We start from the raw sequence: 56835 nt of genomic DNA, 5'->3' as shown, positions 1-56835 counted from the left end.
AGAAAATTGCTTCTTTATATTGTTTCAGACGCGCCAGTGCTAACCCGCGTTTCAGCCAAACTTCAGGATGGTTTGATTGGTGTTTGAGCGCTTGATCGTAATGTGCGATCGCGGCTTCAAATTGTCCGGCTTTAAATTGAGCTTCTGCTTGCTCCAAATCGTTCGATTCAGGCGATGCAGTCGGTTCTGCGGGACGGCGATTTTGAGCTTGTTCACGCAAGCCAGACAACTGTGAAACAAATTCGATTTCTAAGCTCTGCAACTTGTTGAAAATCGCTTGTTTCTGTTGGGTTGCATCGGATTCGAGCAATCTTAGTTTGTCGAGGAAATTTGTTCGACCTTGGATTGCACTCGATTCAAGCTCAGAGAATTGTGACATGAGATCGGATTGTTTTGCTGTTATCGCATCTTTCGCCGATTGCTGATGTTGCTCTACATCAGATTGCTTGGCTGAGAGCGATGCTGCAAATTCAGTTTCTAAGTGCTCGATCCGTTCCCGCACTTGATCGCGTTGCTGTTGGGTATCTGCATGTAGAACAGAGAGTTGGGCTGCAAATTCAGTTTTAAGTTGTCCCAGGTTCTCTAAAATCTGAGTGCGCTGCTCGGCAGTTTGTGATTCGGATTCATTCAGTCGAGCGATGTACTCTTGCTCGAATTGTTCTAACCGTTCGAGGAGTTGCGCGTGTTGTTGCTCGAGGTGTGTAGCAATTTGGGCTTGCGATCGCGTTAAATGCTCTTGAGTCAACTGCTGTTGCTGAGTTGCAAACGCACCAATTTCATCGAGTTGTGACATTAATTGCTGATGCAGGTCACTGAAAGTATTTTTAGCAGTCGCATTTTGCTCATCTACATCAGTTTGCAGCATGGATAGATGCGCCGCAAACTCTGAAGACAGTTTCTCTAATTCTCGCTTCGAGAGATTGACCTGAGTTTCTAACCCTGCCAGTAATTCGGATTGAGACTGAGAAAGCTGAGTCGTTAATCCGGTTAAACTTTCTGCATCTTCTGAAATTCTTCTTTGCAATTCTTGAACTTCAGTTTCAAGCTGTTGAATAATTTGGCGCGACTGTTGAATTTTACGTTCTGCTTCTTGCTGAACCTCGTGCAATTGATGTTCAACTTCTGACAAGTTCTGAAGCTGGTACATGCCGCGATCGACAATTTCTCGAATAATCACCTGCCGGAACCGCCACAGCGATGCCAAAATCGCGATCGGGAACAGCGTTAAGGTAATCAGCGCAACATTCAGCAGTAAGCTAGAGCGACTAAATGCCCGATCAATTTCAGATTGAACTTGCGATCGCAGTTGTTGCTCTTGGCGTAACTGGTTTAATTCTTCTTGCTGAGCGGTTTGAGCTTGTACACTTTCTGCGCCAACCGGAACAGAACAGACAAGCAAGCTACCCAGTAAAAAGGCAAACACTGATTGATTCTGATGACGCATAGAAAATTGCCCGATCGCGTTGAGAGGTTGTACTATTCTCCAATTTACCAAGGCAATTGGAGAATCGACCGGAAATATCTTAACGTTGTGATCGAATTGCGCCGTTATACAGCACAGTGGTCTGAAAATCTGCCTTATCGACTCGAACTTCACTCTCGATCGAAGGTTCGATCACACCTGGAACATTCCCTTTGAACGTAAAGATCCAGTGATCCCCTTGATCCACAAACGGCGATTTTGCCGCGAATCCGTGCATTGAGAGTTCAGCACGATATTGCGATAAGCCTCCATTTTCGGTTTCAGCCGCTTGCCGCGCTAAATTTTTTGCCCGACTCAGCGCTTCGATTTCTTTGACTCTTGTTTCAAAGGTTGAGGTCTGAGCGACCGCAGGCAGACTCACAGCGCCTCCAAGCAATCCGGCAAGCAGAGCAATCGTGATCCAAGATTTCATAGTTCAGTATCAGCAAAGTGTTCAAAGATACTTGACTACAAACCTTGCCGAAAAGTTGCGATCGCTTCAAGCTCATTTGTCTCTGCCATCAACACGCATCGAGTCAGGAGATCAATATCCAAACCGGGTAGAATCCGACTCTGAGCGAGACGCTGATAATTCCCATCGATAAATCCATAAAGTGCAAAGACTCCATCTTCCCAGAACCAAACTTCAGGGACTTCTAGCACTTGATACTTTGCAAGCTTCGTTTCACTGCCACTGGTAAAAACGACTTCAATCGACAGATCAGGCGTGGATTTGCGATCGCCGATGCAATAAGATTCGTCTGCCTCGATCGCACATTCGCCTTTTTTCTCCTGTGTCATTGATCCAGTTGGAAGAAATCGAATTCCACGTTCAATGCAGAACAGCATGATCAAAAGACCGATAATGCGCGAGAAAATCTCATGATCCCGTCCAGGCATAAACAGTTCGATCTCGCCCTTGAAATAGGATAAATGCACACCAGATACACCTTCCAAGCTCTGCTGCATCAGCTTGAAATGTGCCCAAGTGCGATCGGAATAAGTGATACGCTGACCAGCTTCAATTCTTCGATTAAAAGTTGCTGTCATGGTTTGATCAGTAGCGACTTTCCACTATTGTAAACCTTCAATCTCAGCAACTCGATCGCACTTTTGCCACGAATTGAATCTCTGAATCACCGAGTTGACTGAGTGCGATTTCGATCAGGTTGGTGGGGAAATAGGAAAAGCAATTTTCAGATCACCAGAACGGGTCGCCATGACTCTCCACTCCCCACTCCCCACTTCTCTTAAATCACTCCACGAATCTCTTCCACAACGCCATCGCGCAAGAGAATCTCAACATTCATCATCTCAATCAAATTGTCACCCGGCTGAATCTGAAACACGCTGCCAATCTGACCCTGTTGCACTTCCTCATTCAATTCCAGCATTTGAATCTGCTGAAGCTGCTGCAAGCTTTGATTCTTTTGTTCTAGTAGCTCACTCTTGCGCTGATTGAACTGCATCCGAATATTTTCGCTCTGCTGCAAAGCCTCTGGACTTCCAGGCTGGATCGTCTGACGTTGAACTTCCGTCAAAACCTGCTGCATCTGCATTTCAAGCTGCTGTAACTGCGTATCCGTCTGATTTAACTGTGCTTGCAGCGTTTGCTGTGCCTCTTCCTTCCAGCGAGGAGTGACGATCGCTTTCACATTAACATTGCGCTGAAGGAGCAAATGAGACTTAGAGATTTCCATACTGTGAGTTAGAAAGGGGGAACGTAAAAGTGGGCTAAACCTCGGCTGTGAACAGTTTAGCCCTGATGATTTCACACTACGGCAAAAACATCTCGTCAATCATACCTTGGTAGCGCTCCATCACAACATTGCGGCGAATTTTCAGCGTTTGCGTTAGCAATCCGTTCTCGATCGAGAATGGCTCACTCAATAATCTAAAACAGCCAATGCGATCATCCGGACGATAGGCAGGACGATCTTTGACCAATCGCGCCAATTCTCCCCGGAATAAATCCTGCACCGAGGAGCTATTTAAGTCAGTACTACCCCACTGTTCCAAAGCTTCCATGTTGGGAACTACTAACGCACCCAGGACTTTTTGATCCTGTCCCACCAACATAATCTGATCAATATAAACACTCCGCAGGCAAGCATCTTCGATCGGTTGTGGCTCAATATTTTCGCCATTGGTTAACACAATCGTATCTTTTGCCCGTCCTGTAATGATCAAATCATCGTGAGGCGTGACCATGCCCAAATCGCCCGTGTCAAACCAACCGTCTTTGTCGATCGCTTTTGCAGTTGCTTCGGGATTTTTGTAATACCCTTGCATAATCTGATGTCCGCGCAGCAAAATTAACCCTTTCTGCCCGATCGCTAAATCTTGGCGCGTCTCAGGATCAACAATTCGCGTTTCAGTCGTCGGTAAAGGTTCACCATCTGCTCCCCGAACATTCCGCCAAGGGCGACGAGCATGAGTAATCGGAGATGTTTCGGTCAATCCGTACCCTCCTAAAATGTTAATGCCGACAATCTCAAAAAAGTCCTCTAGGTGATCCGCGATCGAGCCACCGCCACTGACAACAAACTTGATTTGACCACCTGTGCCTGCTCTGACCTTTTGATAGACTAAGCGATCGCCCAACTGATGCAGTGGAAATCGCAACGCTGCTTTCACACTTGCCGTTAACTTCTCAGCCGCAGACGGGTTTAAATTATCCAAGTTCAAATTCTTAGCAGTGCGTTGAGCCAAGATGTACTTCTGACTCTGTTCTAAAAAGAATTTCACCAATTTTTGCTTCCGAGCAGGTTGATCGCGAAATTGTTTCTGAATCCCTTCATAAATCGACTCCCACAAGCGCGGTACACCGACCATGTAGTGCGGCTGGAATTCTTTTAAATCCTTTTTCACAAAGCGAATATTGGTATAAATCTGAGTACACCCATTCGAGAAAATGAAGTACTCAAAGGAGCGCTCATACGAGTGCCAAATCGGCAGAATGCTCAAGACTCGCTCTCCTGCTTCCGGTTGTGCCACCGCATAAGCGCCATTGATCTCATAGATTAAATTTCCATGACTGAGCATGACCCCTTTCGGCATTCCCGAAGTGCCAGAGGTATACATCAAAGTAGCCAGCGTACTGCGGTCTTGTTGAACAGGCTGAAGAGAATGCGATCGACCGAGTTCTAACACTTCCGAAAAGGTCATCACTTTGTAAGTTTCTGAAGCTACCGCTTCATCCGAGAGCAAAATCACAAACTGTAACGGAACTTCTGAGAGAATACCGCGCAATTTCTTCAGGAGTTCCGCATCTTGTAGCACGACTCCGACCGAGCCACTATGCTCCAAAATGTAGCGTAACTCGACCGGATCAGCCTGCGCTCCTCGAACCACATCCACAGCACCCGATCGCATAATGCCCTGGTCTGCCACTAACCATCTCGGACAGTTATCTGAGAACAAGGCAATCCGAGGCGGTACACTGTCTCCGTCCTCAACGCGAACCCCTAAAGCTTGAATCCCTGCTGCAAACGCCTGCATCTGATCGTAGAGTTGTGCATACGTTAATTTGACTTCTGGGCTACTGTGCGGATCATGGACGGCAAGAACATTGGCAAACTGTTTTGCCGCGATCGACCAGACCTCTGGCAGCGACTGTACGTTGGAATAGAGCGGATGAGAGGGATAGGCGAGGCTCATAGAGGGGACTCCTGTTCAAAAAAGCGGGATTGACTCTAACGATATGCCTCAGTCATTACGTTAAATCACTGAGAGCAGACAGAATTCATTTTGTCTGAGATTCGACGGAATGATTGAGAAATTGTCCGAAGTCGCTTCAAGATTTTCTAGGATAAGCATCAAGAAACTTTAAAGACTTGATAAGGCACGATTGGGTTTCTACGTAATCTCTCGGTGATTCCTGTTTAATGTAAAACCGTACATCTGAATTTCTTCAGTTCAATGGTTGCTACAATTTCTGGAATTGTCACACTTTGCCTAACGATCGGCGCAGTCGCATTTCATTTGAGTTCTTCTGTACCGGACGTGAATCGTTCAGAGTGTGAATCCTTTGAAGTCTACCGATTAAGCGATCACGCCTGTTACATTCCGCAAGGTGAGTAGAAATGTTAGGCTTTGAAGGTTGCATTGAGAGAAAACTGATGCCGAAAGCAGTTTGGAATGGAGCCGTTTTAGCAGAAAGCGAACAGACAGAAATCGTCGAAGGAAATCACTATTTTCCGCCCGACGCTCTCAAATCAGAGTATTTTCAAGACAGCAGTACGCACACCACCTGCCCTTGGAAAGGCGTTGCCAGCTATTACAGCATTGTTGTGGACGGACAAACCAATAAAGATGCGGCTTGGTATTACCCAACCCCTAAAGATGCGGCGAAAAACATTGCAGGCTACATTGCCTTCTGGAAAGGCGTAAAAGTTGAAGCCTGATCGGCTTCTTGAACGTAGCCCGGCTGGATGTTGCTTGAACTCTTCATCAAATCTGGACATACTTTGATAGCAAATTGGCGAAGCTGAGATTCATTCAGCTTCGCTTCATTGTTTTTCGCATTCGAGTCAACCACCTGTTTTTGCCAGATTTGTCTGCCCCGTTGCTCCGCGATCGTCAAGCAAATAGCGTCACGATGTCTGAAGTCAGAGGAAGATAGCGGTCAAACATCATTCCTGACAGCAGTTCGAGCAGATTGAATCTCAGCGTTTACTGGCTCCAGCAAAATCTGAGACAACACAGGAAAGTAAACGACTGGAGGATGCTCCGAGCCACCCTGCAGGATTGTCGTCATGAGAAATTCCCTGAGTGCAACCGGGAAAGGATTGAGAAGGATTAAACCTGTACTGGATTTAATCCCCACACCACTAAGCAACGATTTTGAAACGGCTAGGATTGTCTCCAACCTTCTCATACGCGCCTTTTCTCATGCCGTGCGCCATCATCAAAGCAACCCGCTTGCGTGCTTCAGGCATTTTTTCGCTTTCGAGTGATCCGTAGAGAATTTGGATCATTTCGTCAGTGGTGAAGGTGTCTTTGGGGGAATCCGTCATCACTTTCAGCACAGCTTCAGCCGGAGTTAAGCCTTTGAAGTCGCGCTTCATGGTTGCATCAAAAGGAACCGAGGGTTTAACATTCCGTTTCGGCTTCTCTTCTTTGGGAGCCTTTGCAGCAGGTGCTTTCGCAGCTTTCGCAGCAGGTGCCTTCGCAGCTTTCGCGGCAGGTGCTTTCTTAGCAGGAGCGGGAGCAGGAGCGGGAGCAGGAGCAGCTTTCGCTTTACCACGACCTTTCTTAGCAGCAGGAGCAGCAGCAGGAGCAGCAGCAACAACAGCCGTGCCATTGGGTTCAATCGTACCGCCGAGCAAACCGTTTAGATATTCCAGCGTTTTATCAATCTCAGAGGTTGCTGATGCAACAGCAGCTTCGATGATAGAAGCTCTATCTTTTTTCAAACGATCGCGTTCTTGTTCGAGATTGCTCCGAACTGATTTGTCGAGAATAGCGTAGGGCATTGTTGAAACCTCACTAGTAAATGTTTTTGATTGTAGTCCTACTTGGATCAATCAGAACACTAATTTTGCAATTTTGTATGTTTAAATTAGCAATTTCAAGGTGAAAGTCTGCGATGTTACTGAACTATCAGCAGGTACAATGCCCGATCTCTAAGTATTTCACCCACTTTTTCACCTTTGAGATAACATTGCCGCTGGCTTGAAGAAATTTGCCTGTAAGTCCAGCGGCAAGTGTTTCAGCGGATCGGAACTGTGATTATTTGGGTTCCCAATCAAAGCTGATCAACTGTAGGTGTTCAGGATGCGCGAGTAGTTCTTTGGCGAGTAGATAACCTGCGATCGTCCAAGTTTGATATCGCCGCGCTTCTTTGCCAATCAATCGCCCATCTGGCCCATCGTAGTATTCCGGAAATTGGTCTTCAACCAGACGACGTTCGGCAACTGCGATCGCATGGTGGGCAAGTTCTCCACGGTTCATCTTTTTCGCGGCGGCAGTCAGCATCCAAAGTAGAACGGGCCAGCTTCCGCCATTGTGGTACGACCAAGGGCGATTTTTCGGATCGGCTCCCGTGACAATTCGCCATTCAGCATCTTCGAGAGCAGGGTAGCAGAGCTTCATGGGCATCTGTCCGACTAAGTCCGTCCAGCGTAGTTCGATCAGGTTGAGAATCTTGTGGGACTGGCGTTCTGTGGCAAGCGCAGACACGATCGACATTAAGTTCCCCAGAGTGAAGAAGCGAACATCCATCTGAGACGGTCCTAAGTTGCCTGCCATGTATCCACCAGCTTCGGGGAGCCATTTTGCCAATCGATAGAACGGAATTGAATCTGAGTAGATATTGAACTGATTCAGAGCCTCTTCGCCGTATTCTTCGACTCGATAGCGGTAAATCACGTTCAAGCGGTCTGGATCGAGCCAATAATTCTCTCTCAGTTGCCGTCTGAGGGGGATGAGGCGGCTGTGAATCCCTTGAATCATTTTTTGATTGTCATCGTTCTCGACGAGCAGTTCTAGGCTCGCTCGCAAGGCTCCATAGAACAACGACTGAATATCGAGTGGATGACCATACATGCCCATGCGGCGATCGATCATGCTTGCACCATCGGGAACCAGTACCATCGGGTACATATCGAAGCGAGTCACGAGGCACAGTTCGAGGATGAAGCGAATGCCTTCTTGAAAGTCGGGTTGATGTGCCAAGCTGAAGTCTTGAGTCGCGATCGTATAAGCTCTCAGCAAGATAATCCACCAGAGTCCAGAATCGGCTGGGGCAACTCTGCCGATCGCATGATCTCCAAAGTCTGCTTTGAGGTATTCACCGCCTTCGTAGGCAATGATTTTGAAACTAGCAGGCATCAATCCCCGACTGGGCTTTGAGGAATCGAACTGTGTGGTTTTGGGCTGGAGTTTGAGGGTTTCTTCGAGAAAGTAGCGGACGATTTCAGTTCTGCCTCGCATCAAGAACAAGAGCGCGGATGAGATGAAATCCCGAACAAAACATTGGTCGTAGTTCAAGGCTACGACCTCTGGATCTTTTGCGGCGATCGTGCCAATTTCTCGACCTTGATAGGTCAAAATTGATTTTTCTAACAATTCCCAGGCTTGTGCTTCGATGCTCAATGTTCAAGTCCTCGTGCTCAGAACAAAGGTCTATCCTAGAGCAATTTTTCTCGATTCGAGTTGAGCATTTACGATCGATTCACATCCGCAAAATTGCTTTACTGGCTCAGCAGCTTCACTTTCGCGATCGCGAGGTCAGCATCGGGAAGTTTTCGTCCGTGTTTTTCTGCAGTTTCAATCCAGAGATTAGCCACGATTTGAAGTTCTTCCAGTGTTTCGATTAGAGGTTCTCCAGTCGCCTGATAAGCAGCAACCAGAGATTCTAGTGCTTCGATGCCATTGTTTAGAGCATCTTGATAAGTATCGCTATGTGTTCGCCATTGTTGACCTGGAAAATCAGGGAACCCAACCAGAAAACAATCATCGTCTTCTGACCACTGAATCACCATTTGATACTTAAGCTTTTTCGGCATTGCTCTAATTCTCTTCGATCCGGCAGCGCCCTGCAACTGAGCACTCCAAACGCTTTTGCCGTTCGGCTGTAAGTGTCGCTAAATCCGCTCTACCCGTCAGCTTCAATCGCCAATCTGCCCAAATCGCGTAAAGTTGATCTGCAATCCATCCGAACACTGGAATGCGCGTAATCGCATAAACCCATCCCATGCCTAACACTTCATACACTCGGCGAAAGACTTCAACATTCTTGATAGCAGTTCCATCTGGCAAAATGGCATGAATCCGACCCATTGCAGTTTCGTAGTCAATGCCACCATTGGCTTCAGGTGAATAGTTCTCATCGGCAATATCTACGAATTCAACTAAGCCGCGATCGCCATCTCGCTTTCTCAAGAAATTCACTTCTCGCATACATAGCGGACATTCACTGTCGTAGAGTAGCCTGATTTGCCAAGTTGATTGTGAGGAGTTGCTGACTGAATTCGACATTGTTCAAGCCTTTTTCTTCTATTTTAAGCTTTGTAACGCGCTCGATAGATTGTCAGAGCTAATTTTTAGGACTAATGTTGATCCGAAATTCTGATCAATCACCATGACTCAAGCTCGATTTCCGAAGCTGGCAATTTTGGCACTCCTCGCGATCGCAATTCTCTGGGGCTATAACTGGACGCAGATGAAGATTGCGGTTCAATATTCGTCGCCTTTCACTTTCGCAGCATTACGAACTCTCTGCGGTGGGCTGGCATTGTTTGGCGGCATGGTGATCCTACGTCAGCCTTTTCAGATCAAAGAACTCTCATTGACGTTCTGGTTGGGCGTATTTCAAACGGCTGGAGTGTATGGATTGGCATCTTGGGCATTGGTGAGCGGCGGAGCCGGAAAGACCTCGGTTCTGGTCTATACCATGCCATTTTGGACAGTCTTGCTGGCTGGATATTTTCTAGGAGAGCGGGTGAACCGAACACAATGGATCGCGATCGCCATTGCTTTCTCAGGATTGTTGATCATTCTTGACCCATTTCAGATGCAAGGCTCGGTGTTCAGTGGCATTTTAGCTGTGTTGGCAGGGTTGAGTTGGGCAGCTGGCTCGATTGTTGCGAAAAAAATTAATGCTAAAGCGCAAGTCAACTTGTTAGCGTTGACCGCTTGGCAGACCTTGTTTGGGGCTTTGCCATTGATCGCGATCGCGCTCTTGCTTCCACAACAACCGATTCAATGGACACCTGCTTTTATCGGTGCATTGTTGTATAACATTCTGCCCGGTACTGCCATTCCGATGGTGTTGTGGCTGTATGTCTTGACCCAGTTATCAGCAGGAATGTCAGGCTTAGGCATGTTGTTAACCCCTGTTCTGGGTGTGTTGTTTGCAGCCTTGCAGCTTGGAGAACAGCCCCAATTGACGGAATGGATTGGCATGAGCTGTGTGTTAGGGGGATTAGTTTTGATTTCGCTTAGCAATCGTAAATAGATTAGCGCCAGTTCGATCGATTCCAGTCATACAGACCCTGAATTTCAAATTCTTGCCCATTGTCAAATCGAACCACACAGCTTGTCTCTTGAGCATTTTCTGACTCATTCAATCCGATTACAGTACACGAGACCCATTCATTGTCATTCTCTTGTACCCATTCCCAGAGGGCACTCGAAACTTCAATGCGATCGCCGATTTTCAACACTGCTTCTGAATCTCGATAAGCAGCCAGATCATCGGCGGTAATTGAGTTTAACCATTCAATCCCGTACTCATCTCGAATGAATTGAACGGTGCCTGAATCTCGACTTTCGAGCCAATCGTTCAAAATGACTGTTTTCCACTCCGCATTCTCTTGGGCGAATTGTAGGAAAGCTTGCCGCTGTTGCGGGGTTAATTGGTCGAGCGGATTGATGCGCGTGGCTTGCTTTAAGGTAGTGCGGAGTATCCATTTTTGCTCCTCACTTAAAGGATGTCCCAGCGACTCACATTGCTGGAAGGCTGTATCGAGTAGAGCATCCAGGTCAGATTCCTTCATGTCAGTTCAATCTGCAAAGCAAGTTGATAGAGGTGTCGCCGGGGGAGGTCTGTTTGTTGGGCTAACTGTCGGCTCGCTTGGGAGCGGGAAATTCCCTGCTGCATGAGTGCAAGTAATTCAGCTTTGAGAACATCCTCCGTCAGGGGCACATTGTTCGGTTCTGCACCAGAAACAATCAGTGTAAATTCTCCCTTGGGTTCAGTCGTGGTGTAATGTGCGATCGCAGCTTTGACGGTTCCTCGCCAAAATTCTTCATGCAGTTTTGTCAGTTCGCGCGCGAGAACAATCTGTCGATCCTCGCCTAAAACAGTGGCAATGTCTTGCAGGGTTTTCTGAATGCGGTGAGGAGCTTCGTAAAAAATCAGCGATCGCTCATCGGTGATTAAGGTTTCAAGATGAGTTCTGCGCTCTTGTTCTTTCGTGGGTAAAAAGCCCTCAAACGCAAATCGATCGCTCTTGAGACCCGATGCACTCAAAGCCGTCATCGCAGCCGTTGCGCCCGGAATTGGAACAATAGGAATGCCGGATTCGGCACAGGCCTTGACCAGTTCGTAACCTGGATCGGAAATTCCGGGCATTCCAGCATCGGTGACGAGCGCGATCGAGGTTCCTTGCTGGAGTCGATCGACGAGTTCTGCGGTTCGAGAATGGCGATTGTGATCGTGATAGCTAATTTGTGGCGTTTTGATTTGGAAATGTTGCAAGAGTTTTCCAGTGTGGCGCGTGTCTTCTGCGGCGATCAAATCGACTGATTGCAGCGTTTTAATCGCTCGGAAGGTCATGTCTTCTAAGTTGCCCAGTGGTGTGCCCACAATATATAGAGTTGCAGTCATGTGAGAATTATGGCAAATCGTGGGTTGTTTGTGGGTTTGGTGACGCTAGATCTAATTTATCTTGCAGATGCGCCACCTCAACCAAATCAGAAAATTGTGGCACAAGAGACGACGATTGCAGCCGGAGGTCCAGCGACAAATGCAGCGATCGCGTTTCAGCATCTTGGCAATTCTTCTACATTATTCAGTGCGATCGGGTGTCATCCAATTTGTCATCTGATTAAAGCAGACTTGAAATCGATCAATGTGATGGATTTGAACCCTGATAGCCCAGAGCCGCCATCCATTTCTTCGATCGTGGTGAGTCAATCGACAGGCGATCGAGCGGTGATTTCTTTGAATGCAGTTCGCACTCAGCTTTCTCCAGATTGCATTCCGTCCAGCATTTTAGATGAAGTAGACATTATATTAATTGACGGTCATCAGATGGCAGTTGGGGCAGAGATTGCCAAAATGGCTGGAACTATTCCGGTGGTGATCGATGCCGGAAGTTGGAAACCTGGATTTGAGCAAATTTTCCCATATGTGGACTATGCGATCTGTTCTGCCAACTTTCAGGCTCCGATCGAACAATCTGTTTTTGACTATTTATATAGTTATGGAATTGAGAACATTGCGATCACGCAGGGCGAGAATGCGATCGAGGTGTTCAATCATCCGCAAATCAAAGTGCCCCAAGTCAATGTAAAGGACACATTAGGAGCCGGAGACATTTTTCACGGAGCCTTTTGCCATTTCATTTTGCAGCATGACTTTGTTACCGCTTTGGCGGAAGCTGCGAAGGTAGCATCTTATTCGTGTGAATTCTTTGGCACAAGACAATGGATGCGATCAGCGCACTCTTATAATATTGAGGCTCGTTGACAACTCTTTGACAACTCTGTGGACATGGAAAGTACTCAACCTCGTGTCGGTTTATCCTACAGACAGCATCTCTCGATCGCTGGTGCGATTTGGACATTTGTGGGAGCCGGATTGCTAGCAATGGGACTATTGTTCTGGTTTCATTTGCCATATCTCGGTTTTCTAGATGCTCAGCATTTAGGATTTGGCTCCCTTGCCTTGTCAGTCGGGCTAATCAAAGGAAAGTTCGTCCTCGATCGCACAGCAAACCGAGTCATTGAACGCGCCGAAACCTTACAGGAACCGAACCCATTAAAGAGTGTGTTTCAACTCTTTGGCGGCAAGACGATCGCCTTAATTGCAACAATGATGCTGTTTGGCTTAGGTTTGCGAATCGCAGGTGTGAGCTATGAGATCCGAGGATTGATTTACCTAGCAGTTGGAGCAGCATTGCTCTGGAGTTGTCGGCGCTATTGGAGCGCTGCATTTCAGGGAGAGATGGGGAAATAGCCACTCCCCACCTCCCCACTCCCCACCTCTTCACCCCTCTAGCATTCAACCCAATGGAACCAAACTTTGAAGGCATTTGTGCAATTGTTCGCTCAGTCGGCTGGGGCGCAGCAGAGATTCTCGCAAACCAGGCTCAGAGCTTTGAAGTTGAGAAGTCAGGGGACAGTCCTGTTACTTCGGCGGATTTAGCGGCAAATCGATATATTTTAGAAAAGCTGCAAGCAGTTTTTGATCCGCAGGTGTTTGCGTATTTAAGCGAAGAGACGTATCAATCTGAACCCCTCGAAAGTCGAATTGGGCGAGATTGGGTTTGGATTATTGATCCGTTAGATGGAACAAAGGACTTTATCAATCGCACGGGTGAGTATGCAATGCATATTGCACTGACTTATCGAGGTCGTCCGGTGGTTGCAGTTGTGGCTTGTCCAGGCTTTGGAAAACTCTATTCAGCCACCTTGAGAGGCGGAACTTGGGTAGAAAATCAGAATGGCGATCGACAACGCTTACAAGTATCCAACAAAGCTGAATTCAATGATCTGACTGTTGTTGCCAGTCGCAGCCATCGAGATGCCAGATTTAATCAATTGATGGATCGCTTTCCAGTCACGCAGCAAAAACAGATTGGCAGTGTCGGATGTAAGATTGCAGCGATCGTTGAGCAAAAAGCAGATTTATACGTGTCTCTTTCTGGCAAATCGGCTGCAAAAGATTGGGATTTTGCGGCTCCAGAGTTGATTTTGACCGAAGCGGGCGGACAGTTCACTTACTTCGATCAATCTCCAATTCAGTACAACCGCGAAGATGTCAGCCAGTGGGGCGGAATTTTAGCAAGTAACGGACAGGTGCATGGGGAGTTGTGCCAAACCGCGATCGCGCTTTTGGAAGAAATCGATCGCGGTTAATGGATCGGTACTTAAAAGCATTGCGCTTCTGTAAATTTGAGCAGAAGCGCAATGCTTTAAATTGAAACAAAATTCAGATTCGGCACGCGATACATGGGTTTCGTGGGTTTCTCCGTTGTGATGAACTCATCTACATTGCAGGAAAGTGCTGCTGCGATGTGCAAAGCATCAATGCTGGCTAGACCGTAAGTAGAAGCGATTTGTCTCGCATCCTGAAGCAGTTTTTCGAGATTCACTGTCCAATGCGCAACTGTTGCAAAATAAGCTTCATAGAATTCAAGCTCTTGCCGTTTTTTGTGATAGGTCGCTTTCGGGAGAACTTCTAGCTGTATGAAAGGACTAGAGACAAACTCCCGATTCGTATCACTCAAGATATTCAACGCGAGAGCAGAATCCACTGTGTTACCTCGTGCTGCAATAATCAGAACTCCTGCATCTAGGAAGGTTCGTCTTATTCATCCCAATTGCTGATGCCTCCGCGTCGTTCTGCGAGTTCTCGCTCAAGGTCTTCTCGACTAAGCAGTGGTTCACCCGATGCAACAATTTCAGCGCGAAGCTCACGCAGTCTCTTACCCAGTGGGCTGATTTCAGGCTCTTCTTTGGGTTTGGGAAGCGTGTTGATAAACTCCCAGACTTGTTGCTGCTGTTCTGGGTTGAGTTTGCGGATTTTTTCAATGACTAATTCTTCAGTGGTCATAGAAACGAGCCTCACTTTTCTCTATTTTATTCGACCCGACTCGCAATCACTGCATAAAACGGATCACCACCTCCCATCCCTAGCATCTGGAACACAGGCGGAATCTGAGATTGTTTGATCACCACTTCCGGTTCTGAAAATCCAGGTACAGCTTTGAAATAGTTTTTGACGAGTTCAACGCGATCGCGTTCTGATCCGTCTCGCCAAGCGGCAATCGCTTTTTGATAAAACATCCGATTCGAGAAGCTAATGATGACAATTCCACCCGGTTTGAGCACTCGATGAATCTCAGTAAAAACGGCTTCGGGATATTGAACATACTGCACAGACACCGTATTCAAAACCGCATCGAAGGATTGATCCGGTAACGGAAACTTCGGATCTAAATTCAAATTCTGTACAAAGTAATGATTTAACCGAGGATTGCGAGCGAGTTCTGCGGCATTCAATCCATGTCCTTCGATATGCTCAAACTGCACATCATCCGGCAAATGTGACACCCAGCTACTCATCATGTCGAAAATCCGCGAATTTGGCTTTAAGCGATCGCGATACAGATCCGTCAATTGTTGAATAAATCCTGTATCAACATGCGTGACAAATCGAGGCTGGTCGTAAAACAATTTGTCATCGGTGGGATCTAATTTCTCGCGTTGATTCGGATTAAGCAGCATATTCATAAGAGGTAGAACTATAAACTTATGTTAACAAACAAGATTTGACTCGAATTGGGCAACAGGTCATGATGAGAACGGCAATGATCTAGGATGTTGGCGATATGCGTGTCCGTCAAAGCATTCCCGAACTATTCTCAACCTTTTTGCGATTTGAATCCGATCAAATCACAAGTTGGAGCACCGATTCGAGATTGCATCGCAGCATTCAGAAGCATTTGGCTCAAATGCCCGAAGAAACAGTCGATCGCTTTTGGGTAATGTATTGGCATCGCTGCTGGAGAAAAGAGGAAGCCTCTCCACGTCAGCAAATTGCAGCGGGACATGTTTCGGCTTATTTGCAAGAAGCGTGCTACTGGAGTGTGCAAAAGATTCAACCTAAAACTTCATCGCAGCAATTTCAGCTTGCCGATTTGTTTCAAGTTGCGATCGCTGCCGTGCCTAAAATTCTCAAAGCCTGCGATCCCGACGAACGAGCCAGCCTGAAGACTTATGCCAGTTCCGCATTTGGCAACGTAGTTCGAGATTGGTTACGCCAGCGTCGAGAGATTGATCTGTGCAATCATTGGGGATTGCTCTTGAAGCTGAGCCGCAAACGCTTAATTGAAGCGCTACAAGGATTAGATGCCTCAACGATCGAGCAATATCTCACAGCTTGGAAATGCTTTGAACTGTGTTATCTACCTGCAAAAACGCTAGGCATGAGACAGAGTGCGGCTCCCAGTGCAGAAGTTTGGAATGCGATCGTCACTCAATATAAAAAAGAAACAGGCGAAGCGGTGAGTTCAGCCACTTTGGAGCGTTGGCTAACCGATTGTGCAAATCGGGTGCGATCGCAGTCTTTTCCGACGGTCTCCTCTTTAAATATGCCAAGACCTGGACAAGACGATGGCGAATTACAAGATGAGGTTATAGATTCAAGAGATTCGCTATTAACTGAGTTGATTGAGCAAGAAGAACAGCGGGAAAGGCAGGATCAGCGATCGCAGCTCAATCAAGTCTTGGAAACTGCGATCGCCGAATTCGATGTGTCTGTCCAACAACTGTTACAGCTTTATTACCAGCAACAATTCACTCAGCAGCAGATTGCGAAACAGCTTGAGGTGCAACAGTACACAGTGTCCCGAAAGTTATCGAAAGCGCGGGAGGCATTACTGTTGAAATTAGTTCGGTGGAGTCAAGCGATCAATCCTGCAACTGACCCAGAAGTGATTAAGAGCATGGGTCTAGTTTTGGAAGAATGGTTACAGAAGCATTATTCGTGAACGATCTGTACTAACCTTCGGTATGGTCTAGGCTTCCAACTTCACAGAGAATAGTCTCTGCGATCGCAACTCATCACTTAATTTGAGCGAACTAGATCCATCAGTATCTCATATCCCCAAGCTCCTAACGTTTCTGAAGGGCAGGAGACAGAATTTCAGTGGAATAGACTGCACCACTTAACATCAGTTCTGTCACAACTGAATATGCTTCGCTCCATGCCTGTTCAGCGTTAGGAGTCCAAGCCTCTCCTAGACAAAGGGCAAGTGCTTTCAACAACGTGCTGCCCACCAGCGGATAATGTTCGGGCAGCACCCCGTATTGGATATGGCGAGTGCCTAAACCCTGAAGTGGGTGAGCCAAGCGATCAGGATGACGGAGACTTTCTACAACTAGGACAAGCGATTGAAAGAGCTTCTTGGCTTGGTCTTCCATATGGGTGTTTGCAAAAAGCGGCTTGACCTCTGGATAGTCGGCAAATAAATTTGTGTAGAAGTGATTCGTAAACTCAAGCTCCTGTGCTTTAATCTGCGCAAAACTGGACTCTAACAATTCAACATTTAAAGGCATACAGCGCTTCCTCTTGTTCACTTTTCACAAAGTATTAGACTCAGATGAATTAATCTATGAGGTAGCTCATTCAGGCAATAGATGAGCGATCGCGAGAAAAAATGCTGAGGAGAGTTTGACGGGCAAAATACAGCAAGACAATCTCTTCAAATTTCTCTTCAAATTTGAGTTGCTTAGGCAGGTTGAAGACCTGTCACAAATTAGATGCTTCAAACCACTAAGATCACGGCTTAATAGAAGAATAATCACGGGGATACGATCGATACAGACGCGCCCTGAAGCTTCCCCGATTCAGGCGGTGAGAAAAAACCTATGCTTTCAAGACTTCGGCGAATCATTCGGCAATTTTTTACTAGAACCAGAACGATCAATAAACAGCCCTTAAACCCGGCAAGCCTGATCGTGCTGATCTTGATCGACATCTTCATCCTTGTAAATGTCTTTACAGGACTCAATGATATTAGCAATTGGGTTCTCAGCCCCACTCAAGCCAATCCTTGCTACACGGCATGGCAAAACTATCGAGAGTCCAAAGACAAAAATAAAGATTTCAATATCGTCCGTGCTGCCGCAGATAAAGATTTCTACCCTCCAATTTCGAGCTTCCCGCCAAACTCAGCAAATCAGACCTTACAAGACAGTTATCGACAGAATTCAAGAGGACAATTGGGCGATGTATCGCCGACCTGTCAAGGGTTTGCCACCGCTGCCGATAAAGTCAATACGCCAGACAACGAAAAGCTCGTGAAATCGATCGCTCAAAAACAAGACGCGATCGCGAAACTTGAAAATAGCAATCGAAATATTCGCGCTCAATATGATTCAACTCTACTCGAAAAGATTGCAGGTCAGAATCGAGAGCAATCAATCAACAATGTTGGCGCAGAAAAAGCAAAACAACAACTCGATAATAATAATCAGCAAATTGCTCAACTGAGACAAGAAATCGAGAAACTTAAAGCTGATTTGTTAGCAAAACCAGAAAGCACTGCATTTCTCAAACTTCTGAATGACGGCAACACCTTTAGTGAAGTTGAAAGAAGCTATAAACATGCTTCATTCTGGTATCCCAGCATTCAACTGACCTTACAAGCGCTCTTTCTCGTCCCGCTCTTGATTGGAGCCGCGATCGTCAATCGATTTGCCGAGCGCAAACGCTACGGATTAGTTGCACTGATTAGCTGGCACTTGCTGATCATTTTCTTCATTCCGTTGATTCTGAAAGTCTTTGAATTTCTCCAAGTCGGTGTCCTGTTCAAAGTTCTGTTTGATCTGATCAGTACAATTTTTGGAGGATTAGTCTTTCTGGTCAGTTATGCCTACATTTTGATTATCCCGATTGCAGGTTTCGCACTGATCAAACTGTTCCAGACCATTGTGAAAAAATCGAAACCTCAGCCTTCGATTTTAGTTCAACAATCTCGCTGTCTTAACTGCACCAGAGTTCTCAAAGGCGGAGAAGATTACTGTCCTCACTGCGGCTATCACCAACATCACGAGTGCCACAATTGTCACCAACCGACTTATCAGCATCTTCCCTACTGTCGCAACTGTGGTGCAGAACAAAATCCGAGTGAATCAATTTAAGAGAATTCATCTACGATCGATAAAAATCGGGTCAGCCTATGTATCCCATTCCTTCATTCTTCGATCGTACTTCTGTGAATTCGGTGTGGCGTGTTCCTTATCAGCAACGCGCCACCGATGCCGAAGCTTGGGCAAAACAGCATCAGATCACCCCCGCTGCTGACGATCGCAAACGCATTTGTCTATTAGCGATCGATGTACAAAATACCTTCTGTCTTCCCGATTTTGAGTTGTTTGTGGGGGGTCGATCGGGTCAGGGTGCGATCGAAGACAATGTGCGGCTGTGTGAGTTTATCTATCGCAATTTAGGAACGATCACCGAGATTGCTCCCACAATGGATACTCACACAGCAATGCAAATCTTTCATCCGATTTTCTGGGTGAATGAAGCAGGAGAGCATCCGATTCCAGCGGCAACCTTAATTCAATTCGAGGATGTGCAAAATGGAGTCTGGCGGGTCAATCCCTCGGTTGCAGCAAGTTTGCAAGCAAGCTATGACAGGCTGAATCAGCACGCTTTGCATTATACGAAGCAACTCACCGACGCAGGGAAATATCCTCTAACGGTATGGCCCTATCACTCAATGCTAGGTGGAATTGGACATGCGTTAGTGTCAGCCGTTGAAGAAGCAATGTTCTTTCATTGCATTGCTCGCAGTAGTCAGACCAGTTTTGAAATCAAAGGCAATCACCCTTTAACTGAAAACTATTCTGTTCTGCGTCCTGAAGTGTTGACAACCACGGGTGGTGAATTGCTTGCACAGAAAAACAGCCGATTGATTGAGAAATTGTTGAAGTTCGATGCGGTGATTATTGCAGGTCAGGCAAAAAGTCATTGTGTCGCTTGGACGATCGATGATTTGCTCACGGAAATTCAAGTCTATGATCCTAGCCTAGCTCAGAAAGTGTATCTGCTCGAAGATTGCACTTCCGCAGTCGTTGTACCGGGCGTTGTCGATTACACTGAGCAAGCAGATCAGGCGTATGAACGATTCGCAGCGGCTGGAATGAAGATTGTGAAATCGACAGATACGATCGCGGAGTGGGTTTAGTGGGGAGTGGGGAGTAGGGACAAGCGCTATTTCTCCCCATTTCCTTATTTCGGTTCTGCACAACCCTCGCGGACTGTATTTCCCATCATCAAAGTTGCAGCGTAGGGATAGTTCTTATCTGACATCGTATCGCTACAGGAATCGACTTTCTTAAGAACTAAGATGTTATTGCCTTGTAAACGGTAGACTCGAACATTGTCGATCGGGCGACCCTGTGCCCCGATTGGAGCGACATACGGGAAGGTGCGCGGCTTTGTATCAGGAGTCGTATAAACAATGCCTTTTTTGCCGATTGTAATATTCCAGAATGGTTCATTTCCGCGAACAATAAACTCGCGTGCTGAATTTGCAGAAGTTGGAACCGGAGTTTTTGCGATCGCGCTTAGAGAAACAACAGAAGCCATGCCAACAAAGGCAACACACCATAACCAAGATTTCATGATATTGAAAATACAATGAGTAAAGAATCGAGCAACTCAAAATCGCTTGTGTGCTCAATCATTTACACAATTACCATCAACCTGATTCCGGATCTGCCTGCTCTGATCCATGGCTTGATCATGAATTAAGAGTTCAATCGCGATCGCGGATCAGGAATCATAGCTCAAAAGTTCACGAAGTTGATGATCATCGACAGGCTGTAATAGATTGAGCAAATGTCCGTCAGGAGTTCTCACCAAAGCAACTTTACCGAAAGATAGTTGGCGAACAATCCCTTCTAATCTTCCGCCCATCGCTTCGAGATCTTCGACCGTGGTATACACATCTGCCACATGAAAACTCAAAATCGGTGAACTTTCAGTTTGATATGAACGAGTTGTAGCATGTAGCGCAATCTCTGTTCCGTCTGCTTCTAGCTCTGCCCAAGTTTCTGTGACTACATTGACTTTTAGCCCCAATCCTTCCCGGTAAAACTCTACAGAAGCACTAACATTCTCAACCATGAGAATAATCTGTCTAAATTGTGTCGTCATTTTGATTGCTCCTCAAGCTGTCAACTCTAGCTCAGGCATTCGAGAAAGAGATTGCCAAAACTGCACCACTTCATTTCCAACTGGCTCTGGATGAAAAAAGTGAAAGAAATGCCTGCCCTCTGGGCATCGCCATAAGCGATCGCCTAATTTCAGCATCCGGCTCCATTGAGCATGAGATCGCCGATCGATCACCGAATCATCATTGGCAGCACAGACTAATAATGGGATTTCGACTCCGCCTTTTGGCAATTGCACCAATCCGTACAGTGAATGGAGACTCGGCGATGTTTCTAAATCTCGATCGAGTAATGCCACAAACGCTTGAGTCTGGAAGGGCAGATGTGTGCCGAATAAGTTTCGTACCATTTGTCCCAAAACCTGCTGACGGCTACAGGGTAAAAGCTTCCGTTGAACGTAATAATGTGTATGCCAAGTAATTGCAGGTTGAGCAGCTACGCTGAAAAGCGTCAGTGACTTCACTTTTTCAGGATAGAGACGAGCATATAACAGTGCGACAATGCCACTGGTTCCATGTCCAAGTAGATGAACAGAATGGTGCTGAGTCTCTAAATACTGATGGAGAAGTTCAACGGCACTCGCTAAAGAACTTGCTTCGTCTAGATCTTGCTCATACTGCCATAATGCGATCGTTGCTTGTCGAGAAAGATACTGTATCAAAGGACGATCTAAAGCTTTCACTCCAGCACTTGCACTAACCCAAACTGCATCTACCACCTGATCCATCGCCATCTCCTTAACAAATTGAATTCTAAATTGACCTGAGCTTCGACCAATCAACTCGCGCTCATACTCATCCGCTCCGGAGTAGAATTCGAGGCAGATGAGCATCAGTGCGAGCGGCTTACCAAGCTTTAGGTCAAGTGAACTGCTCTAACCACAAACTCAGAATCAGGATTAATAATTTGTCCATCTTTGTCACTCCTAGACTGTTGCAAAATCAGGCAATACAACTTAGATGCCAAATGCAGATTTGAGTTGAGTCGCCCAAGCTTTGATCCGTTCGTCTGTCAGATCGGATTGGTTATCTTCATCAATGGCAAGTCCGCAAAATTTATCTCCGCGAACTGCCTTCGATTCTTGATGCTCGTAGCCTGCGGTGGAAGTCATCCCCACCGTTTGTCCTCCGAGTCCAGAAATTTTTTCTTCCAAGATCCCCATTGCATCTTGGAAGTTATCGGCATAGCCAATCTGATCGCCACAGCCAAAGTAGGCAACCTTTTTGCCATTGAAATTGATATTGTCTAGCTCATCGTAAAAGCCTTCCCAATCGGCTTGAAGCTCTCCAATGTTCCAGGTGGGACAGCCGATGATGAGGTATTCATACGGTTCAAAATCTTCAGAACTTGCATTGGCAATATCGTTCAACTCAACGATCGAGTCTCCTCCCAGTTGAGCTTGAATTGCTTCTGCAATTGTCTCTGTGTTGCCAGTTTGCGTGCCGTAAAATAAGCCGACCGTTGCCATCGTTGATCCTTCATTCTGTGAGTTACTCAGCCAGCCTTATTGATTAAAAGTCTCAATAAGCTTCAAGACCAAGCTTACCATTTTTATTGAAATAAATTTGCATCTAAGGACTGTTAAAAAATATTAAAAAAACGAGCAAATAAGAAAAACCAGACTTTCTAAGGCTTTGAGAGCGCAAAGTCTGGTTTAAATTTGCTTGTTTAGAACTTAAGTTGTTGAGAAAAAGTCTAGGTTAAATTGTGGCGCGATGGCAAGGTCGTTGAGAAAAAGCTTTTCGGGGCCACCCAATATTCCAGCCTGATTTTGAATGCGAGGCGACTTTTTCAGGGCGTTGCATAACTGCTCATCTTCATTCGTGTAAATGAACACGATCGCTCGATGCAGTCTGATCTATTTCTTAATCTTTTTCCATCCCCTGAGCTTTGATGTTAAAAAGACTGAAACGCCCTAATTCTCAGCTTGTGATTCATTTGCTTTATTCAAATCCCTTGGTGAGAACGCTATGAAATATCCTCAATGGTTCCTACCCATTGTTCTGGTTGCCTTGCTGATTACAGTCGGATGTTCCCACTCCAATGTCACGATCTCGGCACAGGAGGATGTTCTTGCTCAAAGTCCGAGTTCTGTCCTCAAACCAGAACCCGATCGCGTGACTGAAGCGCTCGATCGTTCAGATGTGCCTGAAGCCATTCGACAAATCGAAATCCGCTGGAAAAGCCAATACGAAGACTATTTTCAAGGAAAATTCAAAACCCAAATTGTGCCTGCTGCGGAAATTGCACGATCGCTGAATCAGATCAATCAACGCACGAAACGGAAATCGGCTCTATTCTATGCAATTCCAAGCGCGAACCATTTAGACTTGATGCTGGTCACTGCCAACGGTAAACCCATTCATCGCCGTATTCCCGCCGCAAATCGATCTGTTCTCACTCAAACGCTGCAATCTTTTCGCATGGGAGTTGTGCGAGACGATTCTGACCCGGATGATTACTTAGTCCCCGGACAGCAACTTTATCGCTGGATCGTCACACCCTTAGAAGCGCAACTTCGAGCCGAGGGGATCAATCAGATTATCTTCTGCTTGGGCAGTGGGCTAAGGAGCTTACCCCTCGCGGCTTTACATGATGGGCAGAAATTTTTGATTGAGAAGTATAACTTAGCGATTATTCCGGCGTTTAATTTACTCGATCGACAATCGCGTACCTCTCCCAATACTGAAATTCTCGCGATGGGAGCCTCTACGTTTAGCAATAAACCGCCCCTGCCCGGTGTACCGATCGAGATTGCATCGATCACCCAAACTCCCTGGCAAGGCACATCTCTGTTGAATCAAGAATTTACGCTAAAAAACCTCAGGGCACATCGACAAAAAACTCCCTATGGCATTGTGCATTTAGCAACTCATGCGGAGTTCTCGTCTGGCGATGTGAATCGGTCTTATATTCAATTCTGGGATCAACAGTTGAAGTTGAGTCAGCTTCAAGAATTGGGCTTGCAAAATCCGCCTGTACAATTGTTAGTCCTCAGCGCTTGTCGGACTGCACTGGGAGATACGAGAGCAGAAATGGGATTTGCAGGATTGGCAGTGAAGGCAGGCAGTAAAGCGGCGATCGCGTCTTTGTGGTCAGTCAGTGATGCCAGTACATTAATGTTGATGAAAGAGTTTTATCGAGCCTTGAAATCGGCTCCTGTCAAAGCAGATGCCTTACGAGAAGCCCAGATTGAGATGATTCAAAACTCCGATCGCCTTCGGGCACAAATTCGCGATCGTCGATTGCCGGAAGAAATCAGAGCCTTGGCGGATCAGAATTTAGCGCATCCGTATCATTGGGCAGCCTTTACGCTGATTGGAAATCCTTGGTAGGTTGCATAAGTTCAGATCTTGCAACGTGAATACCGCTATGTCGCACACCCAAACGATCTTCCTATGACTTACTTAAACGCTCTAGCTCAACCTGTTCTAGAAATTCCGCCATCGATCAATGCTGCTGCTTGGCAAAATCGATCTCGCACTGCTCCGGCTCGCTGGAACACATACCTCAATCAGGTCTGTTCTCAAACCGTTTCAGATTGGCTTCAAGACGCTCGTGAAACTCTAGATCGAACTGCGTTGCAGAATCTCTGGCAATTAGTCAATGGAACATCGTTTCGGCTCGACGCGCACCGAATCATTGTGATTCCAGATAAAACAATGGATACGCGCGAATTTCGAGTGCCGCAAGAATGGGTGGATATTCCAAGTTGGGTGGGGGATTACTACTTTGCGGCTCAGGTCGATCCCGATGAGGCGACGATTTTAATTTGGGGATACACGACTCATGCTCAGTTGAAAGCTTTGGGAGAGTATGATGCAAGCGATCGCATGTACAGCTTAGATGCAGAACAAATGTCTCAAGATTTTGCTGTCTTTGCATTGACGCGAGAACTGTATCCGCAAGCAGTTACTCGTGCTGAGATTGCGGCACTTGCCCCTGTTCCTGCGGTTCAAGCTGAGAATCTTGTGCAACGATTAGCCAATCCCGAAATTCTCCAACCTCGCTTAGAAATTCCCTTCCAACTCTGGGGAGCATTACTCGAGCAATCTGAATGGCAACAAAGATTAGGGCAATTGCGACAAGGCGTGAGAAGTGTATCGCTGCGCCAATGGTTGCAAAACACGATCGCAGAAGGCTGGCAAACCCTAGACAGCTTACTGGGTGATGAACCTGCTCTAGCTTATCGCTTCCGTCAAACGGCTGATGCAACTCGTCCCACGGTTCAATGTGTCAAAATTTTAGAACTCAGAGAACATACCTTCTGGTTGTCAGTGGTGATCGAGCAAGAAGAGGACGATCGCTTATCAGTACGGGTGCAATTGCGAGGTGCAGAACGCGATGAAATCCTACCGAGTGGAGTAATGCTAACGATGCTTTCGAGTGCAGGCGAGGTTGTGCAATCGGTGGAAGCCCGCGACCAAGATAATCTGATTCAACTCCGTCGTTTCCGATGCTCGGCGGGAACTGAATTCAGCTTACAGATTTCATTCGATCGAATTCAAGTCACTGAAGACTTTATTGCATAGGTGCGAACAATGGATCATCTGATTGTTCTCAATCTAGGGCAAGGCAACTGGAAAGATGGATTTCCCACAGTTATTGCTCAACTGTGGGAGTCTGGACGATCGACCCCGATGCAGTTTACGGGCAGTCTGCCTGCGACTCCAACTTTAGTCGATCGCTTAACTCGCTGGCGGTCAATTTATACAGCCCTCTATGCTCACCTTGGGTTACGTCGCTCAGAATTTGAACTCGATGACGATGAACCGACTCATATCTCTGCGGCTGAATTTCATCAACTGACGCACGAAGTTCAAAGTCAATTTAATCTCTGGCTTAGTGCTAGTTCCTTTCGGGCGATCGATCGACAACTTCGCACCCGCCTTTCTCCGAAAGATTCAATTCGGCTGATGGTTGTGGCGCACGATCGACAGATTCTTCAGTTACCTTGGTGCTTATGGGATTTTCTATCGGACTATCCTTACGCAGAGGTCGCATTGAGCCTGCCGGAATTTGCGCGATCGCTGCAACTTCCGAATCCGAATCGCCGCAAGAAAGTACGAATTCTCAGCATTCTCGGCAATTCTCAAGGCATTGATGTCGAACGCGATCGCGCTTTGCTGCAAAAGCTTCCGAATGCAGAAGTTCATTGTTTAGTTGAACCAACCCCTCAAGCTTTACAAGAGACGCTCTGGCAATCGGCTTGGGATGTTTTATTTTTTGCGGGACATAGTTCGACAGATGTGAAAGGCTACATTCAAATTAATCGAACTGAAACGTTAACGATCGAGCAATTAAAGTACAGTTTGCGTCATGCGATCGCGCAAGGTCTGAAGCTTGCGATTTTTAACTCTTGTGATGGGTTAGGGCTAGCTCAGGACTTAGCTGATTTACAACTTCCGCAAGTGATTGTCATGCGCGAACCTGTGCCGGATCACATTGCTCAAGAATTCCTAAAATCTTTTCTCAGTTCATTTTCGAGTGGGCAGTCTCTCTATCAGTCGGTGCGAGAAGCGAGAGAGAAATTACAGGCATTAGAATCTGATTTTCCTTGTGCGACTTGGCTACCTGTGATTTGTCAGAATCCCTCTGAAGTGCCTCCAACTTGGCAGGATTGGTGCGGTCAGAAGCGGCAACTTTTGCCCCCAATGTCACGATCGCAGCTACAAACGATCGCACTCAGTACCCTTGCGATTACTGGATTAGTCTCAGGAATTCGCTGGTTTGGAGCAATGCAGTCGATCGAACTTCAAGCGTTTGATGTGTTGATGCAACATCGCCCAGTTGAACCACCTGACCCGCGAGTCTTGATTGTCAAAATTGAAGAAGAAGACATTCAGCGACAGCCTCAGAATGGCGGATCGATCTCTGATGAAACGCTCGATCGCGTTTTAGAAACGTTAGAACGTCATCAAGCGCGGGTAGTAGGGCTTGATCTCTATCGCGACTTTCCCACGCAACGTCCGAGCTTAAAAAAGCGCATGGCACAGATGGCACAAAATGCTCAACTCGTCGCCATCTGCAAACGTCGCGATCCTGACTCCAATGATCCGACAGGCATTGCACCGCCTGCTGAAATCAGTGCTGATGCCGTTGGGTTTAGTGACGTTGTGCAAGATCGCGATGGTGTCTTGCGGCGGCATCTTCTCTTTGCAAGTGCCGATGAGATTGGCACTTGTGCGACGGCTTATTCGCTTAGCGTTCAGCTTGCCTTTCGCTATCTCAGTACTCAAACGTCTCCGATCGCGCCAGAGTTTACTTCTGATCAGCATTTGAAGTTTGGCAGTACTGTGTTTCCGGCTTTAACTGAACCGACGAGTGGCTATCAGCGCTTTGATGCACGCGGCAGTCAGATTTTACTGAACTATCGATCGACAAAATCCCCGATCGAGGTCGCGCAGCAAGTAACCGTTCGCCAATTGCTCAACGGTGAAATGAATCTCAATGCTATTCAAGATCGGATTGTGCTGATTGGCGTAACGGCTCCGAGCGCAAAAGACTATTTTGCAACGCCTTATGGCAGAGGCTTTTCGCAACAACTTCCAGGGGTGATCGTTCAGGCACATATGGTCAGCCAGATGATCAGTGCTGTTTTAGATAAACGACCTTTGCTCTGGGTTTGGTCAACTGCGATCGAGGTGATGTGGATCGGAGCTTGGACAGTGTTCGGAGGCTTACTCATCTGGCGGTTTCGTCAGTTGAAATGGATCGCGATCGCAGGTGCAGGCTGCATTTTCCTCCTGATTGCTGGATGTTGGTTTGTGCTAACTCAAGCCGGATGGATTCCGCTCGTACCAGCATTGCTAGGATTTTTGCTCAATGGCGGCACAGTTGCCTACCGATTTCTTGCTTCATCTCAACCGAACTCACTCTAAACCGAATTTAAGAAGGATCAATTATGAAGTTCAAACCGTCTCAAATTGCCTTAAGCGTCTCATTGCTCAGCGTTGTCTCGATCTCTCAATTTACTTCTGCTCAGCAACGCATTCGATTTACTCCACCGCCTTCTCCGAGTACCAGTACTCCGTCCGATCGTGGCACAGGTGCAGGTGCTCGCGGATGTGATAAAGAATTTGCGGGATTAAAAGCTTTAGTGCCATCGCCATCTCCGAATGATCAGTGGGGCTTAACGGTCAGCGATCGACCAACCATTTGGTTTAATATTCCAACCGGGGTCAAAGCAGGCACGCTTGTTGAATGGAAACTACGGAATGCTACGAATAAAGTGATTTACAGAACTACAACGCGCCTACCCAAAACAGATCCAGGCGTTGTGAGCTTTTCGATTCCTGAATCCGTTGCTCCGTTAGCAGTTTCGACCTATCAATGGGATTTTGCAATCTACTGTGAGAGTGGAACTCGTGACCCGAACAATCCGAGCGACGATATTATCGATCGACCTTTGGTGAAAAAAGGACGAGTTCAAAAAGTCTCTGTACCTCCAGCTTTGCAGCAAGAATTAGCAGAGGCTAAAACTCCATTAGATCAAGCAAAAGCTTATGCAAGATACGGCATTTGGTATGATGCTTTAACCGTCTTGGGCAAACAAATTCAAACGGCTCAAAAGCCGGATAAAGCAATCTTGGAAGCTTGGAATGAATTGCTCCGACAACAAAAACTAGAAGGCAAAGCCTCGGCAACGGTAACATCGTGCTGTAAGTTGTGAGGAGAAGAACCCAAGCAATGCGCCTGTCTACCTCATGAGTGATGCTGACGATGGAACTACGATCGATTCAAGCTACGAGATACGTCACCCCTTTACGCGAAGGTGGATCACTTCCTGCGATCGTAGAAGCTGATGATGATGGCATGTATGTCCTCAAATTTCGGGGTGCGGGACAGGGTGTAAAATCTCTGATTGCGGAACTAATCGCTGGCGAACTTGCGCGATCGCTCGGCTTACCTGTTCCAGAAATTGTATTCATTGAACTTGATCCAGACTTAGCCCGCACTGAGCCTGATCCAGAAATTCAAGATTTGATTCGAGCGAGTGCGGGTCTGAATCTTGCACTCGATTATCTACCTGGATCGATTACGTTCGACCCCGTTGCAGGCAAAGCCGAAGCTGAGCTTGCCTCTGACATTGTTTGGTTCGATGCCTATGTGACCAATATCGATCGCACGGCTAGAAACGCTAATATGCTCGTTTGGCATCGCAAACTTTGGCTGATTGATCATGGTGCTGCTTTGTACTTTCAGCATACTTGGACTCACTATCTCGATCGCAGTCTCGATCGCTTTCCTGCAATTAAAGATCATGTGCTTCTGCGCTTTGCCACTCACCTCGAAGCGGCTCATACTAAGATGACGGCGCGCCTGACACCTGATATCATCCGTCACATTATCAATCTCATCCCGGACAGTTGGCTGGTCGAAGGTTCTCCATTTACAGAGCCAGATCAGCATCGGGAAGCGTATGTTGAGTATCTACTCAAGCGCTTAGAGTCATCGCAGATATTTTTGGAGGAAGCGATTCGTGCCCAGTCACTTTACTTATGATTACGCTATTATTCGCGTTGTCCCCAAAGTTGAGCGCGAAGAATTTATCAATGTTGGGGTGATTGTTTCTTGTGGTGTGAAACGCTTTCTCGACGCTCGGATTGAGTTGGATGAATTGCGCTTACTCGCGCTTGACCCAACTCTAGATATCGAAATGATTCGCGATCATCTCGCGGTGATTCCCAAGATCTGTCAGGGTGGGGAGCAAGCAGGAGCGATCGGACAACTTCCCCATCGAGAGCGATTTCATTGGCTGGTTGCGCCCAGAAGTACGATTATTCAAACTTCTAAAGTTCATACCGGGCTTTGCCAAGATCTTCAGGCAGTGCTAGAACATTTGATGAACCGCATGGTTAGGAAAAATGCTCATGTTGAAACAGTTCACTCTTAGGACGCAGATCGGTAGGGTTGGCATAGCAATGATGCACGCATTTGCCATCGGCATTGCGGCATGTTCTTCCCCATCTGCAAATACTGCTGCGCCTGCACCTGTTGCTCAAACAACCCCAACCAATGGAACAACTCAGGGATTTCGGCAGACAAAGGTCTTAGAAGGATTAGAAAACCCTTGGAGTATGGCTTGGCTTCCTGATGGCACCATGCTGATTACTGAAAGACCCGGTCGGCTACGAATTGTTCGCGATGGCAAGCTAGATCCGACTGCGATCGCAGGTGTGCCCGAAGTCTTGGCAACAGGGCAAGGCGGATTGCTGGATGTCTCTGTTCATCCTCGATTTAGCGAGAATCGATGGATCTACCTCACCTATGCGCACGGTACACGCGACTCAAATCGTACCCGTCTTGCGAGAGCGACCTTTGACGGCAAAGCATTGCGCGATGTGCGAGTCATTTTTGAAGTCGCTCAAGCCAAATCGGGTGGACAGCATTTTGGATCGCGAATTCTTTGGTTGCCGGATAACACGATGCTCGTTGCAATCGGAGATGGTGGAAATCCTCCCGTTCAGCTAGGAAGTGAGCTAATTCGCGAGCAAGCTCAGAACTTACAGAGTCGTCTTGGCAAAATTGTGCGCTTGAATGACGATGGTTCCATTCCGTCGGATAACCCGTTTGCAGCAAATGCGAAGGCAGATTCAGCGATTTGGAGCTATGGACATCGCAACATTCAAGGGCTTGCCTTTGATCCTGGCGCGAAAAGAGTTTGGTCAACTGAACACGGGTCGCGGGGCGGTGATGAATTGAATCTTATTGCCGCGGGTCAGAACTATGGCTGGCCTGTGGTTACACATAGCCAAGAGTACTTTGGTGGTGAGATTTCACAGGAACGATCGCGACCCGGTATGGTTGATCCAAAAACGGTTTGGACTCCAGCCAAGGCTCCTTCTGGGCTTACATTTTATACGGGCGATCGCTTTCCTGGCTGGCAAGGAAATCTATTCGCAGGCGGTCTAGTGTCTCAAGATGTGCGTCGAATTGAGTTAGATCAAGCTGGAAATGTCCGAAGTCAACAATCGATCAAGATTGGGCAGCGGGTGCGAGATGTCCGGCAAAGTCCAGATGGATTGTTGTACATTCTCACGGACGCATCGAATGGTCAATTGATTCGATTAGAGCCGACAGGTGGCTAAGTTAGTAAAGCGCAGCAAGCTTGTACAGTGGTCGTGATGTGCCAATGTACCTTTAGAATGAGAAATCGTGCTTGCTGAAGCTGGACTGTGTATTTATGAGTTTGATCGAACTGAGCTTAGATGCGACTGAAGAGGCGATCGATTGGATTCGATCGCTTCTCGCAACTGTAAATTACACAGGAGAGCTTCAAATCGAGAAAGGTGAATCTCCTTGGGCGTTTCATGTTCGGTTTTATTTAAGCGATCGTACAAAAGTCAATCCGATCGAACAGGCTCTTTCTTCGTTGTATCGAACCGGAATGACAACAGAATTAGAAACCGCGATCGTCGAACAAAAAACAGAATCGACCCCAGAATCTTATCGAATTGGGAATCGCTTCGTTATTGGTTCTGCAAACCATGCGGATGATATCACGCTCAACATTCAAGAAAGTCTGGCATTTGGCAGTGGATTTCATCCCGCAACGATTCTCAGTCTGCGATTGATTGAACGGCATATCACGCCTGGATTAGAAGTCTTGGATTTAGGCTGTGGGTCTGGAATTTTGAGTGTAGCAATCGCAAAGTTAGGTGCGAAAGTTTTAGCGATCGACAATGATGCGATCGCAGTTGAGGCAACTCAAAAAGCAGTTGAGCAAAATACAGTTCAAGATCTGGTCACGGTTCAACTGGCAAGTTTGGGTAAGGGAAGTGAGCTTGGACATTGGATGGGAGGCGAAACCGGAGAAGTTTGCGCGATCGAACCCAATGAGAATTTCGATCTGATTGTGGCAAATGTGTTTGCGCGAATTTTGATTCGGCTGAGTGAGGATTTGAAAAAGGCAGTGCGATCGCCAGGGCGATTAATTTTGGCAGGATTTACGATCGAATACGAAGAGGAATTGACCGAAACATTGGGGGCGTTAGGGTTTGAGTTATGCGATCGACTTCAAGAAGGGGATTGGATCGCACTGGCTTATCAAATCTGAATTGATATTGGATACAAAAAACCCCCGACCAAATCGCCAGGGGTGAATCATCAGGGTGCATCTACCATTCCCCTATACCCAAAAAACCCTCTCGATCCGGAAAATTGCCGAAAATTTTCCCTAATCAACGCCTCAATAGTTCTGCCGCTTGCTTCACAGGCTCTAAGAGATCTAAAGAAACATGCAGGCTATTAAGCGATCGAAACTCATCCGCTTTCACGTCCGCAGGCATTCCGTGAAAATCACTGCCGCCCGTCATTAACAAGCCATACTTGGCGCACATCTCTTTTAACCGTTCTGCCTGCCACAACGTATGACTCGGATGAAAGACTTCCACGCCCATCAAACCTGCTTCGACTAATTCCGGCAAAATATCCTTCACAGGTCTGCCTCGATACAGAAACGGATGCGCCCAAACCGGAACCGCCCCACAGTCGCGTAAAAGCTTAATGCCATCGACCGCACTAAATTTTTCATACTGCACAAATGCAGGTTGAGCATCGCCGAGAAATTCATCAAATGCATCGCGTGTTGATTCTACATACCCCGCTTTTACCATTGCAGCCGCAATATGCGGGCGACCTGGAGCCATGCCTTCACCCATTTCGGGCAGTTCGATCGGATAGCCCAGCGCTGCCAATTTATCGATCATTGCTTGAGCGCGACGTTTTCGGCCTGCAAGACGTTCGTTCAGCGGGGGAACTAAGCGATCGCGATCCGGATAAAATCCCAAAATGTGCATTGAGCGATCGCGATAAACAGTACTCAACTCTAAGCCAGGTACAATCTCTAACTCAGGAGGAGCCGCCGCGATCGCTTCATCCCAGCCTGAAACGGTATCATGATCGGTAATTGCAAGCGCCCGGACACCTGATACCAAAGCTGCTTCGACTAGCTCAGTCGGCGTGAGCATTCCATCGGAGAAAGTTGTGTGGCAATGTAGTTCTAACATGCTTCTAACTTAACGCATTTTACATATGCCTGAAGGCCCTGAAATTCGCCAAGCTGCCGATCAACTCGCCACCGCACTCGTCAATCAACGGGTGACGGAAATGTTCTTTGCGTTCGAGCATCTGAAGCCTTATGAAGCAGAATTTATCGGACATTGTGTGACGGCAGTGCGGACTCGTGGCAAAGGCATGGTGATGAGTTTTAGCAATCAGCTTTACATCTACAGTCACAATCAGCTTTATGGACGTTGGTATGTCCGCAAGCTGCATTCTTATCCCCAAACAAATCGACAGCTCAGATTAGCAATTCATGCCAAAAAATCGGCATTGCTTTACAGTGCTTCTGATATCGAAGTACTCCAACATTCAGATCTGGCTACCCATCCATTTCTGAGCCGAATTGAATTAGATGTACTCGATGAGGCAGTCACCGTAGAACAGATTGCACAACGGTTTCGAGACAAGCGGTTTTATCGACGACAGTTGCCAATTTTATTGTTAGATCAGCATTTTTTAGGTGGATTGGGTAACTATCTTCGCAGTGAGATTTTATTCGTTGCAAGAGTGTTCCCGACCTTACGCCCGGTAGACTGCTCAGACGATCAAATTGCAGCCCTTTCGCAAGCAGTTTTATCCGTGACTCAGCAATCTTATCAGACGAAAGGAATTACGAATGATCTAGAGATAGCAATGCGACTCAAAGCACAAGGCTACAAGCGCGGCTACTATCGGCACTATGTTTTTAATCGAGACAATCAACCTTGCTTTGTCTGCGGAACCTCGATCGTCAAAGAAATTCTGGGCGGACGGCGACTCTATTACTGTCCACATTGCCAAGCGAAGTAATCATACATCACAGCCTTCAAGGCTTAAGACTCTCTGTATTTCTCTGATTAGATCTTGGCATTTGATACAACGAATCGCTACTCTAGGGTTGCCCCTGAAATTTTCTGGAATTGATGAGCGAAACAAAAGATTTCTTTATCAGCTACAACCGGGCGGATAAACAATGGGCGGAATGGATTGCCTGGACGCTCGATGAAGCGGGATATTCGGTCTTGATTCAGGCATGGGATTTTCGCCCAGGTGGTAATTTTATTTTAGACATGCAGAGGGCAGCCGCAGACTCGAAAAAGACGATCGCGGTTTTGTCAGAGTCTTATCTTAAGTCGTCTTTTACTCAGCCAGAATGGGCGGCAGCATTTGCACAAGATCCGCAATCTCTCGATCGCAAATTGATTCCGGTACGGGTGAAGGAATGTAAACCAGAAGGAATGCTGCGATCGATTGTTTACATTGATTTGGTGGGACTTGGGCAAGAAGAAGGTCGGCAAGCTTTATTAGATGGGCTGAAGCCAACGGGGAAACCTGCTCAAAAACCAAAATTTCCTGGAGAAGAATCACCAGAGCAAGAAGCTCCAAAAACGGTTGCATATCCAAGTGCATTGAGCCGAGTCCAGCAGGTTGTAGAAAAGGGCTTGCAGAAACGACTTGAAAGCTTAGCAGAAGACTATGAGGCAGTTGCAAATCAGATTAGCTATACCAATAATGCTGCGGATCAGAAAAGATTAGAGCGTCAATTAACTGAAATTGCAGAAAAGATGGAGAAAGTAGCAGCAGAACTTGATAGTTTGGGAAAGTAAGGTGAGCAATCTGTACCAAGTTAAGTTAGAACGATTGGCAAAGCAGAAGCAACGCTTGGACGATTTGACTGCTGATTATCAGGCGATTTCGGACGATATCAGTTCTACAATCAGCAGTAGAGATCGTCAGCGACTTGAAAGAGATCTCAAGCAATGTGAAAAAGAGATGGAGAGAGTCGCAGAAGTTTGCGATCGACTCGAAGCAGAACTCCAGAAATTTCAGTCGAAAGTAGATGAAACGCAAACATTGATTGACCTTCTTAGCCCGATTCCGTTTGAGGTCGTCATCAAAATTTATCGAAACTGTCTCGCAGAAGGTCGCGCTCGATCGATTCCTGATACTTTAGAAGCGCTTGTTCAGCAATTGACCGATCTTCCTAAAGACCTGCTTGTGCGGTTTATCGGTCTTCTGATTCAAGAGCCAATTGAACAAAGGGATGCTCTAAAAGCTTGGGTGATTCAACAGGGGATGACTCTACCAGAAGCAGAAGTACGCACAGCAGAAATTTGTCTCATGATCAAGGTGAAGACGCGAGGCAATCCATCGCTTGGATATCTGGTTGAAGCTGCGATCTCTCAAGATCCCGATCCCTGGGATTCTACAATTGAACCGACTAAAACTCCGATCCCCATTCCATTCGCGCCCGACCCAAAACGCGCTCCCGGATATGCTCAAGAAGATTTGCCACAGATTTTAGATCATCTCATTGCAACTTGTGGAAGCCAGTACCAAATTCCTTTGAGTGATTTGGTGATTCAATGGTTTTTACCGATCGAGCTAATGAGCTTACCGTTAGAACATTGGCAAATTCAGATTGGCAGAATTCAGAAACAATGTAATGGGTTGCGGTGTAAGGCAGTGATTGTTCGGTCTTCTGATCGACAGTATTACTTATCTGCATCGGGAGATTGGAAGAAGTATTGGATGCGCTTGCTAGAGTGCCGAGCGTCTCGCTGTTTTCAAACGCTTGAATCTTTAGATCCAATCAAAGGCAGAACGACAATCAACTGGATCAAGACACAAGTTGTCGGCTGCAAGTTTGTCGAACATCATGAATTGCAGAAACAAGAAATGCTTTGGGATGAGCTATTGGGTCAGGGCTTGCCTGTTGCGCTTTGGATGCGTCAGTCAAAGGGCGACGCTGAGAAAGCTAAAAAAGTGATGCAATCGGTTACGAAATGTTCGATCGCTGAATTGCCCGATTCTTTAGCCAGACATCGACAAAAAGCTTTATCTCATGACTGCGAGACTGATAGGCTAGAAGCTGCTTCGCTCTGCTTATTGCTGGATAATCCATTTCGCCCCTTTCCAACTATTGATTACCAAAGTGCCTAACTATGCCAAGCTCTAATCGACCCAATTGGAATATCTACCGGGGAGATGGTCAACCTCAAGACTCGATCCAGCTTCCTGCGCCTCCCAGTTGGCGACAGTTTAGAGATGATGCAGAAGGTGCAATCGAGCAGCAACAGAAAAAAGGCGAAACGTTTCAACCGCCTGATGTTGCGATCGAAATGGTAAATGCGGCGTTAGCCTTGCGGCGACCGCTTTTGATTACTGGAAATCCGGGGACTGGGAAATCTTCTTTAGCCTATGCGGTGGCGCGAGAGTTGGGATTAGGAACGGTTCTGAAATGGGCGATTACGACTCGGACAACGCTCAAAGATGGGCTGTATAGTTATGATGCGATCGCTCGGCTTCAAGATGCTCAAGCCAGCGGGCAAGACAATCGACAAGACACTGGAAATTACATTACGTTGGGTGCTTTGGGAACGGCTTTTCTGGCGGCTGATCTACCGAGAGTATTGTTGATCGATGAAATTGATAAAAGCGATATTGATTTGCCGAATGATTTGCTGAATTTGTTTGAAGATGGGGAGTTTCCGATTCCAGAATTACAACGATTAGAGATGTCGGAGACTCCAGTGCGAACGCTCGATCGAGAAAATGGCAAGCAGCGCAAAGTAACGATTCGAGATGGGGTGGTGCGGTGTCGAGCGTTTCCTTTGGTGATTATGACGAGCAATGGGGAGCGAGATTTTCCGCCGCCTTTTTTGCGTCGGTGTTTGCGGTTGAGAATGCCAAATCCGAGTCCGAAAGAGCTTGAAGCGATCGTAGAAAAGCACTTAGGAGAACAAGCTGCACAGCAGTCGAAAGCTTTGATCGAATGGTTCTGTGAGCAGATTGATGCAGGCGCAATTTTAGCGACAGATCAACTGCTCAATGCGATTCATCTGAGAACTCAGGAGCGAACCAAAGCGACAAAAGAATTCAAGCTCAGCGATTTAGAGCAGCGATTGCTAAAAGATTTGAGTAGTCCAGAGGAGGTGTAAGGTTTGGACTATCCGATCGCACATCTCAAAGCGCTCTTAAGCGATCGTGCAGGACTTGAATTGAGTCCTATCGAATTGGCTGAGATTTTGTGGTTGGCATTGCAGCAAGGCGAGATTGAACCAGATGAATCGGAAACTCCAGCATTACAGACTCCAATAGAAGAGAATCAAGAAATCGAAACCTCTTCAGATCCAATTCGATCGAATTCTGAATCGGCTGCTGTGGTAACAGAACTGCCAAAACCTTTGGAGGCAGAGGAAGTCGAGGAATCAGAACCGCGATCGCAAGAATCTGCTTTACCTGTGAAGATTCCAGAGTCAGTTGCCTTACGAAATCGCCAAGCAATTGCTCGATCGATTCGTCCGTTGATGCGGAAAGTGGCATCGAAACAACGTAGGTCGATCGATGAAGAAGCAACTGCGATTCAAATTGCCGAGACGCAAACTTGGAGTCCGGTTGTGCAGCCCGATCCGGAGCGATGGTTAGAGTTAGCGATCGTGATTGAGGTGACAAATCTTTTGGAGGTTTGGCGGGATACGATCGCTGAATTTCAGCAGTTAATGGAGCGGCATGGGGCATTTCGGACAGTACGAACTTGGCAACTGAAGCCGAATGAAGATGGAGAGCCGCAGCTATTTTTACAAACCGCAGCCGGGTTACGCAGTCGGGCGCGGAGTCCGAGAGAGCTACTGGATTCGGCTGGACGAAGGTTGATTTTATTGCTGAGTGATTGTACTTCGAGGGCTTGGCGTTCAGGAAAGATACCTGAACTCCTGGAATTATGGGCACAGGAAAATCCAGTAACGATCGTGCAGCTTTTACCGGAGTCGTATTGGGAGCGAAGTGCATTGTCGGCAGGCTATCCGGTCGGTTTGAAGTCGAGATTACCAGGCGCGCTCAGTCGAGATTGGAGCATTGAAGGACTTTCAGCACGACAGCGACAGCGATTGCCAGAGGGCTTGAATTTGCCCGTGGTGACAATGCAGCCTGAATCTTTTCGGCAGTGGGCAAGAGCGCTCTCTGCAACGGATGAGCAGCAAACGATTGGAATTGTTTTGAATTTACAAGCTTTTCCGATGCCGTCTCTGGCTCAAGCGGCTCCTTTAACGGCAAAACAGTTAGTTCAGCGATTTCGGTCTACTGCATCTGCAAAAGCTCAAGAACTAGCAGATATGATGGCGGTTTTGCCTGTGAATTGGTCTGTGATTCGGCTGATTCAGAAGAATTTGCCTGCCGATGAGACAGAGAATGCATTGTATTTAGCAGAGATTTTCTTAAGTGGATTGCTGCATCCGATCGATGCTCACTACGATTTTGTCGAAGGAGTGCGGGAGGTCTTGCTGAAAACGATTCCGATTTCTGAGGCTCAGGCGGTTGGGGAAGAGGTGACGGAGGCGGTGTTTAAGCAGTTGCCGTCTGAGGTGCAAAAGCGGGTGAATGCGGATATTTCGCGCAGGTTTGGGGAGGGTTTGAGTTATTTTGAGGCGTTTTTGATTCCGGATTTGCCTTGGGGAGAGTCGGCTGCGAGTGAGATTTTTCCGTTTGCGCGGGTGGGACGGCAGGTGTTGGCACAGTGGGGGGAAGAGTATACGGCTTGGGCAGAAGAGCTAGCAGGATCGAGTCAAGTTTCGGAAATTCCGCTGTTGCAAGAGTTTGATGAAGCAGTGATCGAGGAAGAGAACGCAGCGATCTCTTGGTTTCGAGAGCGACAAATCGAAGTTCAGTTTCGATCGAACGATATGGAAGTGTTCGATCGATTTGCGTTGGATCTGGGCGATCACTATGATGTGCTAGCTCCTGTGCTTGTGCAGATGAGACGGGCTTTTTTGCGAAAGCAGAGAGATTTTCACTATGCTTTGGGCGAGATTTCGGAGGAGATGATTTCTCGCTGTGTTGGGTTTGGGCATAACCTTCTGAATGCAGAGTTGCTGACTGAATTTCACTACGATCGAGCGACGAAGACGATTCGAGGAACGATGGCAGATCAGCCTGATCTCGCTGAGTTTTTTATGGGCGAATGGTTTGAGCGATATATCTATCAGAAAGTTGCGAATCTGCTTCGAGAGCGAGAATTGAGGTTTAGCTCTCTGAGTCATGTAACTGTTACTTTGCCTAATCGCGATCGCTTTGAGCTAGATCTGTTCTTTTTAGTAGAAGATGAGCCGCTTTTAATTGAATGTTTCACAGATCGAGATATCGATCGTGCGATTCAAAGAATTTCTCAAAGTGCGCAAAGGCTTGAGATTTCTGACTCTCGAATCTTTTGCATTGGATTAGAGATGACATTAGCGCAAATTGCAGAATTGCATCAGCAGCATCGCGTGACAGTCGGAAATCGAGAAACTTTCTTAGCTCAAATTCGGACAGCTTTGGTTTCTGAAGCTTCACTGCCGACGTTTAGTTTTGAGGTGATTACAGTCAACGATCGAGGAGAAGAAATCGATCGTCGTCCCGGGCAAGCGAGCTACTACCGAGAAGAACTTGCAGAGGATGTATTTCTCGATATGGTGTCGATTCTCGGGGGAACCTTTTGGATGGGAGCCGCAGAAGGAGAGTTAAAAGCGAGACGTAATGCAAAACCTCGACATCAAGTCACAATCGAACCTTTCTTCATGGGTAAGTTCACGGTGACTCAGGCACAATGGAGAGCGATCGCGGAATTGCCCAAGATTAATCGAGATCTCAAACCAGATCCATCCAGGTTCAAAGGCAATAATCGACCTGTTGAGCGGATTTCTTGGGATGATGCGATCGAGTTTTGCGATCGATTAAATCGAAAAACAGGACAATTTTACCGATTACCAAGCGAGGCTGAATGGGAATACGCTTGTCGGGCTGGAACAACTACACCGTTTCACTTTGGAGAGACGATTACCCCTGAAATCGTGAATTATGATGGCAATTACATTTATGCAAATGCACCGAACGGAATTTATCGAAAACAAACGGTCAGAGTAGGTAGTTTTCCACCAAATGCATTTGGACTGTATGACATGCACGGAAATGTTTGGGAATGGTGTGCTGACCCGTGGCATGACGACTATACGGATGCACCTACTGATGGTCGTGTTTGGGAAATGAGCAATGAAAACTTTTATCGAGTTCTACGTGGCGGTTCCTGGTGCTACAATCCGTGGGTCTGCCGTGCTGCCTTTCGCAGCAGGAGCAGGCGCGACTCCTCCATCAAACGGGGTTTTCGTCTTGCCCTTTCCTGAACTAGGACTTCTTAACCTTTATTCTTTTACCCTTTTTTCCTTTTCACTTCTCCATTCTTTCTCTCTTAATTCTTCGCGCCTTCCTTGATCGAAATTTTTGGCTTGTCTCCATGTTTCGCACTTCTACTTCTGAGAAGCAAACTGTTGGATAGTTTCGATCGACAGTTTGAAATATTGGGCAATTTCTTCGATCGTCATCCCCTTTTGCAAAAGCAAAGGGACAGTTGCCCTCAAAACCTTTTCTTCACCTGCTTGCTCTGCTTCCTGATATGCACGAGTCTGCTTTAGATCGTCTTTCTCCCACATCTCAAGTCCCCTAATTTTGAGGAATAAAGCGCTGAATCGTTTCTACAGGAAGTTCAAGATCTTCGGCAATTTCTGCGATCGTTAATCCGCGTTTAAGAAGCTTTGGAACCATTTTCTCTACCATTTCATCCCGTTCTTCTTCTCTAGCCGCCTGATATGTACGAGTTTTCTTCAAATCATCTCGTCCCCACATTTCGCGCTCCTACTTTTGAGGGGTAAACTTTTGAATTGTTTCGATCGGCAATTTGAAATGTTGAGCAATTTCTTCAACGGTCATTCCTTTCTCCAGAAGCAAGGGCACTGTAATGCGTAACATTTCTTGCCGTTCTTTTGCTCGCCCTTCTTCCCGTCCTTCTTCTCGTCCTTCTTCTCGTCCTGTTCTACGTCCTTCTTGTTCTGCTTCCTGATATGCGCGAGTCTGTTTTAGATCACCAAGTCCTAACATTTCGCCTATCTCCTGGAAATTGAGCTGTGGAAATTTATAAACAAAAATCGTCTCAATTAATTCTATGAGATTTCGCTGTACTGTCACATCCGTAAGCTCTTGCCGAGTGCGATCAATTAACGCCCGCCCTTTTGCTGGAGCCTGTTTTGGTTTCGTTGCGATCAGTTGCAGTAATCCTAAACCTATCGATCGTTCTCCCACTTCTGACGGCAACTTATTCAAATAGATTCGCTGCACTCTTGGATTATCTTCGTACTCTGAATAGTGTTCTGGAATTCCAGGGTCAAAGCGCTTTTCAGTAAAGATCACTACTGCTCGCCAATTATGAAATGGTTTGTAGTCCTTTAGATACAGATGAATCTCACCAAAAAAGCGATAGTAGAAGTTTTCTTCTTCCCTATAAGCCTGAGCTTCCACAAAATAGATGGGTGCTTGACGCATTCGGAGCGGCGGCATGAAAATACCATCAATAGTAAAGCTCATTTGCTTCACTTCTTGAGAACCAAACCCATAAGTGCTAGTTCGAGGATCACCATCGCCAATCAACTCAAAGAAAGCACTCGGAGCAAGCTGAAAAATTCGATAAAAAATTGAATCCGTTTTCAAAGGTCTATCTCAAATGCAATGCAGCCACAATTAATCCTGCTTCCATAGTTTAATCGAAATTAGAGTGGCAATACGATCGCGGCTCTCACTCAAATCCTCTATATCCGTGGCAATGATGGCACATTGAGTCAAGATTTGTTCAACAAGCGAGCGGAGATTCGTTATATTGGAGCCTATCGCGCAGTTTGACCCATTTGACGACCCATTTGACGTATGTTGAGCAGTCCCAAAAGCCGAAGAGTTGCCGCAATCCTGGCATTAGCGGGAGCCGTTCCCATTGTGGGTGGCTTCCATCTGGTTGGATTGCACAAGCTGTATTTGGGGCAGCGCTGGTGGTGTTTAATCTACGTCGCACTGGCATTGACCGGGAGTAAAGCAGCTTGGATTGCAGGACTGTTTGATGCGGCGTTTTATTTGATTCAGAATCCAGATGAGTTTGATGCGAATTTTAATGATCAGCCGCTCCCAGAGACGGGGACGATCGGGGTAACAAAGCCAAATGCGGTCGTTGCGGTTTCCGATAGTTTGCGAGAGCTTGATCAGCTTCGACAAGATGGTTTAATTTCAGAGTATGAATTTGAACAGAAACGGCGGAAATTGCTCGATCGAATCAAATAATCTGGTTCTCCTAAGCAAGGGGAACAGCGTTTAGGGTGTGTGAAAAGTATCAATTATTTCCTCGCTCCGTTCTATCTCGCCCTGGAATAGAATTCCGGGCTAACCGTGCGAAGTCCTTTGAAAAGGACTGAAGACCTGACCTTGATTGGCTGTTAGTCCCTTCAGTGGACTTCGTTCAACTAGCCCTGGACTTTCAGTCCGGGGGCGGGTGAATGCAATGAACGATACTTTTCAAACATCCTCTTAGGGTTTCCCCATGACCTTACCGCAGCGAATCCCTTCTGATGTGAGACAAAAATGCTAAGCTGGCTCTCTTCTTCTCTGCTCAAGTCTAAGATTCAAAACGATCCTTACTACCGCTTCCAGTCGATGGCTGAGATTAAAATCGCGGCAGATTTAGGGATACAAATTGATGTGAATCAAGCAGCAGTCGATGATTGGCTGAGGTTTCCGGGTTTGTCGATTCATCAAGCCAAAACTTTAACCCAAATAAGCGAATTCGGCGTGCAATTTCTTTGCATTGAAGATGTTGCAGCCGCTTTAGGCTTATCGGTTCAGCGGTTGAAGCCGTTAGAACCGATTATGAAATTCTGTTATTACGATCCAGAAAGTTTACATCAGATTCAGCGCGTGAATTTGAACACAGCAACGGTGAATGACTTAACTCAAATTCCAGAAATTCGATCGGTATTAGCCAGAGCGATCGTCAGAAATCGACAAATTCGAGGCGAATACAAAAATCTCGTCGATCTTCAGCAAAGATTGTCCCTTCCGAGTGAGATGATTGCCAATCTGATGCATTATTTACGGTTCTAAAATGCTCGAAGGCAAGGCAACATTTGAAGTCGGTAGCGCTTTTTATAATCCAAACGCTGAAATGGTCAGAGATTTGGCGATTTTAGCGGCAGCAATCTATCGACGCGATCGCGGACATTTACGAGTGTTGGATGCGATGGCAGGGTGCGGAGTGCGATCGCTCAGATATGCCCTCGAAAGCCAAGCGGACTTTGTATGGGCAAATGATAGTAATTCTGACATTCAAGACATTCTGCACCAGAACTTAGCACAATTGAAATCGACGCAGTATCGAATTAGCGATCGTGATGCAATTCGAGTCTTTTTTGATTGCTATAACCAGCAGGATTACTATGATTTAGTCGATGTGGATGGCTTTGGCTCTCCAGTTCCCTATGTTCATGCTTGCCTCAGTGCTTGCGCGATCGGGGGAATGATTTACTTAACCAGCACCGATGGGCGAACGGTGACAGGTCGTGCCGCAGACAATTGCCTTTCAGATTATGGCGCAGTAGCTCGAAGTCATCCTGCCATTCATGAACAAGGATTGAGGCTAATTCTCGGCAATGTTCAACAGCAAGCAGCCTCGCGAGGAATGGGGATTGAGCCTGTATTTTCCTACTTTACAGGGCAAACCTATCGCGTCATGGTGCGGTTAGTGTCGTCGATTCAATTGAATGAAAAGAACTATGGATTTTTAGGATTTTGTCATGAATGCGGAACCTATCAAACCGTTGGATGGCGAAGTTTAGGGCGATCGCACTGTCCTCATGACCAGCGATGGCTAGTCGTCAGTGGAGCCATGTGGCTTGGAAAACTACATGATGTTTTGCAGATTACACAAATGATTAAACTTGCAAAAGAATGGGGTTGGATCTCGCAAGTTCGCTTATTAGAACTGATGCAAGCTGAAGCAGAAATGCCGCCCTATTTTTATACCCTAGGGGAGATTGGAAGGCGCGGAAAATTAGATATTCCAAAGTCAAATTATTTGATTCAAACGCTGAAAGAACTGGGATATCGAGCGAGTTTAACGCATGTCGATCGTGAAGCAATTAAAACCGATGCTGATTTAAAAACTTGTGTTCGGATAGCTCGAACATTTTCTAGTTGACTTAAATTTAGGAACGCATTACCCTGGGAGTATGGAATTGCAAGAGTTGAGATCTTTTGACAAGTCCTCGCGCTCTAAAGCTAGAGAAGCAATCAGTTAGTTTGAGATTGCTTCCGCGCCCAAAGGCAATAAACACGGTGATTTTATGTATTATCTAAAAGGAATTCCAGACATATAGCGGGCATTGTCAGGAAGCACAATTAGTTAATTGAAATTGGAATTTAAGCCATTTTAATCCCTATTCTTCGACCTGTTTTAAGGTATAGGTCGAAGGTGGAAGATTTTTACCTTTTTTCTAATTTATTAGGGTTTGATGCAAATCATTTTGCGTCCAACACTCGGTTGTGCGATCGAATATTTCACGTTTCAAGATTCGTAGCATTTGAGAAGGACAAAATTTGTATGCTGTCTATTGATGTAAACGTAGCTTATCGTGTCGCTACGTCGAAAGATATTGATGTTTTATTGCAACTGGTTGAAGAGTTTCACAAGTTAGAAAAATTGCCGTTTGATCCCGTACTCGATCGCGTTTCACTTCAGCAATTTTTGCTCAATCCAACCCTCGGAAAAATTTGGCTCATTTACGATCGTAAAAACGTGATTGGTTATGCAGCCGTTACGTTTAGCTACAGTATCGAATTTCGTGGGATCAGTGCAGTTCTAGATGAGTTGTATCTCCGTGCCGACTGTCGAGGGCAAGGAATTGGCACGAAGACGCTGAGATTTGTCGAGGAGTCGTGCCAGCAGATGGGAATTGATGTGATCTCGCTTCTCGTACATCGTGACAACGATCGCGCGAAACAGGTTTATCAAAAAGTAGGCTATGACGATCGCGGGTATCAATTGATGGTGAAAACGATCGCGTGATTAAACATGTAGGAGGACTAGGAATTGGGCGGCAAAGTCGTGAAATAGAAAGTTGTCCCTCGATCGACCTCTGAGTCTACCCAGATTTGTCCTTGATGGCGTTGGATAATCCGTCGAACCGTCATTAATCCAATGCCATTACCCGGAAAGTCCTCATACGCATGCAATCTTTGAAACGCATTAAACAAGCACCCTGATTGAGCCATGTCAAATCCAGCCCCATTGTCTCTGACGAAAAAAACCGGAGCTTTCGGCATGACTCCAAATTCAATTTCTGCGATCGCTCGGCGGCTCGTGTATTTCCAGGCATTGCCTAGTAAATTCTCTAGAGCAACTCTGAGTAGTCTTGCATCTCCATAGGCTGTTAAATCTGCCTGAATCGTAACCTCTACTTGGCGATTAGGCTGAGTCTGTTTTAGGTCTTGTGCGATCGCACTGGCGATCTGGCTCAAATCGACTTGCTCGACCTGCATATCCAATCGAATGATGCGAGAGAGCTTAAGTAAATCTTCGATCAAATCTCCCATCCGCTGCACAGACGCTTGAATATAGTTCAAATAGCTTTTGGCCTCACCCTCAAGTTGCGTAACATGATCCTCAAGTAGCATGTCACTAAAACTTTTAATCCGTCTCAAGGGCGCACGTAGGTCATGAGAGACTGCAAAACTAAATGCTTCTAATTCTTGATTGATTTCAGTTAAGCGTTGATTCAATTGAGTTTGAGTATCTGCATAGTCCTGAAGCGCGATCGCAGTTTGCTTGCGGTCTGTAATCTCTTCTAGAATCAGCAACAGTCCGCTTGGAGATTGATCTTGAGGCTGATAAAACAATGGCTCGAATTTCAGCTCAAACCAGCGCTGCGATCGCTCTACTTCAAACGGAGCCAACTGCTGCACTTTTTCCTGCCATTGGTGCGGAGTGATCCAGTTGGGAACTAATTGTGATTGAAGTAGCATTCCAACTTTGACATTCAGCCAAGTTGCCGCCGCCGGATTACAGAACCAGATAAAGCCATCTAAATCTGCGGCAAGTAACCCGATCGATAAATTTCGAGCGATCGCAGCTTGAGCGGCATGCGATCGCCCAAATTGTTCTGCAAGTGTTGCAAGTTGCTGCACACGCCTCATTGAAACAGGTTGCTGAGAAAGTTGAGGAGAGACGAGCAAAGATTCATCAACTTGGCGAAGCACAATATCGCTATAGTAACGATTCCAGAGTTCTTGAACTTGGCGCTGTAGCATCGCATTTAAGCTGAGTCGCTCTTGGAGAATCGTAATACTGACAACTGCTAGAACAAATAAAATCGGAGTAGCAACACTGAACCAAACTGAACCGAACTTCAAAGCAAGGACACAGTAACCAAACCAAAAAATTACTAAACCCAACCCGATCCAAACTTGTGTCATCGTTTGCCAGCGATCGAGCCATCGACTTAACCCCAATCCGAAGAACATGAGCACCCCAAAGCTCCAACTCTTGGGCACAGGTTGTAGCAGTTTATGCTGGAGTACATTATTGATCGCCGTTGCATGGAGATAGACCCCACTCGTTGGAGGCGCACGATTAAACGGGGTAATCAATTCGTCATAACCTGTTGCCGTCATTCCCACTAAAATAATCTTGTTCTCAAACGCTTGGATCGGCACTCGATCGCGCATCACATCGACAAAAGAATAGCTCGGAATATGCTGACTTGCTCTTGACCAGTTCAACCAGAGCGGTTGATTTGGCGGAGGCAGCGTTACATCCTTGCCCATCATGAAATACCGTTCCAAAGTTGCAATTGCAAAAGATGGGCGATCCGGAGGCGAAGCCGGAATGCTGCGAGAAATCCCATCGGCATCAATCTGCTTGCGAATATGCCCCATTGCGCTAGCCTGAGACCGCAATGAATCCACTGGGAGCAACGGTACGCCAAGATTATCTTGAGCTGTTGCGAGCACTACGGCTTGATGCTGTGCGATCGCATCTGCGAGTTTTAAATCTTCTGCACTCGGCTCTGACCAAATGATGTCAAACGCAACGATATTCTCTTCTGCTCTTGCTAGCACGTTTAAGAGTTGAGCAAAGCGATCGCGCTTCCAAGGAAACCGTCCCAATTCCGCCAAACTGCGATCGTCAATCTCCACAATTACAATTCTCGAATCCCAAGACTGCTCACCGCGAACCAGAAAAAGCACCTGATAAGCGAGATTCTCAAGCGGTTGTAAAACTCCGAGCCATGACAATGTCAAAATGAGCACGATCGAGATTAAGCCTGATCGCAATCGTCGTAAGTTATTGAAAAGCCAGCGCATAGTCACGTCGAAGTCCAAGCGGAGTCAACACCGTCACGCGCACCTGCGGAAACGATATTGCATCCAGTTCGACCCTAAATTTACCATTGCGGTCTGTGTTCTGCTCAATGTCGTTGACGAGAACGGTATTAACTGCATCGACTTGCCCGTCTAATCGCAGTCGTCTCACCCCATTCTTAAACGATTTGACAAATTCATACTTCAAAGTCGTATCGTTGCGGAGCGGAACCGGATCAGACGGAGGCTCGCCTGGAATCGTAAAATTTTGAAATCCAGCATTCACGAACACACTTTTACCTTGAGCGCTCGATTCTACACTCCCTGCGCCAGTTGCAATACTCATTTTGCCGTTCTGCTGGACATTTACCCCAAATTCAGTCCCACGCACCCCTGCAACTCCTGCTGGCGTTTCAATTTCAAGCTGCGACTCAGGGTTAGTAAATGGACGAACTTGCACTTGTACTCGTCCTGTCGTCACATTTAAGCGGGTGACTCGCCCACCATTGGAGGTAGCCTCTAGCTGACGCACATTGACTCTAGTGTTTTCGGAAAGATTGACTTGCCCAATGCCTAAATCAATCTGCAGGACTGCACTTGATTTTTTCCCAGTACTGGCTCCATCTCCAACAACTTGCAAGCGATCGCCCGATCGAGCAGGACGCGAGCCTGTATTCTGCCAATATGTGACTTGTCCTTTTAATTGTTGCAGACTCAACCATCGATTTACTCTGACGGTCACATCTCTTGCTTGAACAACTTTTATCCCAGTCAGCACCCCAATTCCACACAGCAATAAAACGCTGATTTTTGCTGATTTCTGAGCAAAAGTTAAATCCTGAAAATTCTTCATAGGGTCGTGTCAAGCTAGTGATTTCATCGTAAATTGTGCCAAAAGTACGAACGCTATACTTCTACAAGATTTACAAATGAAACGCTGATTTTATCTATCAGAAAGCATAGGATAATTAAGGTGAAAAACTGGTGAATTATGAATTTAGCGAAGTGACCAGCCTAAAGCATCAGCGACTTGATCAGAAAGCATTGCTGGATCAAAGGGCTTTTTAATCACTGCGATCGCACCAGAATTGATGGAAGATTGCAGATCTAAAACCTGAGTTTTGGCTGTTAAAAAAATGACCGGAATCTGAGAAGTTTTGGGATTTTCTTGCAGCTTTTTTAACGTCGTCAACCCATCCATATCCGGCAGCATCATATCGAGCAAAATCGCATCAGGCTGTTCAAATTCTGCGGTCTTGATTCCTTCTGCGCCAGAAGTTGCGACGCTCACTTGCATACCGCCGACCAGTTCTAATGTGGCTTTGACAACCATGCGAATATCCATTTCATCGTCAATCAGCAAAACGCGATGTGCAGCCATAGTCATAGAATTAAATCGGATCGATCGGGAGCGTAAAAAAGAACGTGCTACCCGCCCCTAATATACTCTCAACCCAAATTCTTCCACCATGCTGATTAACAATGCTTTTACAAATCGCAAGTCCTAACCCTGTGCCACCTTGCTGTCTTGAATCCGAAGCATCCACTTGCTGAAATCGCCCAAAAATTCGCTCGATCTTATCACTCGGAATTCCTCGCCCTTGGTCTTTCACGGCAATCCAAACTTCTCCAGGATGCAATTCTGCACTCAGTTCCACCACGCTCTGCGGCGCAGAAAACTTAATCGCATTGCTCAAAAGATTCGTTAAGGTTTGAATCATGCGATCGAGGTCAACAAACACCGTAATGGACAGTGTGTTTGCTTTCAGTTGAACATTGGCAGCATTCGCACTCCCCTGCATTAATTGCAGCGATTGCATCATCAGATCGTTCAGGTTACAAAGCTGAGGGGAAATGTTGACTTCAGCCGCATTCAGGCGCTCGAGATCGAGAATGTCATTGATCAATCGAACTAAGCGATCGGTGTTATTCACGGCAACTTGCAGAAAAGGCTGACACGCTTCAGGTAATTCGCCCAGTCTGCCCATCAGCATCAAACCGAGCGAGGCGCGAATTGACGTTAAGGGAGTGCGCAGTTCATGGCTGACGACAGACACAAACTCATCTTTCATTTTTTCGACAGCTTGCAGTTCACTAATATCTCGAACAATCCACGATTGCCCAGTGACAATTCCTGCCGAGGATTTGACAGGTGAGATCGTTAGGAAGACATCGATCGCGGTTCCATCTTTGCGGTAGTGAACAGTCTTTTGGGTCTGCTGGTCTTTCTGTTCGTCAATGTATACGGGATTGTGCCGACAGACTAATGTTGTAATCGAGTGTCCTTGTGCTTCTTCTCGACAATAGCCATACGTTTTTTCTGCACCCTTATTCCAACTCAGAATGATTCCATCTAACGTGGTGCTCATAATTGCATCATTGGAAGATTCGACGATCGCAGCTAACTGTTGCAACGATTCATTTGCAATTTGCAGTTCAGCAGTGCGTTGCTGGACTAGGCTTTCTAACCCTTCATAAGCCTGACGGAGGGCTGCTTCTGCCTGTCGTTTCTGTCGTCGAACTTCCGCTTCGCGCAGTTCTCGCTCGATCGCGGGAACTAACCGACTCAGCGATTCTTTGAGGAGATAGTCATGTGCGCCCGCCCGCATGACTGCAACTGCTGTTTCTTCTCCCATGCTTCCCGACACCACGATGAACGGCAGATCTAAGTCGAAAGATTGAACGAGTTCTAGAACTTGGTGAGCCGTGAAACCAGGGAGCACATAGTCAGAGATGATCATGTCCCAAGTTTTGGAACTCAGCGCTGAGCGTACAGCTTCTAAGGAGAGAACGCGCTCAACCTCTAACTGATACCCTGCTTTGCGTAGGGGGTACAACAGTAAAAGCGCATCCTCCTGCGAGTCCTCAACCAATAGCAATCTGAGCGAATTTTCCATTTACAGTTGGGCGAGTTCCGAGACTGCATGTTGTTGGATTGTTTGCAGGCGAGCAAGGCGATTGAAGATTCGGGTCGCCAGGATAGACGGAACCACAGGTTTCATCAAATAGTCATCTGCACCGATTTCAAAACTTGTACTCTGAGTCTGAAAATCTTCGCAGACGGTGAGAAAAATAATGGGGAGCCAGCACCATTGCTCACTAGCACGAATCGCCTTGCACAACTCTAATCCGTTCATTTCGGGCATTTGCACATCGAGTAACACGAGATTCGGCTGTATCTCATCTAAGGTTTGCCACAGCTTCGATGGAGATGGCAGCGGAATGATCTCGACTCCTAAGGGACGCAGCACTTCTTGCAGCAAGTTCAGCAGCATTTCATCATCATCGATCGCTAAAACTTTCGCTTGAATGGGAACCGGAGTCGAATCAGAGGCAGAGAGAGGACTAGCTGCATTCTGGGAACTTGCCTCAGAAGAGGAGGCTTGATCTTTTATTCTTAAATACTGCTGTAAGCCATGAACCAAGTCTGCAATTCGCTGAATTACTTGAGGCTCATGCAACCGATCAGACTCAAACAGAATTTCGAGTTGTTGAGCAATCTGTGAACCTTCTGAGAACCCAAACATGCCTAAAGCACCTGTCAACTGATGGGCACTCTGCGTGGCGTTCGAGCGTAGCGTTTCGGAGCATTCGCCTGTCCTTAGAGCCGTTGCAGCTTGTTGTAAAACGGTCAAACGCTCAAAACTCAAGCCTTTGACCTGTTGCCAAATTTCAGCGACGAGCATTTGTGTTCGTTCCGCTTGCGGATTGGGCGGAATTTGAGGTGCATCGTTGATGGCTTCATTCGCACTTAGCCCGTAGCCTTGCCCGTATAGCGTTTGAATCAAATGCTCTGCACCGACTGGGCGCAACGCTCGGCGAATGCCTTTGATATGGGCTTTGATCGTTGATTCATCGGGCAGATCATCATCAAGTGCCCATAGTCGATCGAGGATTTCACGCCGACTGAAAATGCGCTGAGGATTGCGGAGAAATAGCTCTAGCAAGGCATATTCTTTGGGTCTTAAATTGATGGGTTGACCTGCAAAGGTGAATTTGCGATGGGCAGGTTCTAATCGCAATCTGCCCCATTCTAAAACGGGAGACGAACTGATGCCTCGACGCTGAAGTGCCCGCACCCGCGCCACCAATTCTTCTGGATCAAAAGGCTTAATCATATAATCATCTGCGCCCGCATCGAGTCCTAAAACGCGATCGGCTTGATTGCTGCGAGCCGTCAGCAGCATAATCAAGATATCGGGTTGATGCGTTCTTAATTTTCGGCAAAAGCTGATGCCATCTAGTTTGGGGAGCATGATGTCCAGGAGTACGAGGTCATAGGGAAAAAATTGCAGCATTTCCCATCCTTCCTGTCCATCTGTAGCAATATCGACAACGTGACTCTGACGAACTAATGTTGCTGCCAACACAGTAGATACTTGGGTATCATCTTCTACTAATAAAATTCTCATTGATTTATAGAGATTATCGGTGCAAGGGTCTAATCGTTGTCCTGGATCGAGTCTACATTCAAATCAATCTCATTGCTGCGTTCTTCCAAATCAATGATTGAATCTTCATCTCCTAGATTGTTGCGGCGAATCTGCTCAAATGCTTCTCGTGTAAGCTGATGTAGCTGAAGATTGTTCGCTTGAATTCCATCTAGTAATTCAATGATGATGTCGCTTTGATCAAAAGATTGATCAATCTCTAGTTCAGTTAAGGCAAAAATTTTAGATTGATAAGTCTCGCTGTCTGTGGCAACGCGATCGCAGACCTGCTCGATTCTTTCAATCTGTTTTTGAATCCCATTCAGGCGATCGAATCGTCCCTGTCGGGTCAACATTTCACAACTGATTTTTAGTTTTGTCACCGTCTTGCGGAGCTTCTCACACGCATCATCGAGATCAGATAAGCGATCGCTTAAATCACTCTGCAAGCCGTCTAAAACCTCGATAGTCGGAAGCAATGCGCGGTCAACTGGCTCCGTCCTAAAACTTGCTCCATGCTGTTCTAGGAAGCGTCTTTGCGAATTGGATAGTCCTTGGTTTCCGCCAAATCGAACTTGCTGCACGATCGCACTTTGCCAAGTCACACCGACTAAAGTTGATGCAAGTAAGTTGGCATTGTTGAGCATCGCTGCGGTGAAATCAGAATAGCTCAGATAAGTTCGGTTTAATCTTGCCCCGCGCAAGCTCGCATCCTTGAAGTGTGTTCTAAGCATAGCTGCACCACTGAGTTGAGCATTGGTCAGAATAGCATTTTCAAATGAAGCTCCGCTCAGATAAGCCCGGTTCAGCTTAATCTCAGTCAAGTCTGCTTCATGAAATGTACTATCGTTCAAGCTCGATCGTGTAGCAATCGCAGCTACTAACTTTGCGCCATTGAGCGTTGCACCTGTGAAGTTTGCGCCCCGCATCATCGATCGACTTAAATCTGCGCGACTGAGATTCGCATTGCTAAAGTCAGCACCTCGCATGACCGTATCGGTCAAATCTGCGCCCCAGAGCTTTGCGGTGTTTAAATTTGCGCGGCTCAGACAAGCGCCAGCCATTTCTACTTTAAATCCGTCTGCTCCTTCTAATTCCGCCCCTTCGAGTATGGCTTTGTGCAATTTTGCTCGGCTCAATTGCACAAAGCACAGATTCGCATTCTCTAAAATCGTGCCGATTAAGCTTGCCCGATACAGGTTTGCGCCATAGAGCTTGGCACGACGCAGATTAGCGCGATCGAGAATTGCCTCTTGCAGATTCGCTAACTTGAGATAAGCGCCTTGCAATTCTGCGCTGGTTAGATTCGCACGAGACAGACGAGCATTTTTGAAGTCTGCCCCTGCTAGAAAAGCACATGCTAGGTTTGCTTCATCGAGCAATGCGCGTCTGAAGTTAGCTTCATACATTCGCGCATCACGCAGATCTGTGCCTTTGAGGTTGGCTTCTCTCAAATAAGCATTTTGCAGATTTGCACTGCGCAGTGTAGCAGATTCGAGACAAGCAAAACTAAGATTGACGCGTTCGAGTGTCGCTTCGGCAAAGTTCGATCGCGTTAAATCTGCGCCTTCTAATTTTGCCCCTTTGAGATCGGCTCCGATAAAGACAGCGTGTCTCAAATCAGCTTGAAAAAAATTTGCTCCTCGAATCCAAGCGTCACTCAAAATCGCTTGATAAAAAGTGGTTTCGCACAAGGCTGAGCCGCCTAGATTCGCTTCTTGGAATTGTGCGTGACTAAAATTGGATTCGCAGAGGTTGGCATGGCGCAACGTTGCCTGAGAGAAATCTGCAAAGCAGCAATCAACTCGAATCATCCGAGCATGAGAAAGGTTTGCTCCTTGAAAATTGGTCACTCGCAGAATTGCGCCGCTGAAATCCGCGCCGATCAGCGTTGTTCCGGTAAAGTTTGCGCCGGTCAGATCGCAGTTTTGAAAGTTCGATCGCGTTAAATCTAACCCACTGAAATCCTGACCTCGAAGGCTTCGTCTTTCATAGTTTTCGCACACTCGCCCATTCCTCCGCTGAATTTCTCTGTGGAATTACGGAAGCAAATTGGCTTTATTCTACGAAAGATTTTCAGTCTGTGCCATGTACCAGGCTTGCAGCGCAATTCGATGCACCTCTCGCCAAGGCAACTGTGTCGCTTTCGCAAGTTTGGCGCAGTCTTCGTATTCGGGCTGCACATTGACGATCGCGCCATGCCGTGAGGCTACCTTGACCTGCACTGTCCCCAATTCGGTCTGCACCGGATCAAATCGTCGATCGAGCGCGGTTCTCTGTTGAACGGTTCGCCGAATTCCTAACGTCGTTGTTTCCTGAAACACGATCGTTTCACACCGTTCGACCTGTTCAGGCGTGCAAATCACCGTTAATAAAAGCCCAGGACGCGATTTTTTCATGCCGATCGCTTGAGTAAAAACGTCGAGTGCCCCCGCTTCTAGCAATTGCTCAAACAGATACCCGATCGCTTGGGGGTTGAGATCATCGACTTGAGTCTCAAGCACGGTAATCATTTCTGTATTCGTCTTTTGCTCAGGAGTCGAGTCGAGCCTGCCACTTTTGGAATCTTTCGCAGGAGAAACAGCGATGCTCTGGAATGCTTCCCGATGTTCTACTTCCCCAATCCAAATCCGTATCATATTGGGAATTTGTAAGTCGATCGATCCGGCTCCTAAGCCAATTTGTTTGACTCTCATGCGAGGAGCCGCGCCAAACTCATCTGCCAACGTCACTGCGATCGCGGCTCCGGTTGGCGTGACTAATTCTTTCTCAATGCCATTGCTATAAATCGGTACATTCCCCATCTCAAACAATTTCAGCACAGCGGGAACCGGAACGGGCAAGCGACCATGAGCCGCCCACACTGTCCCACCTCCTGTGGGCAAGGCTGAGCAAACGATGCGATCAACATCCAGCCAATCCAACCCCAAACAAGTACCCACAATATCGACAATCGCATCGATCGCCCCGACTTCGTGAAAATGCACTGCTTCGGGCGGAATTCCATGCACTGCCCCTTCCGAGATTGCCAACTGCCGAAACACTGCCAAACTCCAAGCTTCGGCTCTCGGTGGTAAGTTTGCACCCTTGATCATTTTTTCGATATCTGGCAGATTCCGTAATTCATTGTGATCATGTGCGTGATGATGCTCATGATGATGAGAATGCTCGTGCTCGTGATGATGGGAATGGTGATCGTGGTGATGATCAGAATGATGGTGCTGATTTTGATGATGAGAATGCTCGTGCTCGTGATGATGGGAATGGTGCTGCTCAGATTTCAGCATCACATGAACTTTCGTAGCGCGTTGCCCATTGCGTTGAACGGTTTCGGCTTTCAGTTGATATTCTTCTGAAATTCCTAAGCGATCGAGTCTCTCTGTCAGATAGGCTAGAGGAACACCCAAATCAACTAGTGCGCCGAGGCACATATCTCCAGCAATTCCAGTCGGACAATCTAGATACGCAATCTTGCTCATTACACTTTGAAAAGGGTGAATTGACATTTTCCACATTACACCCGCACTCGCTTATGGCAACGCTTTACCGACTCCATCCCGACAATCCCCAATCCCGCACGATCGACCAAATCGTGGCTGAACTCCGCAACGGCGCAGTCATGCTCTACCCAACCGATACCGTTTACGCGATCGGGTGCGATCTCAATTCAAAATCTGCCATTCAGCGCGTTCGGCAACTCAAACAACTCGCTAACGACAAACCGCTGACCTTCCTTTGCTCATCGCTATCGAATATTGCTCATTATGCGGTCGTGAGCGATCGTGCCTATCGCATCATGCGCAGTCTGATTCCTGGCAGTTACACGTTTCTTCTGCCTGCCACCAAACTCGTTCCAAAATTGGTGATGAGTCCGAAGCGCAGAACTACCGGGATTCGAGTTCCCGATCATCCGGTCTGTCAGGCATTGTTAAAAGCGATCGACAATCCGATCATTTCCACGTCTGCCCATATTCCGGTTGAAGATGAAACGGTTCCGCTCAAAGTCCGTGACCCTGAAAATCTTTCTTTACCGGAACTTTTTGACAGCATGGATCGACTGGTGGATGTAATTGTCGATACGGGACAAGAACCGACTCAACTGGTTTCAACCATTTTGGATTTAACAAATGACGAGCCTGAAATTGTTCGCAAGGGATTAGGATGGGAAACTGCTGCAGATTGGGTGTTGGAATAACAGCCATCGCCCAACTCTCGCCACTTTGGTGACTGTCACGACTTGGGGGGTACACTCGATTCATCCTCTTATGCGATCGAATGCCCTTGAACTACGAACACTTGGAACTTTGCGACTCTCAAACGGGACAAACACTTTATACCAGCCTCACATCGTATGTAACCAGACCAGAAACTGACACACGATTTGGGAACTCTTCCCGAAGCGCTGCTGGATCTGCGTGTAGCGACTGATGTGCACTACCAAGTCAGGATTCTCATGAAAGCAAAGTCTACCCAATCTACCCCGCGCGATTCTTCTCTGCTGACAGTACCTATGCCAGAAACAGATATCGCTGCCAACGCAGTTCAAGCCCAACTCGATCGCACTGCACAGCTTGCGAGTTTGCTTAAAACCGAGATTGAAGCTGAGTTAAACATTCAATCGAATACGATCGCACAAGTCGCTCACCGCATTGCGACTGAAGTCGATCGCATTTGCAGTAAGAGCGATCGCATTCAGTCATCTGGGCAGATCAGTTCGTGGCGGCTGACGCTTGCCCGTTACCGTTCTCAGAAATGCGTGCATTACTATCAGCTTGGCTCTCAGCGCGGCAGAGTTGAGCTTCATAGCAACCTGAGTACCATGGTGTATCGTCCGATTGCACCCGCTCATTTGCAACTGACCTTTCAAGCTCGTTACACCCTAATTGAAGATTTCTTACAAGGGTTCTACACTGAGTCTTTAAGAGCTTTTCGGCGTGAGAATGAACTCGCAGAGACTTATCAGCCTCGAACGAAGCTAGAGCTAGCAGAATATATGGCGTTCACTGAGCAGTATGCAAAGCGCCGGATCACGCTGCCTTCTCAACATAATCAGCAGCTCATTATCTTACGCGCTCAGCGGTTTGCGAGCCGACAACCGCAAGAGATTGCAGTCGATATTGAAACTGCAATGGAAACTGCAAAAAACGATGAAGCAGACACGTACGGGCGATCTGCAGTAATGCAGATGATTCGAGAGCAGATGGTTTCGGACAAAGGCGATGGTTCCGAGTCGGTCTTGCGCGATCGAGTTGTGATGGAACTGATGCACTA

At 46.8% G+C, this 56835-nt stretch carries 59 protein-coding genes (2 of these 59 running past the window's edge); 28 read left to right on the top strand and 31 right to left on the bottom strand.

Annotated elements, in window-relative coordinates:
• The 5 genes from J0L70_RS02820 to J0L70_RS02800 form a co-directional block, all read right to left on the bottom strand.
• Positions 1 to 1444, bottom strand: the 5' portion of a protein-coding gene (locus tag J0L70_RS02820; RefSeq protein WP_287453007.1) for a tetratricopeptide repeat protein. Its footprint begins 521 nt before the window's first position; 1444 of the gene's 1965 nt are visible here — the first part of the coding sequence; the start codon lies at positions 1442 to 1444; its stop codon lies beyond the left edge, outside the window.
• 79 nt (positions 1445 to 1523) lie between these two features.
• Positions 1524 to 1895: a hypothetical protein gene (locus tag J0L70_RS02815; RefSeq protein WP_017290249.1), complete on the bottom strand. Its 372-nt coding sequence runs from the start codon at positions 1893 to 1895 to the stop codon at positions 1524 to 1526.
• A 35-nt stretch (positions 1896 to 1930) separates the two neighbouring features.
• A complete protein-coding gene (locus J0L70_RS02810) occupies positions 1931 to 2512 on the bottom strand; it encodes a Uma2 family endonuclease (protein WP_287453005.1) in 582 nt (193 codons plus the stop codon).
• Between the two features lie 200 nt (positions 2513 to 2712).
• A complete protein-coding gene (locus J0L70_RS02805; RefSeq protein ID WP_026148894.1) occupies positions 2713 to 3162 on the bottom strand; it encodes a YlqD family protein in 450 nt (149 codons plus the stop codon).
• Positions 3163 to 3238: 76 nt separating this feature from the next.
• Positions 3239 to 5122, bottom strand: a complete 1884-nt coding sequence (locus tag J0L70_RS02800; RefSeq protein ID WP_287453004.1) for an AMP-dependent synthetase/ligase — start codon at positions 5120 to 5122, stop codon at positions 3239 to 3241.
• A 261-nt stretch (positions 5123 to 5383) separates the two neighbouring features.
• On the opposite strand from J0L70_RS02800, the gene J0L70_RS02795 reads away from it, so the two are divergent.
• Both J0L70_RS02795 and J0L70_RS02790 read left to right on the top strand, forming a co-directional pair.
• A complete protein-coding gene (locus J0L70_RS02795; protein ID WP_154660839.1) occupies positions 5384 to 5545 on the top strand; it encodes a hypothetical protein in 162 nt (53 codons plus the stop codon).
• 38 nt (positions 5546 to 5583) lie between these two features.
• Entirely contained in the window at positions 5584 to 5868 is a 285-nt protein-coding gene (locus J0L70_RS02790) for a DUF427 domain-containing protein (RefSeq protein ID WP_026148895.1), read from the top strand.
• 221 nt (positions 5869 to 6089) lie between these two features.
• Here the strand turns inward: J0L70_RS02790 and J0L70_RS02785 are convergent, their stop codons facing one another.
• The 5 genes from J0L70_RS02785 to J0L70_RS02765 all read right to left on the bottom strand — a co-directional run bounded on the left by J0L70_RS02785 (position 6090) and on the right by J0L70_RS02765 (position 9445).
• Positions 6090 to 6221, bottom strand: a complete 132-nt coding sequence (locus J0L70_RS02785; RefSeq protein WP_017290254.1) for a hypothetical protein — start codon at positions 6219 to 6221, stop codon at positions 6090 to 6092.
• A 73-nt stretch (positions 6222 to 6294) separates the two neighbouring features.
• Positions 6295 to 6939 carry a hypothetical protein gene (locus tag J0L70_RS02780; protein WP_287453003.1) on the bottom strand — a complete coding sequence of 215 codons (645 nt, stop codon included), beginning with the start codon at positions 6937 to 6939 and terminating at the stop codon, positions 6295 to 6297.
• A 256-nt stretch (positions 6940 to 7195) separates the two neighbouring features.
• Positions 7196 to 8560: a glycoside hydrolase 100 family protein gene (locus J0L70_RS02775; RefSeq protein ID WP_190650647.1), complete on the bottom strand. Its 1365-nt coding sequence runs from the start codon at positions 8558 to 8560 to the stop codon at positions 7196 to 7198.
• Between the two features lie 98 nt (positions 8561 to 8658).
• Complete coding sequence (locus J0L70_RS02770) at positions 8659 to 8973, bottom strand: type II toxin-antitoxin system HicB family antitoxin (protein WP_287453002.1); 315 nt, start codon at positions 8971 to 8973, stop codon at positions 8659 to 8661.
• A gap of 4 nt (positions 8974 to 8977) precedes the next feature.
• Entirely contained in the window at positions 8978 to 9445 is a 468-nt protein-coding gene (locus tag J0L70_RS02765; RefSeq protein WP_287453001.1) for a thiol-disulfide oxidoreductase DCC family protein, read from the bottom strand.
• A 103-nt stretch (positions 9446 to 9548) separates the two neighbouring features.
• Here J0L70_RS02765 and J0L70_RS02760 point away from each other — a divergent pair, with 103 nt between their 5' ends.
• Positions 9549 to 10424 carry a DMT family transporter gene (locus J0L70_RS02760; protein WP_017290260.1) on the top strand — a complete coding sequence of 292 codons (876 nt, stop codon included), beginning with the start codon at positions 9549 to 9551 and terminating at the stop codon, positions 10422 to 10424.
• Between the two features lies 1 nt (position 10425).
• Here J0L70_RS02760 and J0L70_RS02755 read toward each other — a convergent pair whose 3' ends face one another.
• Both J0L70_RS02755 and rsmI read right to left on the bottom strand, forming a co-directional pair.
• The gene (locus J0L70_RS02755) at positions 10426 to 10965 is read right to left on the bottom strand and encodes a type 2 periplasmic-binding domain-containing protein (protein ID WP_287453000.1); all 540 of its coding nucleotides are present in this window, start codon (positions 10963 to 10965) and stop codon (positions 10426 to 10428) included.
• Positions 10962 to 11798 (bottom strand): 16S rRNA (cytidine(1402)-2'-O)-methyltransferase, encoded by an 837-nt coding sequence (gene rsmI / locus J0L70_RS02750; protein WP_287452999.1) that lies wholly within the window; start codon positions 11796 to 11798, stop codon positions 10962 to 10964. Before rsmI ends, J0L70_RS02755 begins: the two co-directional genes overlap by 4 nt.
• 9 nt (positions 11799 to 11807) lie before the next feature.
• Here rsmI and J0L70_RS02745 point away from each other — a divergent pair, with 9 nt between their 5' ends.
• From J0L70_RS02745 to J0L70_RS02735, 3 genes are read left to right on the top strand one after another with little or no spacing between them, the layout of a single operon-like run.
• Positions 11808 to 12662 (top strand): PfkB family carbohydrate kinase, encoded by an 855-nt coding sequence (locus tag J0L70_RS02745; protein WP_287452998.1) that lies wholly within the window; start codon positions 11808 to 11810, stop codon positions 12660 to 12662.
• Between the two features lie 24 nt (positions 12663 to 12686).
• Positions 12687 to 13151: a hypothetical protein gene (locus J0L70_RS02740; RefSeq protein ID WP_287452997.1), complete on the top strand. Its 465-nt coding sequence runs from the start codon at positions 12687 to 12689 to the stop codon at positions 13149 to 13151.
• 53 nt (positions 13152 to 13204) lie between these two features.
• Positions 13205 to 14053: a 3'(2'),5'-bisphosphate nucleotidase CysQ family protein gene (locus tag J0L70_RS02735; protein WP_268180947.1), complete on the top strand. Its 849-nt coding sequence runs from the start codon at positions 13205 to 13207 to the stop codon at positions 14051 to 14053.
• A 56-nt stretch (positions 14054 to 14109) separates the two neighbouring features.
• On the opposite strand, the gene J0L70_RS02730 is transcribed toward J0L70_RS02735, so the two are convergent.
• The 3 genes from J0L70_RS02730 to J0L70_RS02720 are packed head-to-tail and all read right to left on the bottom strand — an operon-like array spanning position 14110 to position 15430.
• Complete coding sequence (locus J0L70_RS02730) at positions 14110 to 14508, bottom strand: type II toxin-antitoxin system VapC family toxin (RefSeq protein WP_190650754.1); 399 nt, start codon at positions 14506 to 14508, stop codon at positions 14110 to 14112.
• Positions 14505 to 14750 (bottom strand): hypothetical protein, encoded by a 246-nt coding sequence (locus J0L70_RS02725; protein WP_287452996.1) that lies wholly within the window; start codon positions 14748 to 14750, stop codon positions 14505 to 14507. Before J0L70_RS02725 ends, J0L70_RS02730 begins: the two co-directional genes overlap by 4 nt.
• Positions 14751 to 14776: 26 nt before the next feature.
• On the bottom strand, positions 14777 to 15430 hold the full coding sequence (locus J0L70_RS02720) for a class I SAM-dependent methyltransferase (protein ID WP_326498278.1): 654 nt from the start codon (positions 15428 to 15430) through the stop codon (positions 14777 to 14779).
• 98 nt (positions 15431 to 15528) lie between these two features.
• Here J0L70_RS02720 and J0L70_RS02715 point away from each other — a divergent pair, with 98 nt between their 5' ends.
• Entirely contained in the window at positions 15529 to 16689 is a 1161-nt protein-coding gene (locus J0L70_RS02715) for a sigma-70 family RNA polymerase sigma factor (protein WP_287452994.1), read from the top strand.
• Between the two features lie 124 nt (positions 16690 to 16813).
• Here J0L70_RS02715 and J0L70_RS02710 read toward each other — a convergent pair whose 3' ends face one another.
• Complete coding sequence (locus tag J0L70_RS02710) at positions 16814 to 17257, bottom strand: globin family protein (protein WP_017290270.1); 444 nt, start codon at positions 17255 to 17257, stop codon at positions 16814 to 16816.
• A 312-nt stretch (positions 17258 to 17569) separates the two neighbouring features.
• Here J0L70_RS02710 and J0L70_RS02705 point away from each other — a divergent pair, with 312 nt between their 5' ends.
• Both J0L70_RS02705 and J0L70_RS02700 read left to right on the top strand, forming a co-directional pair.
• Entirely contained in the window at positions 17570 to 18844 is a 1275-nt protein-coding gene (locus J0L70_RS02705; protein ID WP_287452993.1) for a hypothetical protein, read from the top strand.
• A 38-nt stretch (positions 18845 to 18882) separates the two neighbouring features.
• Positions 18883 to 19896, top strand: a complete 1014-nt coding sequence (locus J0L70_RS02700) for a cysteine hydrolase family protein (RefSeq protein ID WP_287452992.1) — start codon at positions 18883 to 18885, stop codon at positions 19894 to 19896.
• 44 nt (positions 19897 to 19940) lie between these two features.
• Here the strand turns inward: J0L70_RS02700 and J0L70_RS02695 are convergent, their stop codons facing one another.
• From J0L70_RS02695 to fldA, 4 genes are all read right to left on the bottom strand, one after another.
• Positions 19941 to 20336, bottom strand: a complete 396-nt coding sequence (locus J0L70_RS02695) for a COG3650 family protein (RefSeq protein WP_268180933.1) — start codon at positions 20334 to 20336, stop codon at positions 19941 to 19943.
• Between the two features lie 150 nt (positions 20337 to 20486).
• Positions 20487 to 20870, bottom strand: a complete 384-nt coding sequence (locus tag J0L70_RS02690; RefSeq protein WP_287452990.1) for a VOC family protein — start codon at positions 20868 to 20870, stop codon at positions 20487 to 20489.
• Between the two features lie 12 nt (positions 20871 to 20882).
• Complete coding sequence (locus tag J0L70_RS02685) at positions 20883 to 21614, bottom strand: alpha/beta fold hydrolase (RefSeq protein WP_026148898.1); 732 nt, start codon at positions 21612 to 21614, stop codon at positions 20883 to 20885.
• Positions 21615 to 21842: 228 nt separating this feature from the next.
• Complete coding sequence (fldA, locus tag J0L70_RS02680; RefSeq protein WP_287452989.1) at positions 21843 to 22355, bottom strand: flavodoxin FldA; 513 nt, start codon at positions 22353 to 22355, stop codon at positions 21843 to 21845.
• A gap of 502 nt (positions 22356 to 22857) precedes the next feature.
• Between fldA and J0L70_RS02675 the strand changes: the two genes are divergently transcribed.
• From J0L70_RS02675 to J0L70_RS02640, 8 genes are all read left to right on the top strand, one after another.
• Positions 22858 to 24222: a CHAT domain-containing protein gene (locus J0L70_RS02675; protein ID WP_287452988.1), complete on the top strand. Its 1365-nt coding sequence runs from the start codon at positions 22858 to 22860 to the stop codon at positions 24220 to 24222.
• A 63-nt stretch (positions 24223 to 24285) separates the two neighbouring features.
• The gene (locus J0L70_RS02670; RefSeq protein ID WP_287452986.1) at positions 24286 to 25419 is read left to right on the top strand and encodes a DUF1822 family protein; all 1134 of its coding nucleotides are present in this window, start codon (positions 24286 to 24288) and stop codon (positions 25417 to 25419) included.
• A gap of 9 nt (positions 25420 to 25428) precedes the next feature.
• A complete protein-coding gene (locus J0L70_RS02665; RefSeq protein WP_287452985.1) occupies positions 25429 to 27768 on the top strand; it encodes a CHASE2 domain-containing protein in 2340 nt (779 codons plus the stop codon).
• A 23-nt stretch (positions 27769 to 27791) separates the two neighbouring features.
• Complete coding sequence (locus J0L70_RS02660; RefSeq protein ID WP_017290280.1) at positions 27792 to 28559, top strand: DUF928 domain-containing protein; 768 nt, start codon at positions 27792 to 27794, stop codon at positions 28557 to 28559.
• A gap of 41 nt (positions 28560 to 28600) precedes the next feature.
• Positions 28601 to 29392, top strand: a complete 792-nt coding sequence (locus J0L70_RS02655; RefSeq protein ID WP_017290281.1) for a HipA family kinase — start codon at positions 28601 to 28603, stop codon at positions 29390 to 29392.
• The gene (locus J0L70_RS02650; RefSeq protein ID WP_287452982.1) at positions 29370 to 29783 is read left to right on the top strand and encodes a DUF3037 domain-containing protein; all 414 of its coding nucleotides are present in this window, start codon (positions 29370 to 29372) and stop codon (positions 29781 to 29783) included. Before J0L70_RS02655 ends, J0L70_RS02650 begins: the two co-directional genes overlap by 23 nt.
• Positions 29784 to 29811: 28 nt before the next feature.
• Positions 29812 to 30978 carry a PQQ-dependent sugar dehydrogenase gene (locus J0L70_RS02645; protein ID WP_353736603.1) on the top strand — a complete coding sequence of 389 codons (1167 nt, stop codon included), beginning with the start codon at positions 29812 to 29814 and terminating at the stop codon, positions 30976 to 30978.
• A gap of 95 nt (positions 30979 to 31073) precedes the next feature.
• Positions 31074 to 31946, top strand: coding sequence for a 50S ribosomal protein L11 methyltransferase (locus tag J0L70_RS02640; RefSeq protein ID WP_287452981.1), 873 nt, complete (start codon positions 31074 to 31076; stop codon positions 31944 to 31946).
• A gap of 124 nt (positions 31947 to 32070) precedes the next feature.
• Here the strand turns inward: J0L70_RS02640 and J0L70_RS02635 are convergent, their stop codons facing one another.
• On the bottom strand, positions 32071 to 32898 hold the full coding sequence (locus tag J0L70_RS02635; RefSeq protein ID WP_268180916.1) for a PHP domain-containing protein: 828 nt from the start codon (positions 32896 to 32898) through the stop codon (positions 32071 to 32073).
• A gap of 25 nt (positions 32899 to 32923) precedes the next feature.
• Between J0L70_RS02635 and nei the strand changes: the two genes are divergently transcribed.
• From nei to J0L70_RS02610, 5 genes are all read left to right on the top strand, one after another.
• Complete coding sequence (gene nei / locus J0L70_RS02630; protein WP_287452979.1) at positions 32924 to 33742, top strand: endonuclease VIII; 819 nt, start codon at positions 32924 to 32926, stop codon at positions 33740 to 33742.
• A gap of 113 nt (positions 33743 to 33855) precedes the next feature.
• Positions 33856 to 34539 carry a TIR domain-containing protein gene (locus J0L70_RS02625; protein ID WP_287452978.1) on the top strand — a complete coding sequence of 228 codons (684 nt, stop codon included), beginning with the start codon at positions 33856 to 33858 and terminating at the stop codon, positions 34537 to 34539.
• A 1-nt stretch (position 34540) separates the two neighbouring features.
• Positions 34541 to 35875 carry a VMAP-C domain-containing protein gene (locus J0L70_RS02620; RefSeq protein WP_287452977.1) on the top strand — a complete coding sequence of 445 codons (1335 nt, stop codon included), beginning with the start codon at positions 34541 to 34543 and terminating at the stop codon, positions 35873 to 35875.
• A gap of 2 nt (positions 35876 to 35877) precedes the next feature.
• Positions 35878 to 36873: an AAA family ATPase gene (locus J0L70_RS02615; protein ID WP_287452976.1), complete on the top strand. Its 996-nt coding sequence runs from the start codon at positions 35878 to 35880 to the stop codon at positions 36871 to 36873.
• Between the two features lie 3 nt (positions 36874 to 36876).
• Entirely contained in the window at positions 36877 to 40089 is a 3213-nt protein-coding gene (locus J0L70_RS02610) for a formylglycine-generating enzyme family protein (RefSeq protein ID WP_287452974.1), read from the top strand.
• Between the two features lie 123 nt (positions 40090 to 40212).
• On the opposite strand, the gene J0L70_RS02605 is transcribed toward J0L70_RS02610, so the two are convergent.
• The 3 genes from J0L70_RS02605 to J0L70_RS02595 are packed head-to-tail and all read right to left on the bottom strand — an operon-like array spanning position 40213 to position 41446.
• Positions 40213 to 40395: a hypothetical protein gene (locus J0L70_RS02605; RefSeq protein WP_287452973.1), complete on the bottom strand. Its 183-nt coding sequence runs from the start codon at positions 40393 to 40395 to the stop codon at positions 40213 to 40215.
• A 10-nt stretch (positions 40396 to 40405) separates the two neighbouring features.
• Positions 40406 to 40588, bottom strand: a complete 183-nt coding sequence (locus tag J0L70_RS02600; protein WP_287452972.1) for a hypothetical protein — start codon at positions 40586 to 40588, stop codon at positions 40406 to 40408.
• Positions 40589 to 40597: 9 nt separating this feature from the next.
• Positions 40598 to 41446, bottom strand: coding sequence for an Rpn family recombination-promoting nuclease/putative transposase (locus J0L70_RS02595; RefSeq protein ID WP_287452970.1), 849 nt, complete (start codon positions 41444 to 41446; stop codon positions 40598 to 40600).
• Between the two features lie 213 nt (positions 41447 to 41659).
• On the opposite strand from J0L70_RS02595, the gene J0L70_RS02590 reads away from it, so the two are divergent.
• From J0L70_RS02590 to J0L70_RS02575, 4 genes are all read left to right on the top strand, one after another.
• Complete coding sequence (locus J0L70_RS02590; protein ID WP_287452968.1) at positions 41660 to 42064, top strand: SHOCT domain-containing protein; 405 nt, start codon at positions 41660 to 41662, stop codon at positions 42062 to 42064.
• A gap of 297 nt (positions 42065 to 42361) precedes the next feature.
• A complete protein-coding gene (locus J0L70_RS02585) occupies positions 42362 to 42880 on the top strand; it encodes a ComEA family DNA-binding protein (protein WP_287452966.1) in 519 nt (172 codons plus the stop codon).
• Between the two features lies 1 nt (position 42881).
• Positions 42882 to 43973 (top strand): tRNA (guanine-N1)-methyltransferase, encoded by a 1092-nt coding sequence (locus J0L70_RS02580; RefSeq protein WP_287452965.1) that lies wholly within the window; start codon positions 42882 to 42884, stop codon positions 43971 to 43973.
• 402 nt (positions 43974 to 44375) lie between these two features.
• The gene (locus J0L70_RS02575; protein ID WP_017290297.1) at positions 44376 to 44840 is read left to right on the top strand and encodes a GNAT family N-acetyltransferase; all 465 of its coding nucleotides are present in this window, start codon (positions 44376 to 44378) and stop codon (positions 44838 to 44840) included.
• Positions 44841 to 44857: 17 nt separating this feature from the next.
• Here J0L70_RS02575 and J0L70_RS02570 read toward each other — a convergent pair whose 3' ends face one another.
• From J0L70_RS02570 to larC, 7 genes are all read right to left on the bottom strand, one after another.
• The gene (locus J0L70_RS02570) at positions 44858 to 47137 is read right to left on the bottom strand and encodes a CHASE2 domain-containing protein (RefSeq protein WP_287452964.1); all 2280 of its coding nucleotides are present in this window, start codon (positions 47135 to 47137) and stop codon (positions 44858 to 44860) included.
• Positions 47118 to 47987 (bottom strand): FecR family protein, encoded by an 870-nt coding sequence (locus J0L70_RS02565; protein ID WP_017290299.1) that lies wholly within the window; start codon positions 47985 to 47987, stop codon positions 47118 to 47120. Before J0L70_RS02565 ends, J0L70_RS02570 begins: the two co-directional genes overlap by 20 nt.
• Before the next feature lie 144 nt (positions 47988 to 48131).
• Entirely contained in the window at positions 48132 to 48521 is a 390-nt protein-coding gene (locus J0L70_RS02560) for a response regulator (RefSeq protein ID WP_239741222.1), read from the bottom strand.
• Between the two features lie 4 nt (positions 48522 to 48525).
• Complete coding sequence (locus tag J0L70_RS02555) at positions 48526 to 50031, bottom strand: sensor histidine kinase (protein WP_287452962.1); 1506 nt, start codon at positions 50029 to 50031, stop codon at positions 48526 to 48528.
• A complete protein-coding gene (locus J0L70_RS02550) occupies positions 50032 to 51546 on the bottom strand; it encodes a response regulator (RefSeq protein ID WP_287452961.1) in 1515 nt (504 codons plus the stop codon). It abuts the gene before it with no gap.
• 29 nt (positions 51547 to 51575) lie between these two features.
• Positions 51576 to 53570, bottom strand: a complete 1995-nt coding sequence (locus J0L70_RS02545; protein ID WP_287452960.1) for a pentapeptide repeat-containing protein — start codon at positions 53568 to 53570, stop codon at positions 51576 to 51578.
• A 57-nt stretch (positions 53571 to 53627) separates the two neighbouring features.
• Positions 53628 to 55043, bottom strand: coding sequence for a nickel pincer cofactor biosynthesis protein LarC (larC, locus tag J0L70_RS02540; RefSeq protein ID WP_287452959.1), 1416 nt, complete (start codon positions 55041 to 55043; stop codon positions 53628 to 53630).
• 53 nt (positions 55044 to 55096) lie between these two features.
• On the opposite strand from larC, the gene J0L70_RS02535 reads away from it, so the two are divergent.
• Positions 55097 to 55759 carry an L-threonylcarbamoyladenylate synthase gene (locus J0L70_RS02535; protein WP_190650721.1) on the top strand — a complete coding sequence of 221 codons (663 nt, stop codon included), beginning with the start codon at positions 55097 to 55099 and terminating at the stop codon, positions 55757 to 55759.
• A gap of 258 nt (positions 55760 to 56017) precedes the next feature.
• Positions 56018 to 56835 carry the 5' portion of a HetZ-related protein gene (locus J0L70_RS02530; protein ID WP_206753989.1) on the top strand. It continues 409 nt past the right edge of the window, so the window shows 818 of its 1227 coding nt (coding positions 1-818); it begins with the start codon at positions 56018 to 56020; its stop codon lies beyond the right edge, outside the window.

It is taken from the genome of Leptolyngbya sp. UWPOB_LEPTO1, from assembly GCF_017302695.1.
GTDB lineage: Bacteria > Cyanobacteriota > Cyanobacteriia > Leptolyngbyales > Leptolyngbyaceae > Leptolyngbya > Leptolyngbya boryana.
Note: the sequence above shows the minus strand (reverse complement) of the source record. Positions and strands in the feature narration are given on the sequence as shown.

Bases quoted from the DNA above. Each gene is read 5' to 3' on its own strand.
- J0L70_RS02815 (WP_017290249.1), bottom strand. From the start codon at position 1,895: ATGAAATCTTGGATCACGATTGCTCTGCTTGCCGGATTGCTTGGAGGC.
- J0L70_RS02810 (WP_287453005.1), bottom strand. From the start codon at position 2,512: ATGACAGCAACTTTTAATCGAAGAATTGAAGCTGGTCAGCGTATCACT.
- J0L70_RS02805 (WP_026148894.1), bottom strand. From the start codon at position 3,162: ATGGAAATCTCTAAGTCTCATTTGCTCCTTCAGCGCAATGTTAATGTG.
- J0L70_RS02800 (WP_287453004.1), bottom strand. From the start codon at position 5,122: ATGAGCCTCGCCTATCCCTCTCATCCGCTCTATTCCAACGTACAGTCG.
- J0L70_RS02795 (WP_154660839.1), top strand. From the start codon at position 5,384: ATGGTTGCTACAATTTCTGGAATTGTCACACTTTGCCTAACGATCGGC.
- J0L70_RS02790 (WP_026148895.1), top strand. From the start codon at position 5,584: ATGCCGAAAGCAGTTTGGAATGGAGCCGTTTTAGCAGAAAGCGAACAG.
- J0L70_RS02785 (WP_017290254.1), bottom strand. From the start codon at position 6,221: ATGACGACAATCCTGCAGGGTGGCTCGGAGCATCCTCCAGTCGTTTAC.
- J0L70_RS02780 (WP_287453003.1), bottom strand. From the start codon at position 6,939: ATGCCCTACGCTATTCTCGACAAATCAGTTCGGAGCAATCTCGAACAA.
- J0L70_RS02770 (WP_287453002.1), bottom strand. From the start codon at position 8,973: ATGCCGAAAAAGCTTAAGTATCAAATGGTGATTCAGTGGTCAGAAGAC.
- J0L70_RS02765 (WP_287453001.1), bottom strand. From the start codon at position 9,445: ATGTCGAATTCAGTCAGCAACTCCTCACAATCAACTTGGCAAATCAGG.
- J0L70_RS02760 (WP_017290260.1), top strand. From the start codon at position 9,549: ATGACTCAAGCTCGATTTCCGAAGCTGGCAATTTTGGCACTCCTCGCG.
- J0L70_RS02755 (WP_287453000.1), bottom strand. From the start codon at position 10,965: ATGAAGGAATCTGACCTGGATGCTCTACTCGATACAGCCTTCCAGCAA.
- rsmI (WP_287452999.1), bottom strand. From the start codon at position 11,798: ATGACTGCAACTCTATATATTGTGGGCACACCACTGGGCAACTTAGAA.
- J0L70_RS02745 (WP_287452998.1), top strand. From the start codon at position 11,808: ATGGCAAATCGTGGGTTGTTTGTGGGTTTGGTGACGCTAGATCTAATT.
- J0L70_RS02740 (WP_287452997.1), top strand. From the start codon at position 12,687: ATGGAAAGTACTCAACCTCGTGTCGGTTTATCCTACAGACAGCATCTC.
- J0L70_RS02735 (WP_268180947.1), top strand. From the start codon at position 13,205: ATGGAACCAAACTTTGAAGGCATTTGTGCAATTGTTCGCTCAGTCGGC.
- J0L70_RS02725 (WP_287452996.1), bottom strand. From the start codon at position 14,750: ATGACCACTGAAGAATTAGTCATTGAAAAAATCCGCAAACTCAACCCA.
- J0L70_RS02720 (WP_326498278.1), bottom strand. From the start codon at position 15,430: ATGAATATGCTGCTTAATCCGAATCAACGCGAGAAATTAGATCCCACC.
- J0L70_RS02715 (WP_287452994.1), top strand. From the start codon at position 15,529: ATGCGTGTCCGTCAAAGCATTCCCGAACTATTCTCAACCTTTTTGCGA.
- J0L70_RS02710 (WP_017290270.1), bottom strand. From the start codon at position 17,257: ATGCCTTTAAATGTTGAATTGTTAGAGTCCAGTTTTGCGCAGATTAAA.
- J0L70_RS02705 (WP_287452993.1), top strand. From the start codon at position 17,570: ATGCTTTCAAGACTTCGGCGAATCATTCGGCAATTTTTTACTAGAACC.
- J0L70_RS02700 (WP_287452992.1), top strand. From the start codon at position 18,883: ATGTATCCCATTCCTTCATTCTTCGATCGTACTTCTGTGAATTCGGTG.
- J0L70_RS02695 (WP_268180933.1), bottom strand. From the start codon at position 20,336: ATGAAATCTTGGTTATGGTGTGTTGCCTTTGTTGGCATGGCTTCTGTT.
- J0L70_RS02690 (WP_287452990.1), bottom strand. From the start codon at position 20,870: ATGACGACACAATTTAGACAGATTATTCTCATGGTTGAGAATGTTAGT.
- J0L70_RS02685 (WP_026148898.1), bottom strand. From the start codon at position 21,614: ATGGATCAGGTGGTAGATGCAGTTTGGGTTAGTGCAAGTGCTGGAGTG.
- fldA (WP_287452989.1), bottom strand. From the start codon at position 22,355: ATGGCAACGGTCGGCTTATTTTACGGCACGCAAACTGGCAACACAGAG.
- J0L70_RS02675 (WP_287452988.1), top strand. From the start codon at position 22,858: ATGAAATATCCTCAATGGTTCCTACCCATTGTTCTGGTTGCCTTGCTG.
- J0L70_RS02670 (WP_287452986.1), top strand. From the start codon at position 24,286: ATGACTTACTTAAACGCTCTAGCTCAACCTGTTCTAGAAATTCCGCCA.
- J0L70_RS02665 (WP_287452985.1), top strand. From the start codon at position 25,429: ATGGATCATCTGATTGTTCTCAATCTAGGGCAAGGCAACTGGAAAGAT.
- J0L70_RS02660 (WP_017290280.1), top strand. From the start codon at position 27,792: ATGAAGTTCAAACCGTCTCAAATTGCCTTAAGCGTCTCATTGCTCAGC.
- J0L70_RS02655 (WP_017290281.1), top strand. From the start codon at position 28,601: ATGCTGACGATGGAACTACGATCGATTCAAGCTACGAGATACGTCACC.
- J0L70_RS02645 (WP_353736603.1), top strand. From the start codon at position 29,812: ATGATGCACGCATTTGCCATCGGCATTGCGGCATGTTCTTCCCCATCT.
- J0L70_RS02640 (WP_287452981.1), top strand. From the start codon at position 31,074: ATGAGTTTGATCGAACTGAGCTTAGATGCGACTGAAGAGGCGATCGAT.
- J0L70_RS02635 (WP_268180916.1), bottom strand. From the start codon at position 32,898: ATGTTAGAACTACATTGCCACACAACTTTCTCCGATGGAATGCTCACG.
- nei (WP_287452979.1), top strand. From the start codon at position 32,924: ATGCCTGAAGGCCCTGAAATTCGCCAAGCTGCCGATCAACTCGCCACC.
- J0L70_RS02625 (WP_287452978.1), top strand. From the start codon at position 33,856: ATGAGCGAAACAAAAGATTTCTTTATCAGCTACAACCGGGCGGATAAA.
- J0L70_RS02615 (WP_287452976.1), top strand. From the start codon at position 35,878: ATGCCAAGCTCTAATCGACCCAATTGGAATATCTACCGGGGAGATGGT.
- J0L70_RS02605 (WP_287452973.1), bottom strand. From the start codon at position 40,395: ATGTGGGAGAAAGACGATCTAAAGCAGACTCGTGCATATCAGGAAGCA.
- J0L70_RS02600 (WP_287452972.1), bottom strand. From the start codon at position 40,588: ATGTGGGGACGAGATGATTTGAAGAAAACTCGTACATATCAGGCGGCT.
- J0L70_RS02590 (WP_287452968.1), top strand. From the start codon at position 41,660: ATGTTGAGCAGTCCCAAAAGCCGAAGAGTTGCCGCAATCCTGGCATTA.
- J0L70_RS02585 (WP_287452966.1), top strand. From the start codon at position 42,362: ATGCTAAGCTGGCTCTCTTCTTCTCTGCTCAAGTCTAAGATTCAAAAC.
- J0L70_RS02580 (WP_287452965.1), top strand. From the start codon at position 42,882: ATGCTCGAAGGCAAGGCAACATTTGAAGTCGGTAGCGCTTTTTATAAT.
- J0L70_RS02575 (WP_017290297.1), top strand. From the start codon at position 44,376: ATGCTGTCTATTGATGTAAACGTAGCTTATCGTGTCGCTACGTCGAAA.
- J0L70_RS02570 (WP_287452964.1), bottom strand. From the start codon at position 47,137: ATGCGCTGGCTTTTCAATAACTTACGACGATTGCGATCAGGCTTAATC.
- J0L70_RS02565 (WP_017290299.1), bottom strand. From the start codon at position 47,987: ATGAAGAATTTTCAGGATTTAACTTTTGCTCAGAAATCAGCAAAAATC.
- J0L70_RS02560 (WP_239741222.1), bottom strand. From the start codon at position 48,521: ATGACTATGGCTGCACATCGCGTTTTGCTGATTGACGATGAAATGGAT.
- J0L70_RS02555 (WP_287452962.1), bottom strand. From the start codon at position 50,031: ATGGAAAATTCGCTCAGATTGCTATTGGTTGAGGACTCGCAGGAGGAT.
- J0L70_RS02550 (WP_287452961.1), bottom strand. From the start codon at position 51,546: ATGAGAATTTTATTAGTAGAAGATGATACCCAAGTATCTACTGTGTTG.
- larC (WP_287452959.1), bottom strand. From the start codon at position 55,043: ATGAGCAAGATTGCGTATCTAGATTGTCCGACTGGAATTGCTGGAGAT.
- J0L70_RS02535 (WP_190650721.1), top strand. From the start codon at position 55,097: ATGGCAACGCTTTACCGACTCCATCCCGACAATCCCCAATCCCGCACG.